The organism is Streptomyces sp. BA2, assembly GCF_009769735.1.
Classification (GTDB): Bacteria; Actinomycetota; Actinomycetes; order Streptomycetales; family Streptomycetaceae; genus Streptomyces.
Genome location: NZ_WSRO01000002.1, coordinates 4201676 through 4258038, shown reverse-complemented (window position 1 = coordinate 4258038; position 56363 = coordinate 4201676). Strand labels below are relative to the sequence as shown.

General features: G+C 69.4%; 50 protein-coding genes, 1 tRNA gene and 1 pseudogene (2 of these 52 running past the window's edge). 20 read left to right on the top strand and 32 right to left on the bottom strand.

Annotated elements, in window-relative coordinates:
* The 3 genes from E5671_RS21720 to E5671_RS21710 all read right to left on the bottom strand — a co-directional run.
* A protein-coding gene (locus E5671_RS21720; RefSeq protein ID WP_160505627.1) for a CehA/McbA family metallohydrolase crosses the window boundary here: on the bottom strand, positions 1-1151 show its 5' portion. 391 nt of this gene lie to the left of the window's left edge; the window shows 1151 of its 1542 coding nt (coding positions 1-1151); it begins with the start codon at positions 1149-1151; its stop codon lies beyond the left edge, outside the window.
* Positions 1152-1241: 90 nt separating this feature from the next.
* Complete coding sequence (locus E5671_RS21715; RefSeq protein WP_160505626.1) at positions 1242-1577, bottom strand: hypothetical protein; 336 nt, start codon at positions 1575-1577, stop codon at positions 1242-1244.
* Positions 1578-1609: 32 nt separating this feature from the next.
* Positions 1610-2026 (bottom strand): ankyrin repeat domain-containing protein, encoded by a 417-nt coding sequence (locus tag E5671_RS21710; RefSeq protein ID WP_160505625.1) that lies wholly within the window; start codon positions 2024-2026, stop codon positions 1610-1612.
* Between the two features lie 132 nt (positions 2027-2158).
* On the opposite strand from E5671_RS21710, the gene E5671_RS21705 reads away from it, so the two are divergent.
* From E5671_RS21705 to E5671_RS21695, 3 genes are all read left to right on the top strand, one after another.
* Positions 2159-2698, top strand: a complete 540-nt coding sequence (locus E5671_RS21705; protein WP_160505624.1) for a hypothetical protein — start codon at positions 2159-2161, stop codon at positions 2696-2698.
* A gap of 145 nt (positions 2699-2843) precedes the next feature.
* A complete protein-coding gene (locus E5671_RS21700) occupies positions 2844-3734 on the top strand; it encodes a TIGR03619 family F420-dependent LLM class oxidoreductase (protein ID WP_160505623.1) in 891 nt (296 codons plus the stop codon).
* Between the two features lie 43 nt (positions 3735-3777).
* Positions 3778-6411 carry a bifunctional FO biosynthesis protein CofGH gene (locus tag E5671_RS21695; RefSeq protein ID WP_160505622.1) on the top strand — a complete coding sequence of 878 codons (2634 nt, stop codon included), beginning with the start codon at positions 3778-3780 and terminating at the stop codon, positions 6409-6411.
* A 70-nt stretch (positions 6412-6481) separates the two neighbouring features.
* Here the strand turns inward: E5671_RS21695 and E5671_RS47445 are convergent, their stop codons facing one another.
* Positions 6482-7879 carry an FG-GAP-like repeat-containing protein gene (locus E5671_RS47445; protein ID WP_160505621.1) on the bottom strand — a complete coding sequence of 466 codons (1398 nt, stop codon included), beginning with the start codon at positions 7877-7879 and terminating at the stop codon, positions 6482-6484.
* Positions 7880-8051: 172 nt separating this feature from the next.
* Positions 8052-8630, bottom strand: coding sequence for a TetR/AcrR family transcriptional regulator (locus E5671_RS21685; protein WP_160505620.1), 579 nt, complete (start codon positions 8628-8630; stop codon positions 8052-8054).
* A 97-nt stretch (positions 8631-8727) separates the two neighbouring features.
* Here E5671_RS21685 and E5671_RS21680 point away from each other — a divergent pair, with 97 nt between their 5' ends.
* Together E5671_RS21680 and E5671_RS21675 are read left to right on the top strand one after the other, a co-directional pair.
* Positions 8728-9174, top strand: a complete 447-nt coding sequence (locus E5671_RS21680; protein ID WP_160505619.1) for a DUF1772 domain-containing protein — start codon at positions 8728-8730, stop codon at positions 9172-9174.
* A 74-nt stretch (positions 9175-9248) separates the two neighbouring features.
* On the top strand, positions 9249-9674 hold the full coding sequence (locus E5671_RS21675) for a DUF4267 domain-containing protein (RefSeq protein WP_160505618.1): 426 nt from the start codon (positions 9249-9251) through the stop codon (positions 9672-9674).
* Between the two features lie 17 nt (positions 9675-9691).
* Here E5671_RS21675 and E5671_RS21670 read toward each other — a convergent pair whose 3' ends face one another.
* From E5671_RS21670 to E5671_RS21660, 3 genes are read right to left on the bottom strand one after another with little or no spacing between them, the layout of a single operon-like run.
* Positions 9692-9913: a DUF397 domain-containing protein gene (locus tag E5671_RS21670; protein ID WP_160505617.1), complete on the bottom strand. Its 222-nt coding sequence runs from the start codon at positions 9911-9913 to the stop codon at positions 9692-9694.
* Positions 9914-9967: 54 nt separating this feature from the next.
* Positions 9968-10246 (bottom strand): DUF397 domain-containing protein, encoded by a 279-nt coding sequence (locus tag E5671_RS21665; RefSeq protein WP_160505616.1) that lies wholly within the window; start codon positions 10244-10246, stop codon positions 9968-9970.
* Positions 10243-11109, bottom strand: a complete 867-nt coding sequence (locus E5671_RS21660) for a helix-turn-helix domain-containing protein (protein ID WP_160505615.1) — start codon at positions 11107-11109, stop codon at positions 10243-10245. Before E5671_RS21660 ends, E5671_RS21665 begins: the two co-directional genes overlap by 4 nt.
* A gap of 161 nt (positions 11110-11270) precedes the next feature.
* Here E5671_RS21660 and E5671_RS21655 point away from each other — a divergent pair, with 161 nt between their 5' ends.
* From E5671_RS21655 to E5671_RS21635, 5 genes are all read left to right on the top strand, one after another.
* On the top strand, positions 11271-11708 hold the full coding sequence (locus E5671_RS21655; protein WP_160505614.1) for an ATP-binding protein: 438 nt from the start codon (positions 11271-11273) through the stop codon (positions 11706-11708).
* 255 nt (positions 11709-11963) lie between these two features.
* Positions 11964-12761 (top strand): helix-turn-helix domain-containing protein, encoded by a 798-nt coding sequence (locus tag E5671_RS21650; protein WP_160505613.1) that lies wholly within the window; start codon positions 11964-11966, stop codon positions 12759-12761.
* 43 nt (positions 12762-12804) lie between these two features.
* Positions 12805-13074, top strand: a complete 270-nt coding sequence (locus tag E5671_RS21645) for a CopG family transcriptional regulator (protein ID WP_160505612.1) — start codon at positions 12805-12807, stop codon at positions 13072-13074.
* Positions 13071-13508, top strand: coding sequence for a type II toxin-antitoxin system VapC family toxin (locus E5671_RS21640; protein ID WP_160505611.1), 438 nt, complete (start codon positions 13071-13073; stop codon positions 13506-13508). Before E5671_RS21645 ends, E5671_RS21640 begins: the two co-directional genes overlap by 4 nt.
* Before the next feature lie 204 nt (positions 13509-13712).
* Positions 13713-14831 (top strand): ADP-ribosylglycohydrolase family protein, encoded by a 1119-nt coding sequence (locus E5671_RS21635; RefSeq protein WP_160505610.1) that lies wholly within the window; start codon positions 13713-13715, stop codon positions 14829-14831.
* Positions 14832-14929: 98 nt separating this feature from the next.
* Here E5671_RS21635 and E5671_RS21630 read toward each other — a convergent pair whose 3' ends face one another.
* Positions 14930-16501: a sodium:solute symporter family protein gene (locus E5671_RS21630; protein ID WP_160505609.1), complete on the bottom strand. Its 1572-nt coding sequence runs from the start codon at positions 16499-16501 to the stop codon at positions 14930-14932.
* 300 nt (positions 16502-16801) lie between these two features.
* Entirely contained in the window at positions 16802-17590 is a 789-nt protein-coding gene (locus E5671_RS21625; RefSeq protein WP_160505608.1) for an SDR family oxidoreductase, read from the bottom strand.
* Positions 17591-17680: 90 nt separating this feature from the next.
* On the opposite strand from E5671_RS21625, the gene E5671_RS21620 reads away from it, so the two are divergent.
* Positions 17681-18556 carry a hypothetical protein gene (locus E5671_RS21620; protein ID WP_160505607.1) on the top strand — a complete coding sequence of 292 codons (876 nt, stop codon included), beginning with the start codon at positions 17681-17683 and terminating at the stop codon, positions 18554-18556.
* 81 nt (positions 18557-18637) lie between these two features.
* On the opposite strand, the gene E5671_RS21615 is transcribed toward E5671_RS21620, so the two are convergent.
* The 3 genes from E5671_RS21615 to E5671_RS21605 form a co-directional block, all read right to left on the bottom strand.
* Positions 18638-18835 (bottom strand): DUF397 domain-containing protein, encoded by a 198-nt coding sequence (locus tag E5671_RS21615; protein ID WP_160505606.1) that lies wholly within the window; start codon positions 18833-18835, stop codon positions 18638-18640.
* A 227-nt stretch (positions 18836-19062) separates the two neighbouring features.
* Entirely contained in the window at positions 19063-19920 is an 858-nt protein-coding gene (locus E5671_RS21610; RefSeq protein WP_160505605.1) for a Scr1 family TA system antitoxin-like transcriptional regulator, read from the bottom strand.
* 385 nt (positions 19921-20305) lie between these two features.
* Positions 20306-21088: a GOLPH3/VPS74 family protein gene (locus tag E5671_RS21605; RefSeq protein ID WP_160505604.1), complete on the bottom strand. Its 783-nt coding sequence runs from the start codon at positions 21086-21088 to the stop codon at positions 20306-20308.
* Positions 21089-21287: 199 nt separating this feature from the next.
* Between E5671_RS21605 and E5671_RS21600 the strand changes: the two genes are divergently transcribed.
* Together E5671_RS21600 and E5671_RS21595 are read left to right on the top strand one after the other, a co-directional pair.
* Positions 21288-24275, top strand: a complete 2988-nt coding sequence (locus tag E5671_RS21600; RefSeq protein WP_202121208.1) for a D-alanyl-D-alanine carboxypeptidase — start codon at positions 21288-21290, stop codon at positions 24273-24275.
* A gap of 301 nt (positions 24276-24576) precedes the next feature.
* A complete protein-coding gene (locus E5671_RS21595) occupies positions 24577-26439 on the top strand; it encodes a glycosyltransferase family 87 protein (RefSeq protein WP_160505603.1) in 1863 nt (620 codons plus the stop codon).
* Between the two features lie 21 nt (positions 26440-26460).
* Here the strand turns inward: E5671_RS21595 and E5671_RS21590 are convergent, their stop codons facing one another.
* The 4 genes from E5671_RS21590 to E5671_RS21575 all read right to left on the bottom strand — a co-directional run bounded on the left by E5671_RS21590 (position 26461) and on the right by E5671_RS21575 (position 31549).
* Positions 26461-27357, bottom strand: a complete 897-nt coding sequence (locus E5671_RS21590; RefSeq protein ID WP_202121207.1) for a MerR family transcriptional regulator — start codon at positions 27355-27357, stop codon at positions 26461-26463.
* Between the two features lie 69 nt (positions 27358-27426).
* Complete coding sequence (locus tag E5671_RS21585) at positions 27427-28038, bottom strand: serine/arginine repetitive matrix protein 2 (RefSeq protein ID WP_160505602.1); 612 nt, start codon at positions 28036-28038, stop codon at positions 27427-27429.
* Positions 28039-28137: 99 nt separating this feature from the next.
* The gene (locus E5671_RS21580; RefSeq protein WP_160505601.1) at positions 28138-30081 is read right to left on the bottom strand and encodes a transglycosylase domain-containing protein; all 1944 of its coding nucleotides are present in this window, start codon (positions 30079-30081) and stop codon (positions 28138-28140) included.
* 313 nt (positions 30082-30394) lie between these two features.
* Positions 30395-31549 (bottom strand): serine hydrolase domain-containing protein, encoded by a 1155-nt coding sequence (locus tag E5671_RS21575; protein WP_336605812.1) that lies wholly within the window; start codon positions 31547-31549, stop codon positions 30395-30397.
* A gap of 341 nt (positions 31550-31890) precedes the next feature.
* Between E5671_RS21575 and E5671_RS21570 the strand changes: the two genes are divergently transcribed.
* The gene (locus E5671_RS21570; protein ID WP_160505599.1) at positions 31891-33081 is read left to right on the top strand and encodes a hypothetical protein; all 1191 of its coding nucleotides are present in this window, start codon (positions 31891-31893) and stop codon (positions 33079-33081) included.
* A 23-nt stretch (positions 33082-33104) separates the two neighbouring features.
* Here the strand turns inward: E5671_RS21570 and E5671_RS21565 are convergent, their stop codons facing one another.
* Positions 33105-33992: a glycosyl hydrolase gene (locus tag E5671_RS21565; RefSeq protein WP_160505598.1), complete on the bottom strand. Its 888-nt coding sequence runs from the start codon at positions 33990-33992 to the stop codon at positions 33105-33107.
* A 364-nt stretch (positions 33993-34356) separates the two neighbouring features.
* Positions 34357-35487, bottom strand: coding sequence for a hypothetical protein (locus E5671_RS21560; RefSeq protein WP_160505597.1), 1131 nt, complete (start codon positions 35485-35487; stop codon positions 34357-34359).
* A gap of 507 nt (positions 35488-35994) precedes the next feature.
* Here E5671_RS21560 and E5671_RS46345 point away from each other — a divergent pair.
* A pseudogene (locus tag E5671_RS46345) lies at positions 35995-36156 on the top strand (site-specific integrase); the annotation flags it as partial.
* Between the two features lie 186 nt (positions 36157-36342).
* Here E5671_RS46345 and E5671_RS21550 read toward each other — a convergent pair.
* The 5 genes from E5671_RS21550 to E5671_RS21530 all read right to left on the bottom strand — a co-directional run bounded on the left by E5671_RS21550 (position 36343) and on the right by E5671_RS21530 (position 40586).
* A complete protein-coding gene (locus E5671_RS21550; RefSeq protein ID WP_160505596.1) occupies positions 36343-37014 on the bottom strand; it encodes a nucleotidyl transferase AbiEii/AbiGii toxin family protein in 672 nt (223 codons plus the stop codon).
* A complete protein-coding gene (locus E5671_RS21545; protein ID WP_160505595.1) occupies positions 37011-37358 on the bottom strand; it encodes a transcriptional regulator in 348 nt (115 codons plus the stop codon). Before E5671_RS21545 ends, E5671_RS21550 begins: the two co-directional genes overlap by 4 nt.
* A gap of 451 nt (positions 37359-37809) precedes the next feature.
* Positions 37810-37882 (bottom strand) — tRNA-Arg (locus tag E5671_RS21540).
* 75 nt (positions 37883-37957) lie between these two features.
* The gene (locus tag E5671_RS21535; RefSeq protein WP_160505594.1) at positions 37958-40033 is read right to left on the bottom strand and encodes a pectinesterase family protein; all 2076 of its coding nucleotides are present in this window, start codon (positions 40031-40033) and stop codon (positions 37958-37960) included.
* A 103-nt stretch (positions 40034-40136) separates the two neighbouring features.
* Entirely contained in the window at positions 40137-40586 is a 450-nt protein-coding gene (locus E5671_RS21530) for a MarR family winged helix-turn-helix transcriptional regulator (RefSeq protein ID WP_160510328.1), read from the bottom strand.
* A 155-nt stretch (positions 40587-40741) separates the two neighbouring features.
* Between E5671_RS21530 and E5671_RS21525 the strand changes: the two genes are divergently transcribed.
* Complete coding sequence (locus tag E5671_RS21525) at positions 40742-42478, top strand: DHA2 family efflux MFS transporter permease subunit (RefSeq protein WP_237330211.1); 1737 nt, start codon at positions 40742-40744, stop codon at positions 42476-42478.
* Here E5671_RS21525 and E5671_RS21520 read toward each other — a convergent pair.
* The 3 genes from E5671_RS21520 to E5671_RS21510 all read right to left on the bottom strand — a co-directional run bounded on the left by E5671_RS21520 (position 42451) and on the right by E5671_RS21510 (position 46724).
* Positions 42451-44400, bottom strand: coding sequence for a helix-turn-helix domain-containing protein (locus E5671_RS21520; protein ID WP_160505593.1), 1950 nt, complete (start codon positions 44398-44400; stop codon positions 42451-42453). The genes E5671_RS21525 and E5671_RS21520 overlap by 28 nt on opposite strands.
* A gap of 60 nt (positions 44401-44460) precedes the next feature.
* Positions 44461-45867, bottom strand: a complete 1407-nt coding sequence (locus tag E5671_RS21515; protein ID WP_160505592.1) for an MFS transporter — start codon at positions 45865-45867, stop codon at positions 44461-44463.
* A gap of 74 nt (positions 45868-45941) precedes the next feature.
* Positions 45942-46724, bottom strand: coding sequence for a 3-hydroxybutyrate dehydrogenase (locus E5671_RS21510; protein WP_160505591.1), 783 nt, complete (start codon positions 46722-46724; stop codon positions 45942-45944).
* A gap of 360 nt (positions 46725-47084) precedes the next feature.
* Here E5671_RS21510 and rho point away from each other — a divergent pair, with 360 nt between their 5' ends.
* Positions 47085-48278, top strand: a complete 1194-nt coding sequence (gene rho / locus E5671_RS21505) for a transcription termination factor Rho (RefSeq protein WP_160505590.1) — start codon at positions 47085-47087, stop codon at positions 48276-48278.
* Between the two features lie 12 nt (positions 48279-48290).
* On the opposite strand, the gene E5671_RS21500 is transcribed toward rho, so the two are convergent.
* Complete coding sequence (locus tag E5671_RS21500) at positions 48291-49574, bottom strand: M6 family metalloprotease domain-containing protein (protein ID WP_160505589.1); 1284 nt, start codon at positions 49572-49574, stop codon at positions 48291-48293.
* 285 nt (positions 49575-49859) lie between these two features.
* Between E5671_RS21500 and E5671_RS21495 the strand changes: the two genes are divergently transcribed.
* Together E5671_RS21495 and E5671_RS21490 are read left to right on the top strand one after the other, a co-directional pair.
* Positions 49860-50516, top strand: coding sequence for a TetR family transcriptional regulator (locus E5671_RS21495; RefSeq protein ID WP_160505588.1), 657 nt, complete (start codon positions 49860-49862; stop codon positions 50514-50516).
* Between the two features lie 106 nt (positions 50517-50622).
* Entirely contained in the window at positions 50623-52137 is a 1515-nt protein-coding gene (locus E5671_RS21490; protein ID WP_160505587.1) for an MFS transporter, read from the top strand.
* Between the two features lie 46 nt (positions 52138-52183).
* Here E5671_RS21490 and E5671_RS21485 read toward each other — a convergent pair whose 3' ends face one another.
* The 3 genes from E5671_RS21485 to E5671_RS21475 all read right to left on the bottom strand — a co-directional run bounded on the left by E5671_RS21485 (position 52184) and on the right by E5671_RS21475 (position 54464).
* Positions 52184-52699: a MarR family winged helix-turn-helix transcriptional regulator gene (locus E5671_RS21485; RefSeq protein ID WP_160505586.1), complete on the bottom strand. Its 516-nt coding sequence runs from the start codon at positions 52697-52699 to the stop codon at positions 52184-52186.
* A 64-nt stretch (positions 52700-52763) separates the two neighbouring features.
* Positions 52764-53840, bottom strand: coding sequence for a questin oxidase family protein (locus E5671_RS21480; RefSeq protein ID WP_160505585.1), 1077 nt, complete (start codon positions 53838-53840; stop codon positions 52764-52766).
* 93 nt (positions 53841-53933) lie between these two features.
* Positions 53934-54464, bottom strand: a complete 531-nt coding sequence (locus tag E5671_RS21475) for a GNAT family N-acetyltransferase (RefSeq protein ID WP_160505584.1) — start codon at positions 54462-54464, stop codon at positions 53934-53936.
* A gap of 184 nt (positions 54465-54648) precedes the next feature.
* Between E5671_RS21475 and E5671_RS21470 the strand changes: the two genes are divergently transcribed.
* Positions 54649-55656 carry a sigma-70 family RNA polymerase sigma factor gene (locus E5671_RS21470; protein WP_160505583.1) on the top strand — a complete coding sequence of 336 codons (1008 nt, stop codon included), beginning with the start codon at positions 54649-54651 and terminating at the stop codon, positions 55654-55656.
* A gap of 231 nt (positions 55657-55887) precedes the next feature.
* Here the strand turns inward: E5671_RS21470 and E5671_RS21465 are convergent, their stop codons facing one another.
* Positions 55888-56363, bottom strand: partial view of a helix-turn-helix transcriptional regulator gene (locus E5671_RS21465; RefSeq protein ID WP_160505582.1) — the final stretch only. The gene runs 541 nt beyond the window's last position; 476 of the gene's 1017 nt are visible here — the last part of the coding sequence; the start codon falls outside the window, past its right edge; it ends in the stop codon at positions 55888-55890.

Genomic DNA, 56363 nt, shown 5'->3' with positions numbered 1-56363 from the left:
TCGTCCGCGAGGACCACCGTCTGCGGGGTACCGATGGGGTCGGGGTCGCGGTGGGCGTCGCTGTTGCCCATGGCCGGGATCCAGGGCTTGCGGCCGCGGACGGCCGCGACCAGGGTGCTGTCCCAGTCGGCAAGCGACACCTCGTCGTCCGGGGTGTACGCGCCGTTCCACACCTCCACAGCGTCCGCTTCCCCGAAGCCGAACTTCCAGTTGCAGCCGATGCAGGTGGCGTGCGGATGGGCGGGGACGACGAGACCGCCCGCGTCGCGGATCTCGCGGGCGTACTTGCCGAAGCGGTTGTCGCGGGCGCGGTAGCGCCAGTCGATGAACGTGCCGGGGTCCGTGCCGAGGGCGACCAGGTGGCCGTTACGGGTGGTGACCTCCTCGCCCAGCATGATGAGGAGGTCGTCGCCCGCCTCGTCGGCCCAATGGGCGTGCGCGGAGTGCGTGTTGTGCTCGGAGGAGTTGATGAAGTCGAGGCCGGCCGCGCGCGCGAGGGCCGCGATCTCGGCCGGGGTGCGCCTGCCGTCCGAGTACCAGGAATGCAGGTGGCAGTCGCCGCGGTACCAGGCGCGGCCCCGCCCCTTCGCCCGCTCCGGCGGGTAGACGGGCCTCGGCGTCTTGCCGGGTGCCCCGTACTTGAGGGTGATCGTGACCTCGTAGGGGAGGCCCTGGGGTGCGACGGTGTAGGGGCCGAGCGCGATGTTCCAGGTGCCCGCCTTGACGGGGCCCGGGATGTAGCCGGGGGTCGCGTCGTCGGCGCGGATGAAGAACTCCGTGCGCGCGCCGCCGGACCAGCCCCGGAATCCCTTGCCGCCGAGGGCCGTCCCGCGCTGGTCGAAGATGCCGATGTCGAGCGCGTTGCCCGGCGTGCCCGCCGGGACCGTTACCTTCTCGTAGGTGTACGCGACGTGGATCTCCCGTACGCCGTCGGGGACTTCGACCGGGAGGTACACGAAGTCGGGCGACCCGGTGGGCAGCGTGCCGCGCACCACCTTGGTCTCGTCGTCACTTCCGGATTCACGCCCTGCGGCGCTCGCGAAGCTCACGCTGTTCAACGTAAGCGCGGCGGCTGCTCCCGTCACGAGCAGACCGCGCCGGTTCAGGGGTGTGTTGGCGGGTCTGGCCCGGTGGTGTTCGTCCTCGCACATGTGTCGGCTCCCCAGGGTGTCGGAAGGGACTGCAGGGCAACCCTGGTATTGAGCCGTGAACTCTCCGGCAAGGGAAGGCGATTGACAGACTTACGGGCGGTGTCGGGCTTTGCGCACGCGGTGGCGGGCGATCACGACGATGATGATGATCGCGACGACGGCGATGACGATCCCGGCGATCAGCCCGATGGACCCGCCCTTGGACTTCTTCTTTTTCCGGGGCTTGGGCTTCGACTCGTCCGCGCCGGTGCGGGAAGTGTCGACCGAAGTGGCAGCGGCTGAGGAAGTGGCAGCGGCAGCGGCTGAGGCCGCAGCCGGCGTGGAAGCCGCGACGACCCGTGGTGGGGCCGCGTACGCGCCGACGGAAGCCGTCCCGCCCAGCAGCGCACCGAGTAGCAGCAGTACGGTCGCGAAGCGAAGTCGCATGAAGAAACCCTAGGGCAGGAGCGGTCTCCCGCCTAGGCGCTCGCGCCCGCCGCCCGAAGCACCGCGGCCGTCTCCTGATGCGACCCCTGCGTCGCCCAGTACAGCGGGGTGTTGCCCGTGCCGTGGTCCTCGCGGAGGTTCGGGTCGGCGCCGTGGGCGAGGAGTTCGCGGACCGCGTCGGTGTGACCCCAGCTCGCCGCCCCGCAGAGCGGCGTTCCCTGGTCGCCGTGGCCGCTCTCGGTGTTGGGGTCCGCGCCTGCCGCCAGGAGTGCCCGGACGATGGGCGCCGTGCCGTGGACGGAAGCGCCGTACAGCGGTGTCGTGCCGTCCGGGTCGGGGGTCTTCGGGTCCGCGCCCGCACGCAGCAGCGCCTTCACCTCGGTGGTGCGGCCCAGCTCCGCCGCCAGGATCAGGCGTTGCGTCTGCTTCTTGCGGCGTCGTCTGCTCATGAGAGGCAGGGTAGTTCGGCGGGCGCGTGAGGTGGTCGGATTTTCCGCTCCCCCGAGCGGCGGAGGAGCGGCGCCCCTGATCGGCCCGAACGCCGATGTGGCGGCCCCGCGCCCGCGGCCAGCATGACTCCCATGCTGAAGACAAGCGCTCTGCCCGATGTCCCCCGGTGGGCCGTGATCGCCGCCCACGCCGTGCCCTTGGCCACCCTGCCCTCCGCGCTGTGGCGGGTCGCTCTCGTCGCCGGGCTCCCGGTGGCGGACATGCCCGTCGAGGGCTGGGGCGAGATGCTCTACGTCCTGGGGCTCAGCGTCGTCTCCGAGTGCCTCGCCCTGCTGACGCTCGGCCTGGTGCGCGGGTGGGGCGAGGTCGTGCCGGGGTGGATACCGCTGCTCGGCGGGCGCGAGGTGCGGCCGCTCGCCGCGGTGGTTCCGGCGCTGCTCGGAGCCGCCGGGCTCTTCCTGATCACGGGCTGGTTCGTCTACGCCGTGTACGCGGATCTGGGCCCCGGCGTCACGGACAGCGCCGTCCGGCAGGCGATCCTCGTGGCCTGCTACGCGCCACTGCTCCTGTGGGCTCCGCTGCTCGTCGCAGTGACCGTCGCGTACTACAAGAGGCGGACGCGGGGCGCGGGCGCGGCATGGACTACTGCGCCGCTGACGGCTGGCAAGTGAGCCTGCTCCCGACCGGCCTGTTCCCGAACGGCTTGCTCCCGAACACCCCGCTCGCGTAAGGGAGTCACCCGTGGGCGCGGCATGGACTCCTGCGCCGTTGACGGCTAGTAAGTGAGCCCCGCCCCCCCGATCCGGAGGTCGTTCCATGCGAGTTGCCGCCACCCTCTACCTCACCGACCGGACCATCACCCCGATACGCCTGGCCCAGGAGCTGGAGCAGCGAGGCTTCGCGGCGCTCTACCTCCCCGAGCACTCCCACATCCCCGTCTCGCGCGAGACCCCGTACCCCGGTGGTGAACTCCCGCCCGAGTGCGCCCGCATGCTCAACCCCTTCGTCGCCCTCGCGCAGGCCGCCGCCGTCACGGAGCGGGTCGGGCTCGGCACGAACATCACGCTCGTCGGGCAGCACGACCCCATCGACCTGGCCAAGCAGATCGCGACCCTGGACCATCTCTCCGGCGGCCGTTTCACCCTCGGCATCGGCTACGGCTGGAACAAGGAGGAGGCCGCCGACCACGGCGTCGAGTGGCGCACGCGGCGCGCGCTCGTGCGGGACCGGATGGCGGTCATGCGAGCCCTGTGGGCCGAGCAACCATCAGCGTACGAAGGGGAGTTCGGGAGTGTGCGCGCCAGCGACGCGCACCCGAAGCCGGTGCGCGCGCCACGCCCGCGCCCCCGCGAGGAAGGCCCCCTGCACGGGCCCCGCACGCTCATCGGCGGAGCCGCGGGCCCCAAGCTCTTCGCGCAGATCGCGGAGTACGCCGACGGCTGGCTGCCCATCGGCGGCGGCGGTCTGCGCGAGGCCCTCCCCGCCCTGCGCGCCGCCTGGGCCGACGCGGGCCGGGACCCCGCCGACCTGTACGTGGCGCTCTCGGCCGTGGAGCCGACCGAGGGCAAGCTCGCCCACTACGCGGAACTCGGCGTGGACGAGGTGATCGTGCAGCTTCCGGCGAGCGGAGAGGCGGATGTGCTGCGCGCGCTGGATGGGTTCCAGCGATACGTGCACCTCACACCTGCCTCCGGTGACCGGCACTGACCTGTAGCTGTTTCTCCGCGCGGTCGCTCGTATGCTCGGACGCATGACCAACAGCGCGCCGCAGGACAAAGCACCCCAGGGGCCGACCCCCGCGCCGGCACGACCTACCGCGAACGCCATGCGTCGCGCGCTCAAACGCGCCAGGGACGGCGTCGCGCTCGACACCGCCGAAGCCGCCGTGCTGCTCCAGGCGCGCGGCGACGACCTGGAGGACCTCGCCGCGTCCGCCGCGCGGGTGCGCGACGCGGGCCTCGCGGCGGCGGGGCGGCCCGGAGTCATCACGTACTCGAAGAGTGTCTTCATCCCGCTGACCCGGCTGTGCCGCGACAAGTGCCACTACTGCACGTTCGCGACCGTCCCCGGCAAGCTGCGGCGCGCGGGCCACGGGATGTTCATGTCCCCGGACGAGGTCCTCGACATCGCGCGGCGCGGCGCCGAACTGGGCTGCAAGGAGGCCCTGATCACCCTCGGGGACAAGCCCGAGGACCGCTGGCCCGAGGCGCGGGAGTGGCTGGAGGCGGAGGGGTACGACGACACGATCGCGTACGTCCGTGCCATCTCGATCCGCATCCTGGAGGAGACGGGTCTGCTGCCGCACCTCAACCCCGGCGTCATGACCTGGACGGACTTCCAGCGGCTCAAGCCCGTCGCGCCCAGCATGGGGATGATGCTGGAGACCACCTCGGAGCGGTTGTGGTCCGAGCCAGGGCAGCCGCACTACGGCTCGCCCGACAAGGAACCGGCCGTCCGGCTGCGGGTGTTGGAGGACGCGGGGCGCTCGTCCGTGCCCTTCACGAGCGGACTGCTCATCGGGATCGGGGAGACGTACGAGGAGCGCGCGGATTCGCTGTTCGCGCTGCGCCGCGTGTCGCGTTCGTACCACGGCATCCAGGAACTGATCATCCAGAACTTCCGCGCCAAGCCGGACACGGCGATGCGCGGCATGCCGGACGCCGAGCTCGACGACCTGGTCGCGACGGTCGCCGTGGCCCGGCACATCATGGGCCCTTCGGGCTGTCTCCAGGCGCCGCCCAATCTCGTCGACGGCGAGTACAAGCGCCTCATCGGCGCGGGCATCGACGACTGGGGCGGCGTCTCGCCCGTCACGATCGACCATGTGAACCCCGAGAAGCCCTGGCCGCAGCTCGACGAGCTGGCCGAGCAGTCGGCAGCGGCGGGCTTCCGCCTTGAGGAACGGCTGTGCGTCTACCCGGAGTTCGTGCAGCGCGGCGAGCCGTGGCTCGACCCGCGGCTCCTCCCGCACGTGCGGGCGCTCGCCGACCCGGAGACGGGCCTGGCGCGTCCGGACGCGGTCGTGGAGGGCCACCCGTGGCAGGAGCCCGACGAGGGGTACGTCGCCGCCTCCGGCCGCACGGACCTGCACCGCACGATCGACACGACGGGGCGTACGTCCGACCGCCGCGACGACTTCGACGAGGTGTACGGAGACTGGGAGGCCCTGCGTGAGCAGGCCGCGCCCGGCATGGTCCCCTCGCGCATCGACGGCGACGTACGGGCCGCTTTGAAGACGGCGGCCGACGACCCGACGCTCCTGACGGACGAGCAGGCGCTGGCCCTGCTGCACGCGGACGGGCCCGCGCTCGACGCGCTCTGCGGAGTCGCGGACGACCTGCGCAAGTCCGTGGTCGGCGACGACGTCACGTACATCGTCACGCGCAACATCAACTTCACGAACGTCTGTTACACCGGCTGCCGCTTCTGCGCCTTCGCCCAGCGCCGCACGGACGCGGACGCGTACACGCTCTCCCTCGACCAGGTCGCGGACCGGGCCCAGCAGGCGTGGGAGGTCGGTGCCACCGAGGTGTGCATGCAGGGCGGCATCCACCCGGACCTGCCCGGCAGCGCGTACTTCGACATCGCGCGGGCCGTGAAGGAGCGCGTGCCGGGCATGCACGTGCACGCCTTCTCACCGATGGAGGTCGTGAACGGCGCGACGCGCACGGGCCTTTCGATACGGGACTGGCTGAGCGCCGCGAAGGAGGCGGGCCTGGACTCGATCCCGGGCACGGCGGCGGAGATCCTCGACGACGAGGTGCGCTGGATCCTGACGAAGGGCAAGCTGCCCACGGCGACGTGGATCGAGGTCGTGAAGACGGCCCACGAGCTGGGCATCCGCTCCTCGTCCACGATGATGTACGGGCATGTGGACCAGCCGAGGCACTGGCTCGGGCACTTCCGCACGCTCGCCGGGATGCAACAGGACGCGCTGGCCAAGGGAGTTGAGGGCTTCACGGAGTTCGTGACGCTGCCCTTCATCCACACGAACGCGCCGGTGTACCTGGCGGGCATCGCCCGCCCGGGGCCGACGACCCGCGACAACCGCGCGGTGATGGCGATGGCGCGGCTTCTGCTCCACCCGTACATCCCGAACATCCAGACCAGCTGGGTGAAGCTGGGCACGGAGGGCGCGGCGGAGATGCTGCGCTCGGGCGCGAACGACCTGGGCGGCACGCTGATGGAGGAGACCATCTCCCGGATGGCGGGCTCCAGTTACGGCTCGTACCGCTCCGTGAAGGATCTGATCGCGATCGCGGAGGAGGCGGGGCGGCCCGCGAAGCCGCGGACGACGCTGTACGGCGAGGTGCCGGTGGAGCGCCAGGAGGCGGCCGCCGCGTCGGACGGCCACCTCCCGGAGCTGCTACCCGTACTGGACTGACTCGGGGGAAAGGCCAGTCCGGCGGGGTGGGGTCAGCCCCTCCGGGGCGAGGTCAGGCTCGGGGGCGAGGTCAGGAGAGCTCGCCGCCGAAGCGGGCGCCCGCCTCCGGGGTGCCGAGCGAGGACGGGCTGAACGACGTGATGCCGGTCGTGGTGAGGCCCGACGTGGCGCCGCGGAACAGCCAGGCGGCGCCCGAGTCCTTGGTCGTCCCGTCCTCCAGCGGGGTGCCCACGGTCAGGTCGGCACGGCCGTCCTTGTTCACGTCGGCGAGCTTGACCTCGGTGCCGAAGTTGTCGCCCGACTCCGAGACGCCGGGGACGGCCGCGGTGGACTGGTTGAAGGCCTGGGCGCCGGTGCCGGTCAGGCCGTTCGCGCCGCCCTTGAGGAGGACGACGGCGCCGGTGTCCCCGGCGGAGTCGACGTCCTCGCCGGGCAGGCCGACCGCGATGTCCGGGTAGCCGTCACCGGTGACGTCACCGGCGGAGATCGAGTAGCCGAACTGGTCGCCCCGGTCGTTCAGGTCGGGGTCGCCCTGCTCGCCCACGCCGGGTACGCCCGCGGTGTCCTGGGTGATCTTCGCGGTGCGGGTGGAGAAGCCGGACGCGGAGCCGTAGACGACCCGGACGGCGCCCGCGTCGTAGACCTGCATCTCGGAGACCTCGTCGACCTCGCGGGCCACGAGGTCGCCGTACCCGTCCTTGTCCACGTCGGCGATGACGCCGTTCGTCGTGAACTTGTTCGTCGGCGTCGACGTCTTGGAGAGGCCGTCCTTGGTGCCCTTCCACAGGCGCGAGGAGTGCTGCATCTCCTCCATGGCGTGGCCGGTGACGAGGTCGTCGGCGCCGTCGCCGGTCACGTCGCCCACCATGAGGTCCTGGGGGCCGTCGTCGCCGTTCTCGACGGAGGAGGTGGAGGCGGGCTTCCCGTCGCGGGTGAAGGGGCCGTAGCGCACCTCCATGGTGAACAAGGAGTTGGCGACGAGGTCGGTCTTGCCGTCGCCGTTGAAGTCGCCTGCCTTCAGCTGCACGTTCTCGCCCGGCAGCGCGCTGCCCTGGGTCAGGCCGTTCGCGGAGCCCCAGATCACGGCGTCGGTGCTGCCGTTGTTCACGGTGAGGTCGGTGTATCCGTCGCCGTCGAGGTCGGCCGCCTCGGTGCTCGCACCGAAGCCGCCGCCCTCCTCGGGGTCGCCGGGTATGCCTGCGGTGGTGCGGTTGATCTGCTTGGCGTGCGCGGTGTCGGCGCCCGAGGGCGATCCGTACACGATGGACACGTAGCCCGCGCCGGCCTTGCCGTTCACGGCGCCGTGGTACGCGGAGACGGCGAGGTCTGCGTATCCGTCATGGTTGAAGTCGGTCACGGGCTTGCTCGCCGCGGCGGGCGCGGCGGCGGCGGAACCCGCGGTGGCCACGACGGCGAACGGGGTCGCGAGCGCGGTCACCGCGACGGCGGCTATGAGTGAGCGTCGCACTGGTCCTCCTGTGGGGAAACTTCTGTGACACCAGAGGAGACAGGCGCCTGAGGCAAGTGGTTGTACACCGCAGGTTCATCGTTACGACGCCCGGACATTTCCGTTACAGAACCTGCCGTTTCCCTCGCTCAACTCCAGGCCCACGCACAGCAGTTCAGGCCGTGGCGAGAGTTCAGACCATGGCGAGCCGGTCCACCAGCAGCTCCACCCTTGGCTCGATGTACTCCGGCGGCAGCCGTCCGGCCCGGGTCAGGGTCGCAAGGCCGTGCAGGGACGCCCAGAACGTCTCGGTGAACAGCCCCGGGTCGACGCCGTCCCCGGCGACCTCGCCCAAGCTCTCCAGCAGCGCGGCGAAGGCGTCCTTCAGCGGCTCCGGGGTGTCCTCGTGCGCGAAGGCCAGGCCGCCGTCGAGCTGGAACAAGGCGTCGTAGACCGCTGGGTTGCGGGCGGCGAAGTCGAGGTAGGCGCGGGCGAGGGCGGCGACGCGCTCGCGGGGGCTGTTCGCGGCGGCTGCCGCGGCCCGCACCGCCACGGCCATCTCCGTGGCGCCTTCGAGGGCGACGGCGCCGATGATCTCGCGTTTGCCGCGGAAGTGGCTGTAGAGGACGGGCTGGCTGTACTCGATGCGCTCGGCGAGCCGACGGGTGGTGACCGCGTCCCAGCCCTGCTGCTCGGCGAGTTCGCGGGCGGTCGCCACGATGAGGCGCTCGCGCTCCGCCCGTTCGCGCTGCTTGCGTTCCTGTACCGACATGACTGAATTCTAGCACTGCTAGACAATCGAGCGGCAGCAGCGCTAGCGTTGCCTCATCACCTAGCAACGCTAGATTCTGGATTCCAAGGGGATCATCATGCTCGACGCACTTGAGGTCATCACCACCGTCACCGTCGGCGTGATGGTGGGGGTGGAGTTCTCCGTCGCCTTCGTCATCAACCGGATCCTCGACGCGCTCCCCGAGGACAGCGGCCAACTCGGCCGCGCCCACGGGGGCAGGATGCTCGGCGCCGTGATGCCGGTCTGGTACATCACCTCGCTCGCCCTCGTCGCGGTCTGGGCCATCGCCAGATGGGACCACCACGGCACCGGCCTCGTCGTCACCGCCGGCGCGCTGCTGATCCTCAGCGTGATCATGTCGATCCTGCTGCTCGTCCCGATCAACAACCGCAGCAAGAAGTGGACGCCTGAGAACCGGCCCGCCGACTGGAAGCAGCAGATGAACCGCTGGGACCGCTTCCACTACGTCCGCGTCGCCGTCATCATCGCCGCCTTCGCCCTGCTGGTCGCCGCCCTCACCTGAGCCCGCGGGTTCACCCGCCCCCTCGAACTCGAAGCTCACCAAGCTGCTGACGAAGACTCGCAAGGAGAAGAACAATGCCTCTGAAGAAGATCAACACCGTCCTGGCCGCCGCCTTCATCCTCTTCATCCTCTGGTTCGGGACGGAGTTCATCCTGAGCCCGGAGACGACGGCGCCGGGCTTCGGCCTGCCGAACTGGCCGTCCGGCGACGGCGGCGGCTTCCTGATCATCAAGGGAATCCGCGACGTCGTCCTGGCCCTGGTCCTGGCCATCCTGCTGGTGACGGGCCACCGCCGGGCGCTGGGCTGGGCGCTGCTGGTGGAGGCCTTCGCCGCGTACGGCGACATGACCACCGTGCTGGCCCACCACGGCTCCGTGGCCACCGCGCTCGGCATCCACGGCCTGACCGCGACACTGATGGTGGTCAACGGCCTGCTGATAATGCGCGAAACCCGCAAGCCCGCGGCCGCTCCGGCAGCGCCCACCCCGCAGCCCGCCTGAAGCCCCCCGGGGCCGTTTCAGGCGAGGGGCGTGGATGTGGTCGCGTAGGCGAGGAATTCGGCCCAGGTGCTGTTCGCGAAGGCGAGTTGGGGGCCGCGGGTGTTCTTGGAGTCGCGTACGTGGATGGTGCGGGGGGTGGGGGCGATTTCGACGCAGTCGGAGCCGGGCTCGTTGCTGCTGTAGCTGCTCTTGGACCACTCCAGCTCGGAACTGTCCCGGGTAGGGGGCTTGAGGCTCATGTCTCTCCCAGCATTTCCTCGATGAAGGCCCGCGCCGACTGCCCCGGGGCCGTTTCAGGCGGGGTGCGCGGATGCGGTCGCGTAGGTGAGGAATTCGGCCCAGGTGCTGTTTGCGAAGGCGAGTTGGGGGCCGCGGGTGTTCTTGGAGTCGCGTACGTGGATGGTGCGGGGGGTGGGGGCGATTTCGACGCAGTCGTTGGGCGCACTGCTGTCGCTGTAGCTGCTCTTCCGCCAGGCCACCTCTACGCAGGAGTCAGCCTCACTGCTGCTGCTGTAGCTGCTCTTGAACCACTCCAGCTGGGCATCGTCTCCGGCAGAGGGCTTGCGGGTCATGTCTCTCCCAGCACTTGCTCGATGACGGCCAGGGACTCCCATGGCGTGAGAGCCTGCGCCCGGATCATTCCATACCTCATCTCAAGGATCCGGAGCTCTTTCGGATCAGTGACGAGGCGGCTTGCGAACGCACCTTCGGAGTGTCCCATCGCTGTGCCGTCCTTGAACCTCAGCACCTGGATCTCACCGTCCATTCCCGCATGCTCCGCACGGTCGGTCGGCATGACCTGGATCGCCACGTTCCGCAACTCCCCGACTTCCAGGAGCCGTTCGAGCTGACGGCGAAGCACCGATCTCCCTCCGATCGGACGACGGAGCGTCACCTCTTCCTGCACGAAGCTGAGCGCCGGGGCGGGTGCCCGCTCGAAGACGGAGCCTCGGGCCATGCGTGCGGCAACCGCCTGCTCGACCTGCTCCTCTGAGTACGAGGGCTGGCGCATCTCGAACAGCGACCGTGCGTACTCCTCCGTCTGCAGCAGTCCGTCCAGGTTGTGGTTGCGATACGCCTCCAGCTCGACTGCCTGCGCCTCCAGCCGCGCCAAGTCCCGGACCTTCTTCGGGTAGCGCGCCTCCGCCACAGCCTCGGCCATCGCGGCCAGCTTGCCGCCTGCGCCCAGGACTTCGTCCGCCTTGATCAGGAATTCTGGCCGGGGGATGCGCTTCCCGGACTCCACCTTGTAGATGAGGCCCTCGCCGTACCCGATCGCTCTGCCGAATTCAGCGGCCCGCAGCCCTGCCTCTTCACGCCAGAGTCTGATCTGGCGGCCGACCGCGACGATCATCCCTGACTCGTCGCCTGGGAAGACATCCCAGCCCGGCTCGTCCGCCTCGTGCTCTGCGCGTTCGTTGTCGCCGTCCGCCATCACCAGCGCCCACCTCCGACGTGCTGTCCGTCCCCAACGCCCCCTATGCCCAACACGTCACGCGAGACAGCCTGTACAGAGCTGGACAACGCCGAGACAGTCACCGTACGCACGGGCGTGATCACTGTTCAGCGTACGCAGCCGCGACCACGCTGAGTGACATGAACCCAGAAGTCACCCAAACCAGCACCCTCACCCACCAGTTCACCGTCCTGCTCTCCGCAACGCGAAGAGACGCCCGCCTGGCGAGGCTGCTCACGGAGCGTCAGCTCGGCGACTGGCAGCGCCCGTCCGAGGCGGCGGAGAGCGTCGCCGCCGAGCTCGCGGCGAACGCGGTCCTGCACGGCCAAGTCCCGGGCCGGGGCTTCCGGATGACCCTCACGCTGGACGCGACCCGCACGCTACGTATCGAGGTGACCGATCCTCGGGGTGACCGGCTCCCACGTACCCCGGATCCGGCCGGGGGCTACGCGGAGTCGGGGCGAGGTCTGATCCTCGTGGCGGCGTACGCGGACCGCTGGGGCGTGGACGAAGGCCCCGCCCCCTGCAAAACCGTCTGGGCGGAGCTCGCGCTGCTACCGGATCGTGGCGCGACGTGACCCGGTCAGGCCCGACGCCAAAGACAAAGAACCAGGTAAAGGGCTTGGGGAAACCCCACCCCGCCCCGCCCGTATCGCGCCGTCACCCACAAGAGTGGTCATCGCCAACTCAACTGGCGCTCAGGGGATTTCGTGGTGCAACGTCAGCCGCGACAGAACGCAAGAACGCAAGACAACCGAACATGAGACGGCCCCCGCCGGGACTGCAATCCCGAACGAGGGCCTGACCACCGAGGAAGAATGAGGCTCTTCCCCATGGCTCAACAGCAGCCTAGCGCGCCCCTGCGCGCCCGCACCGGCCGTACGCGGACCGGACTTGACCACGTGGTGGAACACCACAGCGAACAGTTCACCGTGGTCGGAAACCACCTCGCTCAGCACTCCGAGTTGTCCCTGACGGCGATCGGTCTCGCGACGCACCTCCAGTCGCTTCCCGCCGGCGCGCCGGTCGGCATCAAGGCTCTGGCCGCGAAGTTCCCCGAAGGGGAGACGCGCATCGCCTCCGCCCTGCGGGAGTTGGAGGCGCACGGGTACTTGTCCCGCACCAAGGAGCGGCTTCCCTCGGGCCGGATCATGACGCGTACGACGTCGTACAACAGGCCCCGCCCCGAGCAGCGCGAGCAACCCCAGCAGCCCCAGCAGCCCGAACCCACGCGCCCGCTCCCCGAGCCGAAGAAGCCGGTCGACCTCGAAAGGCACCGCGCCGCGGCGGAACTGCTGTCCGGCCTACGCACCCTCGCCCCGCGGCTGCTGCTCACCGAGCGCGACGTACGCCGCCTCGTACCGGCTGCCGCCGCATGGCTGGAGCGCGGCGTGGCCGCAGCGGACGTACAGCTGACACTGGCGTCCGGGCTGCCCCCGGAACCCCTGCGCCACCCCGCGGCCTTCCTCGCCCACCGCCTCACAGCCCTGCTGCCCCCAGCCGCCCTCACCGCACCGAAGGCGCCCCGCCCCGACCCGCTACAGACCTGTGAAGCCTGCGACCGCGCCTTCCGGTCTCCGGAGCCAGGGCAATGCCGGGACTGTCGTACTTACGGCGTGGCAGCGGCGTAGGGCAGGTGGGCAGTTGTGGTACATGACCTGTACCATGGATCTCATGGCACTGAAGCGGACCAACGTCTACGCCGATGACGAAGACCTCGCGATGATCAAAGAGGCTGCCGCACGCATGGGAGTCTCGGAGGCCGAAATAATCCGCGAGGGCATTCACCGCATCGCCTTGGCAACCCGCATCTGGGACGAGCCGTTCGTCACCGATGAGGAGACGTTCGATCTCGGTGGGCCTGTCACGGATGACGACATCCGTACGGCCGTGACCGGAGCGCATGAGGCGCGAGAGCGCCGCAACCGGGGGCACGCGGCTTGATCGCCATCGCTGACACCTCCGGGTTGCTCACGCTCTACAACCGTTCCGACCCGGATCACGAAGCGGTCCGCAAGGCCGCAGACCAGTGCGCTCTTCTCGTCGCCACCCCTCTTGCCCTGACCGAGGTCCACCAAGTGGCTGCCAGCCGCGCTGGGCGTGCCGCAGCCGACGGCATCCTTCGCTCGCTCATCGCGCGCGCACGCCAGATGCGGCTGGTCCTGGCTCCTCCCACTCCGGATCACCTCGACGTGGCGCTGTCCGTACGGGTCCGGTACGACTCCCTCGGCCTCGACCTCGTGGACGCCGTGAACGTCGCCCTGGCCGCCGAGTACGACACCGATGCCGTACTGACCCGGGACATCCGAGACTTTCGGGCCGTCCGCCCTCTCGGGGGCCGGTACACCCATTTCCGGATCTTGCCGGACGACCTCTGATTCCGATCGTTCCGTGGTCCCGCCATGGACGTTTCGCGGACCTCCGGAGATCCATGAAAAGCCCCTGTGAAGTCCGGTCAAAAGTGATCTCAGGGGCGACTCTTCAGATATCCCGCCGCCCCAGAACCGACCGTTCCCGTTCGATTACAGTGCTGCGCAGAACGCGCGCGGAGGGTGCGCGGGGGGAGCAGGGGAGGAGGTGCCGTGAGCACCGCAGCAGCCACCGGAGTCTGGGGGCGCGCCGAGCAGCAGGACTTTCGCAGCCGGGTGCGCGGCACTCTCCTCGGAGCCGCCGTCGGCGATGCGCTGGGCGCGCCCGTCGACGCGCTGAGCCTCGATGGGATACGTGAGGCTCACGGCGCGGAAGGGCTCACCGAACCCGCCCCCGCGCACGGCAGGCGCGGAGCCGTCACCGCCGCCACGCAGCTCACCCTCTTCACCGTCGACGGACTCATACGGGCCCAGGTGCGGCGCGACACCGGCGCCTGGCATCCGCCCACCGACCTGCACCGCGCCTACCGGCGGTGGGCCGCCACCCAGAGCGACTGGGGCCCCGACGAGCGGCGCAAGGAAGACGGCTGGCTGGCCCGCGAGGAATGGCTCTACTCGCGGCGGTCGCCCGCCCGCGCCTGCCTGGTCGGGCTCGGGGACGAGAACATGGGGACGCTCGAAGCCCCCAAGAACCCGGAGGAGCAGGGGGCCGAGGCCGCCACGCGGTCCGCTCCCTTCGGGCTCCTGGTCGGATGGGAGCCGCAGCTGGTGCTGCAGCTTGCCGTGGAATGCGCCGTACAGACGCACGGGCACCCCACCGCCTACCTCGCCGCCGGCGCGCACACCATCCTCGTGCACGGTCTCGCCCGCGGAGAGTCGTTGGACGGCGCCATTCAGCGGGCCCTCGCCCTGCTCGCCGCCCGGCCCGGTCATCAGCCCGTCACCGATGCGCTGAAGCACGCCCTGGGAGCCGTAAGGCAGGGGATGCCCACTCCCTCACGGGTGGAGGAACTGATGGGGGACGGGGGAGCGGAAGGTGCGCTCGCCGCCGCCGTCTACTGCGCTCTCGTGGGCGAAGACATCCGGCACGGGCTGCGGCTCGCCGTCAACCACGGGGGCGCGTCCGCTGCCGCGGGCAGCCTCTGCGGGGCACTGCTCGGCGCGCTGCACGGAGAGACCGCGCTGCCTCCGGGCTGGCTGACCGAGCTGGAGGGGCGCGCGACCATTCTTGAGCTTGCCGATGACTTCGCGATGGAGATGACGCAGGGGCCCGCGCTGCACGGGCCTGCCGTTTCGTCGCCGGGGTGGCTGGCGCGGTATCCGCGGGCGTGAGGGGCTTCTCAAAGACAGGACGGGCCAGAAGACATCCCTGCCCCGGGAGATCTTCCAGCCCGTCCGGCGTTTGAGGACGAACTCGGCGAAGCCGGTGACTACGGCAACCGACTCTGCGGGGCCACTACTTCGTCAGCCTCCCCTGCCGGGGGCGGAACCGCTGCTCCACCGGCGGAGTCATCCGTATTGATCCTCTCGATGATCGCGTCCCGCTCCGGAGTGTCCTCCGGCCTCAGCCAGCCGACCAGGATGTAGAGGATCAGCGAGACCGCGAGCGGGATCGAGACCTGGTACTCCAACGGCACTCCGCCCTCGACGCTCCAGTTGATCGGGTAGTTGACCAGCCAGAAGGCGAGCAGCCCCATCGACCAGCTGGTCAGCGCCGCGGTTGGCCCCGACTTGCGGAACGTCCGCAGCAGACCCAGCATCATCGGGATCGCGATCGGACCCATCAGGCCCGCCACCCACTTGATGACGACCGTGATGATGTCCTTGAACGCGGGGGAGTTGACCTGCGTGGCCACCGCCATGGACAGGCCCAGGAAGACGACGGTCGTCAGACGTGCGGCGAGCAGGCCCGAGCGTTCGTTCCAGCGCCTGGCCTGCCGGGAGATCACCGGCGCCACATCCCGCGTGAACACCGCCGCGATCGCGTTCGCGTCCGAGGAGCACATGGCCATCGTGTGCGAGAAGAATCCGACGATGACCAGGCCCAACAGACCGTGCGGCAGGAGCTGTTCGGTCATCAGGGCGTACGAGTCCGAGCCGTCGGGCTTCTTCGCGTCGACCAGGAGCGGGGACATCCACATGGGGAAGAAGAGGACGACCGGCCACACCAGCCACAGGACCGCCGAGAGCCGTGCCGAGCGCGCGGCCTCGCGGGGGCTCGACGTGGCCATGTAGCGCTGGGCCTGGTTGAGCATGCCGCCGTTGTACTCGAAGAGCTTGATGAAGAGGAACGCGAGCAGGAAGACCGTTCCGTACGGCCCGACCAACGGCTGTCCGTGGCCCGCGAGTTCGGGCTCGTCCCAGACCCCGAAGAACCCGCCGTGCGGGCCCAGCTTGGAGACCACGGCCACGAACATCGCGATACCGGCAAGCAGTTGGATGATGAACTGGCCCAGCTCGGTGAGCGCGTCCGCCCACAGACCGCCGATCGTGCAGTAGATGGCGGTGATCACGCCGGTGATCAGGATGCCCTGGTTGATCGAGATGCCGGTGAAGACGGCGAGCAGCGTGGCGATGGCGGCCCACTTGGCGGCCACGTCCACGATCTTCAGGAGCATGCCGGACCAGGCGAGGGCCTGCTGGGTCTTCAGGTTGTAGCGGTTCTTGAGGTATTCGAGCGGCGAGGCCACATGCAGCCGGGAGCGCAGCCGGTTGATGCGGGGCGCGAAGAGCTTCGAGCCGATGGCGATGCCGAGCGCGATCGGGAACGACCAGGTGATGAAGGACGTGACGCCGTAGGTGTACGCGATGCCCGCGTACCCGGTGAACATCACCGCGCTGTAGCCGGACATGTGGTGCGAGATGCCGGACAGCCACCAGGGCATCTTGCCGCCCGCGGTGAAGAAGTCGCTGACGTTGTCCACGCGCTTGTGGGACCAGATGCCGATCGCGACCATGATGCCGAAGTAGCCGATGAGCACGGCCCAGTCGAGACTGTTCATGTGCCCCCTCCAGGGGTCCGCCTTGTGAACTGCGCAGAAATGCCGTGCACTTCGCCAGTTTCGTGACATACGGACGTGGGCGGCCTTGAAGTGCCCGCTCATCGTGGGTTCGGTCGTGCGCTGCCGACAACCGGCCGTGAGGTCAAGAGCGAGTAAAATCGTTCTGTTTGCTGACCTGCGTTCACATCTATGATCCTGAAGACGCATGAAAAACGGCTGTACGGGACGTGATCCCGTACAGCCGTGGGCCGTTCCGCGGCGCGACGCCTACCGCATCAGCGCGGTGCGACGCCGCGACGCCTACCGCATCAGCTCTCCCGCGTTCACCAGAAGCGACTGCCCCGTGATCGCCCGCGCCATGTCCGACGCCAGGAACACCGCCGCGTCCGCCACGTCCCCGTCCGTCGCGAGCTCCGGCAACGCCATGCGCGCCGCGAGGCGGTCCCGTACCTCCTCCTCCGGCACCCCTTCGGTGTGCGCGGTGAACTGGACGTACGCCTCGACCGGCGGGCCCCACATCCAGCCCGGCAGCACCGTGTTCACCCGGACCCGGTCAGGACCCACCTCGTGCGCGAGGGAGTACATCGCCGAGGTCAGCGCCCCCTTCGACGCCGCGTATGCCGCCTGCCGCACCTGCGAGGGCGCGGCCACCGCCGACTGCGTACCGATGAACACCACCGAGCCGCCCCGCTCCTTGAGCGCGGGCAGGCAGGCCCGCGTCATCCGCAGCGTGCCGAGCAGATTGACGTCGATGACCTGCTGCCAGGTGGCGAAGTCCGCGTCCTGTACGCCGCCGAAGTAGCTGTCCCAGGCGGCCACATGGACCACCGCGTCGATCCGGCCGAAGCGCTCGCGCGCCAGCCCCGCCAGTGCCTCGCACTGGCCCTCGTCGGTGATGTCGGTCGGGCGGTACGCCGTGTGCGCGCCCTTGGGATCGATCTCCCCGGCCGACTTGGCGAGGTTCGCCTCCGTGCGCGCCCCGAGCACGGCGTTGCCCCCGTCCCGTACGACTGCGGCCGCCACCTGGTGACCGAGGCCGGCTCCGACCCCCGAGACGACGACGGTCTTTCCTTCGAGGAGCGAGCGCATGGGGCGCCTCCCGGCTCTGGCAGTTTTGCTGACGGGGCGTCAGAGTATGGGCGTCCACCGGAGGAAGGAAGAGGGAGGAAGGGGAGAGGCATGAGCGACGACACCCGCGAGAGCGCCCGCGAGAACACGCGCGACGACACCCGCAGTGAGGTGTACGGGGAGCTGGCCGGCGTTGGGCCCTACGGTGTGCACCCGGGCCACGCCCTGATCACCATGGTCGAGCCGCACCCGGGCCACGAGTACGCGTACAACCGCTGGTACGAGGACGACCACTACTACGCCGGCGCGATGGCGATGCCCTGGATGTACGCGGGCCGCCGCTGGGTCGCTCCCCGAGAGCTCCAACTCCTGCGCATCCCCGAGAAGTCGGCGGTCGCCCAGCCCGTGACCGCGGGCTGCTATCTCTCCACGTACTGGGTCACCGAGGGCCGCTACGACGAGCACATGAAGTGGACCGTCGGCATCAACAAACGCCTCAACCGCGACGGCCGCGTCTACCAGGACCGCACGCACGTCTTCACGGCCTTCCAGGACCACGAGGCCACCGTCTACCGCGACGGGGCGGCCGGACCCCGCGACTTCCACGCGCTCGACCACCCTTACCAGGGCCTCGTACTCGAAGTCATCGACGCCGAATCGGGCGAGCAGCGGGCGGAGTTGCTGGAGTGGCTGCGCGCGAAGCAGCTGCCGCGTGCGCTGGCCGGGTCCCCGGCCGCCATGGTGACCATTTTCCGGCCGACTCCGCTGCCGGGGGACCGGATGACGTACGTGAAGCAGGTCGAGGGAGTCGACACCCGGCTGACGCTGCTGTGGTTCCTCCAGGCCGATCCGCGGGAGTGCTGGCAGGGGCACTTCGCCGGGCGGGCGGAGGCGGTGGCGGAGTCCGGTCTTGGGAGGGTGGAGCTGGTGGCGCCGTTCATTCCCACGGTGCCGGGGACGGATGCATACGTCGACCAGCTCCGATAAAAGGCCGAGCCCCCTCGGCCGGGACGGCGGGCCAGTCGAGAGGGCTCAATCGGTGCTGCTTATGCAATTGTTGATCTCTCGTTACTTCTCCCGGCCGACTTCGGAGACGAACGCGCGCCATGATGCGGAGGGAAAGGCGAGGACGGGGCCCTCGGTGACCTTCGAGTCCCGGACCGAAATTGCCGTTGAAATCGGGGACTTGACCTCGACACACGCGCCGTTTCCCGTGGAATACGAGGACTTGACCCACGTATTCGTAGCGCCCTGATGAATTGCCATGGTTACTCCGGTTTGCCCAGTTGTTGAGTTGCGGTCACCGCCAAGAGCGGCTGTGCCAGCAGATGTTGCTTGATGGCGTGAATGACGCTACTCGCCAACATCGCTGAGTGAAGGGAGCGTTCACTCGACCGGATGGCATATTCCAGTGGGGTCTTCCGCCTCGCCGAGGGGGAGGTGTACCGTGCGGCGCTCTTCCGCTCGGAGCGGTCGCATACGCGGTGAACGCCTTAGCGCGCGTACTCTTTCGCGATGTCTGCGATCAGTTGGCGTGATTGATCCACATTCAGGGCCTGTGCCCGAAGATGCTCGTACATCACGCTGTACTGCTGGACGTCGTTCGCCTTCTCCAGATAGAGATCGCTCGTGACGCCCTCGATGTAGACCACGCTGGAATCCGCGGCGTCCGGGAACTCGAGAATCGCGTACTGGCCATTGAGGCCGGGGTGCGCGCCCATCTCGAAGGGAATCACCTGGACGGTCACGTGCGGCAGTTGGGACTGCTCCACGAGGTGTTCCAGCTGGTCGCGCATCAGATGCCGGGAGCCGACCACGCGGCGCAGCGCGGACTCGTCGAGGACGGTCCACAGACGCAGCGGATTCTCCGGGGCGCTGATTCGTTCCTGCCGGCGCACGCGGACCTGGACGCGCTTCTCGATGTCCGTCGGCGTGGTCTCCGGCAGCGCGCCGGTGATGAGCGCCTCCGCGTACGGACGGGTCTGGAGCAGACCGGGCACGACCTGCGGGTCGTACACGCGCAGGGACGCGGCGTCCGTCTCCAGACCGATGTAGACGCTGTACGGGATGTCGCCGAAGGAGTGCCACCAGCCTTGCTGACGGGAGTCCTTGGCCATTTGCATGAGCGAGTCGACGATGCGGTGGTCCTCGACCTCGTAGACCCCGCAGAGATCGCGTACATCGCGCTGGCTGATCGAACGGCGGCCGTTCTCGAGGCGGCTGATCTTCGACTGCGAGACCAGCAGGCGCTCGGCGACCTCCTCGGCCGTCATGCCCTTGAGCTCGCGGAGCCTGCGGAGCTCCTGGCCCAACCGGCGTCGCCTGACGGTGGGATTGACATTGGACGCCACGGGACGTGCACCTCCGACTGCCTCTACTTTGCGTGTCTGCTGTTGAGCAGAGTGCCACCAACGCGTCGCGCACCGCTGGGAAACAGCCGATGTGAAGTGCGAACCACTTTGCATTGCAATGCGACGCGAAGACGGACGTGAGGACTGGTGTGAGGGGTGCGGCCCGGCCGCGCGGCGCCGCGATGTGCGGCCGCGCGGGGCGGAGGTACCGGTGTCGTCGTCCGGACGTTCCGGTGCCAGTGCCCCGCGCGGCCCAGCGGCTCCCGAACCGGGTCTGGGGGACTGCGGTGCGGCGTTGCTGTTGCCGGTATTGCGGTACTGCGTTGCCGGTGCTGCGGTACTGCGGTGAGTCCTTACTGGCCTGCCTGAACCTCTCTGACCTGGCTCAATGGGCCACGGCACGTGCCATGGATCCGCGGCGTGGCTGCATCGGAACCCCGCCGGGTTCCGGCGCGGTCCTGGCCGGCTGTCGGCCACCGCCTGGTCCGCCTGGTCCACCTGGTCCACCCGGTCCCGCTGGGGCCGGGCTGCGGCGTGGCTGAGCGGCCACACCGTTCTGGACGTCCATCACGGCGTGCGCCACGAGGCCGCCCATCGGGTCGTGCCTGATCAGGTCCCGGAGACGGGAGCGCGATGAACGCCCTTCGTTGCCGGGGTAGAGGTGCTTGCCGAGTCCCACTGCGTGAGCGAGCGCGGCGAGCGCCGCGGTCCGCGGGTCCGGCGGTACGCCGGTGCGGATCGCACTGTCCAGTCGGGACCTGATGTCCCGGCTGATTGCCGTGTCCGTCGCTTGGTAGCGAGTCGTCGGCAGCACTCCGCACATCTGGCCCGACACGGCATGCACCATGCCGCACCGCTCCAGGTGCGCGAGGTAGATCTGGCGCAGCCCCAGTCGGGGCCCGCCAATCCAGTGGACCGCCCGAACCGGGCTGCCGCGCCTGCGCAGCAGTTCCAGTGCGGAGTCCAGAGTCGGATCTCCGGTCGGCCGTGGCATCACCACGGCGATACGATCCCCGTCTGGGGCTATCCGTCCGGCCAGCGCCAGCTCCACTAGCTGTGCTCCGGCCAGACCGAGGTCGAGCGACTGCGGCTGCGCTGTGGTACCCGTGGCCGGGTCCAAAGCGAGCAGCAGAAGCTCCTCCGGAATTGTTCTGCGGCTCCTGCCCATCCATGCCTCCCCGCGTGGATGAATGACAGGGTGACCCCTCTCACATTGGTCTGTCGAGAGTGCGTGACCGGTAAGTACGGGAACCAGTAGGTATGTCGTTCTCGTCTACCACGGGGGTTAAGCCCTCACACAGGACACTGGTACATGGTTCGGACAGCGGGTCCGACCGTGTTTTTGGCGCAACGGCAACGCGAGCGGCATGGCGTACGAGGAGGCATCGGTGGCGGGCGAGACCCCCGACAGGTCGAAGCAGCGGAAGTCGTCGGGGAACCCGACTGGGGCAAAGCCGTCTGTGCCGGCACCGGCGCCGGAGGAACGCGACCCGCGGCTCGCGGTGGCCCGCGAGGTCCCCACGGCACGCGAGGAGACGCGGGAGGACCAGGCGACGGCGGTCTTCTCGACGAAGGCGGTGGCCTCCGGCCGGGAGGACTCCGGTTCCGAGGGCGGCGAGGCTGAGGCCAAGGAGGCCTGGCCCAAGGCTGCCGAGAGCCAGGAGCCCGGCGACGCGCGGCTGCGGGCCGCCGTGGCGGCGTGGGTGGCCTCGTCGGACGAGGAGACCCCCGGGGCCTCGGAGACCGAGAAGCCCGCGGAGACGGCGGCTTCGGACGGCGAGGAGGCGGCTTCTGGGAAGGCCGCGACCTCTGACGACGAGAAAAACTCCCCGGAGACGGAACCTTCCGGCGACTCGGCGGGCGCGGACGGCGCCGCCGGGGATGGCGAGGGCAAGGCGCCGAGCGCATCTGCGGGGGAGGCTGAGGCTGAGGCTTCGGGCGCGGAGGGTTCGAGTGACGCCGAAGCGGCGGACGGTGCCTCGAGCTCTGCCGAGCCTGGCGAGGCCGAGGCCGCTGAGGGGCCTGCGGATGCTTCCGCGGGTGGCGCGGGCGATTCTGGTGAGGCCGCCGGTTCTGAGGAGCGTGCCGAGGCCGCTGGCTCTGAGGGTTCGCGTGATGCCGGTGCGGTGGACAGCTCCGGCAGCTCTGCCGAGCCTGCCGAGGCCGAGGCGGCCGATGAGCCTGCCGGTGCGAACGCTGACGCGGGCGACAGCGCCGCGAGCTCTGCCGAGCCCGAGGCTGACGCTTCTGGCGAGGCCACGGACTCCGAAGAGCCTGCCGGTACGGGTGCTTCGGGTGACACGGCTGCCTCCGGCGAGGCTGCTGACTCGGCCGACGTTGCGGGTGCGGGGAGCGCGGGTGACGCCGGCGCCGACGACAGCGATGCCGAGCCTGCGGCTGCTGGCGCTGACGCGCGTGACGCTGACGAGCCGTCCGGTGGCCAGGATGCCCCGGAGGAGTCCAGCACTTCCGAGCCCCCCGCTCCCAAGGGCGGCCCGAAGGCTTCGACGGGCGCGGCCGTGAACGCCGCTGCCGACGCCGACGCCGACGCCGACGCCGACGCCGATGCCGAATCCGGCAGCGGCTCCAAGGCCGCTGTCGACGCAGACGCAGACGCAGACGCAGACAGCGACAGCGGCAGCGACGACGCCGACGACAAAGCCACGGCCGCCGACACCCCCGAACCCCCCTCCACCGGCGTCGACCAGGCCACCGCCGTCTTCAAGGCGCTGCCCCCGAAGGCCGTCGACCAGCCGACCACCATGCTCAAGCTGGGCGACCACAAGCCCGGGGCCAAGCCCGATGGCCCCGCGGACAAGGGCGAAGCAAAGCCGTCCGCAAAGCCCACCGCAAAGCCCACCGCAAAGCCTGAAGCCGACGCCGAGCGCACCAGCAAGTTCGTCGCGCTCAAGCCGCTCGACGGCAGGTCGCCCAGCGGCGCGCAGCCCCCGGCCACCCCGGCCCCCGGAGCCAAGGCGCCCACGCCAGAGAAGGCGCCCACGCCCGAGAAAGCCGGGAACGTAGGGCCCGAGCGCACCACCCAGCAGCCTCTTCCGCCCCGGCCTCCGCTCGACCTGCTCGCCGAGCTGACCAACACCCCGCCGCCGCCGGAGACCCCCGTCCGCACCGCTGTGCGCAGGGTCAAGATCTGGACGCCGCTGGTGCTGCTCCTGGTGGTCGTCTTTGCTGTCGTACAGGCCGTGAGGCCACTGCCGACGCCCACCCTGACGCTCACCGCGAAGGAGACCGTCTCCTTCGAGGGCGGCAAGCCGTCCATGCCGTGGCCGAGCGAGGGCCAGGCGGCGATGGACGTGAACGGCATCGGCACGTTCGGCACCTCCGGCGACCAGAAGCCCGTGCCGATCGCGAGCATCGCCAAGGTCATGACGGTCTACCTCGTCCTGCGTGACCACCCGCTGAAGAAGGGCAACCCCGGCCCGAAGATCCCGGTCGACGCCGCGGCGGAGAAGCACTACACGACCGGCAAGGCGGGCAACGAGTCGGTCGTCAAGGTCACCGAGGGCCAGAAGATCACCCAGTACGAGGCGCTGCAGGCGGTCATGCTGCCGTCCGCGAACAACATCGCCAAGCTGCTCGCCCGCTGGGACACCAAGAGCGATTCCGAGGACGAGTTCGTCGCGAAGATGAACAAGACCGCCAAGGAACTCGGCATGAAGAACACCCACTACACGGACCCGAGCGGCCTGGACAAGACGACCGTCTCCACCGCCGAGGACCTCGTGAAGCTGGGCCGTGCCGCGATGGAGGACCCGGTCTTCAACGAGATCTCCCGCCAGCCCAGCTACAAGGACCTCAACGGCGACAAGCAGAACAACTTCTTCGGGCTCGTCCCGACGGTCGCCATCGGCATCAAGACCGGCACCACCACCGCGGCAGGCGGCAACATCCTCTTCGCCGCGGAGAAGAAGGTCGGCGGCGAGACCCGCACGATCATCGGTGCCGCCCTCGGTCAGTACGGCGACAACGGCGTGGCCAACATCGACGAGGTCACCGGCGTCACGCGCAAGCTCATCGAGGCCGGTCAGGGCGCGCTCACGGCCAAGACGATCGTGAAGAAGGGCGACGTCGTCGGCGAGGTCGACGACGGTCTGGGCGGCACGACCCCGGTCGTCGCCACCAAGGACGTCGAGGCCGCGGGCTGGTCCGGCCTGACCGTGAAGCTGAAGCTCGGCGACAAGGCAGGCGACACGGTGCCGCACTCGGCGAAGGCCGGTACCGAAGTGGGCGTGCTGAGCGTCGGCGACGGCAAGGACGGCGCCGTCGAGGTGCCCGTCGCGCTCCAGAAGGACCTCGCCGAGCCGGGCTTCGGCGCCAAGCTCACGCGCGTCGGCTGAGGCATGTACAACGCAACGCACAGGGGGAGCGGGCATGGGCGGAGGCGCAAGCCGCCGCCCATGCCCGCGCATTGGCCGACCTCAGCCGAACTGAGCCGAACTGAGCCCACCTCAGCCGAACTCAGCCGGACTCGGCCGAACCCCCGCGCAGGGAGCCACCGTCCCCGGGCCCCTGTGCGTCGTGCGTGCTAGCGTCACAAGTTCGGGGAGCAGTACGCCGGGGCTGAGCGACGGGGTGTTCCGGGACGGACCCCCTGGCGCGGCCCCCGGACGGACAAGAACGACACGGGGAGTGCCGTAAGTGGCCACAGCGGAGCCGACGCGAGCCGACGACGCCGATCCTGAGCCCGGCACCGGTGGCGGCACCCGCACCGGCGCGCGAATACAGCTGCCCGCCCAGCGCCGCGGCGAGCCCGTGGCACCCGAACGGCCCACCCGGTGGAAGCTGTTCCTGAACCACCCCGTGACCATCACGACCGCCACCGCCGCGGTCCTGCACGTCCTGTGGTTCTTCACCTTCGCCAACAGCGGCGGTGACCTCGCCGCCCAGGACGCCTGGGCCGAGTTCGTCGGACGGCACCCCGACTCCGCGTACAACCTCGCCTGGTACGGCGGGATGCACCCGGTGTCGTACAGCGTCGTCTCGCCGTATCTGATGTCGGTGCTCGGCGTCCGGACCACGATGATGATCGCCGGGACGGTCTCCGCCGCGCTCCTCACGATGATCCTGATCCGCAGCCGCGCGGTGAAGCAGCCGCTGTGGCCCGCGTTCGCGGGTGTCTTCGCGCTGTTCTGCAACGCGGTGTCGGGTCGCGTGACGTACGGACTCGGCCAGATGTTCGCGCTGATGGCCGTCGCGGCCGTCTTCTGCTGGCCCTACCGCTGGCGCTACAAGCGGTGGGCGAAGGCGCTGGTCGCCGCGCCGTTCGCCGCGCTCGCGACCATGGGCAGCCCGGTGGCCGGACTCTTCGTGGGTCTTGTCGCCGTCGCGCTGTTCCTCAGCAAGCGCTACCCCGGGGCGTACGCGCTCGGGCTCGCGCCCGCCGTCGTCGTGGGCCTCTCCGCGTGGCTCTTCCCGTTCTCCGGCACGCAGCCGATGTCCTTCGGGTCCGCGTCGCTGCCCCTGATCTGCTCAGGCCTCGTCTTCTTCCTCGTACCGAAGCAGTGGAAGACCGTGCGGATCACCACCGCCGTGTACGCGGCCTTCGTACTCGGCGTCTGGCTGATCAGCTCGCAGATCGGCTCCAACATCTCCCGCCTCGCGATGTCCTTCGGGGGCGTCGCGCTGCTTGCCGCGCTGCCGTTCACGGTGAAGAAGTCCCGCAAGTGGTACACGATCGTCATGGCGTTCGTCGCCTTCACCGGCTGGGTCGGGTTCAAGGCGGTCGACGACATAATCCACACGACGCCCCAGGCCTCGTGGACGCGTGAGCTCGCGCCGCTCGTCAACGAACTGCAGGAGGTCGGCGCCGAGAAGGGCCGCGTCGAGGTCGTCCCCGCGCGCAGCCACCGCGAGGCGTCCGCGCTCTCGCCGTACGTGAACCTCGCCCGCGGCTGGAACCGGCAGGCGGACATGAAACGCAACCCCCTCTTCTACGACGACACCCTGAACTCCGCGAACTACCACGAGTGGCTCCAGCGCTGGTCCGTGCATTACGTCGTGCTGCCCAACGGCGAGCCCGACGGTGACGGCGGCAAGCGCGAGGCCGCACTGGTCGAGAGGGGCCTGCCGTATCTGAAGCAGGTGTGGGTGGACTCCAACTGGCAGTTGTACGAGGTCACCGACCCGACCCCGCTCGCCGACCCGCCCGCGGTGGTCGACCGCGCCGAGGCGGGCGGCATGACGATCGAGGTGAAGGAGGCGGGCCGCGTCCTGATCCGCGTCCCGTACTCGCCGTGGCTCGGCCTGGTCGACGCCGACGGCAAGGGCGTCGAGGGGCCGAAGGAGACCGAGGAGTCCAAGCGGCTGCGGGAGACTGATGAGGACCGCCCCAAGCAGTTCGACAACGTCAACGGCTGCCTGATGGAGGCCGAGGAGGACGCCGAGGGCGACAAGTGGACCGAGCTTCTCGCGCCCGGCCCCGGTGTCTACCACCTCGGCGCCCCCTACCAGCTGCCGCGCGGCACGGCATGTCCCGAGGAGCTGCGGGAGAGCGTCCGCTAGGGCCCTTAGGGTCCTAGGGGTTCACTCGCCCACCGGGAACGCCACGTCGCACACCTGGTCCTCGGGACCGGCCGACTCCCACTCCACGAAGTAGATCTCGCGGCACGCTCCCGTGACCTTCAGGCCTTCGCGGGCCACCCACGCCTCCACCGCCTCGAACGCGCCGAGGATCTGCGGATAGGAGACCTGGGCCTTGGTGATGCGGGTGTAGGCGATCCGGTGCGCGGGTTCCACGCGGGAGCTCGTGCCCCGCTCCCGGCCCGCCTTCGCCGCCCACGCCCGCGCGGCCGCGGCGCCCCTGACGGGGACACACGCCTCCGCGGGGCCGTCGCTGTCCTGGGTGACATCGGCGTGGTAGACGACGAACGGCGAACCCGCCACGCCGCCGCACTCGCTCTCGGCGGCCTCCTCCAGGCGACGCGTCGACGCGTCGATCCAGACCGGCAGCTCCTCGGAGAGCAGGTGCCTGCTCTCGCAGATGACGTACTGCTCGGGCACGTCGACGGTCTTGATCTCGAAATCCTTCTGGTACATCTCGGAACCTCTTCCGGACAGTCGTCCACGGAGGTACCCCACGAGCGTGCGCTGCTCCGCGTGCCGCTCCTCGACGTCCGCCCAGTACGCGGCGACCGCCCGCCCCGCCCGCTCGCCGTCGAGCCGTACCGTCGCGGTGATGTCCGCGAGCGGCATGCCGAGTCGGCGCAGCAGGACGACGGTGCGGGCGTGTTCCACCTGCGCCGCGCGGTAGTGGCGGTAGCCGGTGGACTCGTCGACGTACGCGGGCGTCAGCAGTCCGAGGCGGTCGTACAGGCGCAGTGCCTTGGGCGAGAGCCGTGCGCGGGCCGCGAATTCGCCGATGGTGAGCAGCGGTTCACCGCTTGCCTGGTCGTCCCGCGGTGCGTGCACGTCCATGTCCATGGGGGCATCCTCCGTCACCGGACCCCGTGGCCCGGCACGCAGACGATGGGCTCTGCCCCAGGGGGAAGGTCAACGACGGCCGTAGTACGCCTGCGCCTCCAGCCACCGGCGGTGCCTGCCGCGCCGTACCCCGACGATGATCGCGATGCCGGAGCCCGCGAGGAGGCCGAGGAGCGGTACGACGACGGTCACGACGATGCCGCCGACGAAGGACGCGAGGTCGGCGTCGTCGCCGGGGGCGAAGGTGAGGGCGCCGCGCGGGTCGTCGCACGTCACGCGGTAGTCCGCGTCTGTGTCCGTCTTGAGCACGAACGCCCGCTCCCACTCGCCGCTGCCCTTGGTGACGGTGAAGGTGCTTTCGGGTGTGGTCACGCGCGGTTGCGAGTCGGAGGGGCCGGAGACGATCTTGCAGTGCGCGCGGGCGACGAAGGGGCTGCGTACGTAGATGGCGGCGTCGTCATCGGGACCGATCCGCACCGAGACGGACTGCCCGCTCGTGAAGGCCTTGCCGTCGTCGACGGAGTCCACCGTCGAGGTCAGGGTCAGTACGAAGCTCACGATGCCGACGCCCACGCAGACCGCCGCGATCACCGCCGCGAGGACGAACCACCGCCGTCGGGGCCGCAGTTGCCTCGCGTCTATGCGGGGCGGGGGCCCGGGAGGTGGGCCATAGGGATACATATCGGAACGATGGCAGCCTGTAGGGGGGTTGGGGAAGGGCCCCAAGGATGAGCCCAAGGGTGAGCCCCAAGGATGAGCTGCCGCGAACACCGTGAACGCTCACCCCTTCACGTAATCCCGCCAGATCCGCACCGGAAAGACATTCCCGTGCTGCGATTTCGCCCCGCCCACCCCCGACATGGGAAGGAGCTGCGGCTCGCCCGGACTGGTCCGGAACATCGTCACGGCGGTCGACAACTGCCCGGTGGTGGCGGTGAACCAGGCCGAACGGAGGCGGTCCTGGTCGCCGGTGCGGCCGGCGACGACAGGACGGCCGACGGATGACGCGCCGACGCCGCGCATCGCCTCGGCGGCCTCGTCGGCCACATCCGGATCCAGCGCGCGCCGCGCGCCGGGGCGCGCAAGACCGTCGACGGTCTCGTCGTTCTTGACGACCTTGGTCACCGAGTACGGGTCGTGCCGCAGGCCGCGGTTGACGAACGTGCTGTAGGCGCCGGCCATGCGGATCGCGCTGGGGGTCGACGTACCGATGGGAAAGGTCCGCTCCAGGCGCGCCATGCTGCCTTCGAGCAGCCCGGCGGCGACGGCGGTGCGCCGCACCCGCTCCCACCCGACGTCCTTGCCGAGACGTACGTAGGTGGCGTTGCCGCCCTTGGCCAGGGCTTGGCGGAGGGTGGGGTGAGTGGCGTCAGGCCCGGTGGTGGGGCTGCCCTTGGTGGGGCCGGCGATGGTGGGCGCGGACGATTCCAGCAGGAGGCCGTCGTCGCCGTAGAAGCTCCCGGCTGAGGCGGACTGCCACCGGGTGCCGCGCCCGGCCGGCATACGAAGGCCGTTCTCCAGGGCTGACGCAAGGACGAAGGGCTTGAAAGCGGACCCGACGGGGACGCCGGAGGTGTCGGCGTTGTTGGTGAAGTGCTTGGTGGCGTCGGCCCCTCCGTACAGGGCGACGATGGCGCCGTCGGCCGGACGCACGGAGGCGGCGCCCACCTGCACGCCCTTGTCGGCTTGGCGCTTCTTCGGATCGATGTCGCGGTCGAGGACACGTTCGACAGCGCCCTTCAGCCGCCGCACCTTGTCCTTCTCGAAGGTGGTGTGGATTTTGTAGCCGCCGCGCGCGAGGTCCTTGTCGGTGAGGGAGGTGTGCTGCTTGATGTACTTGTTCGCGACGTCGACGAGGTAGCCGGTCTGCCCGCCGAGGCTGGTGGTCCGGGACTCCTTGTGAGGCTCGGGGTAGGTGGTGAACTTCCCGCGCACTTCGGGCTTCATGAGCCCGGCCTTGACCTGTCGATCAAGGATCCACTTCCAACGGGCCTCGGAACGACGGTGGTTCACGGCACTGACGGAGGGGTCGTACTGCTCGGCGCCCTTCAACAGGGCGGCGAGAGCGGCTCCCTGACTGGGGTTCAACTGCCGTGCCGGGATGCCGTAGTAGGCATGAGCGGCGGCTTCGATGCCATAGGCGCCGCGCCCGAACCAACTGGTGTTGAGGTACCCCTGGAGGATCTCGCGCTTGCTCTTCTTCCGGTCCACCTTCAGCGCGATGACGAACTCCTTGACCTTCCGGGTCACCGTCTGGTCCTGGGAGAGGTAGGTGTTCTTCACGTACTGCTGGGTGATGGTGGACCCGCCCTGGGTCTCCTGGCCACGGACCATGTTGACGGCGGCGCGGGCCAGCCCTTTCGGCGAGACACCGGAGTCGCTGTAGAAGGTGTCGTTCTCGGCGGCGATGACGGCGTTCTCGACGGCGTCGGGAATCTCCGAGAGCCGTACGTTCTGCCGGTTCACGTCACCGGTGCTCACCATCTGGGTGCCGTCGGCCCAGTAGTAGACGTTGGCCTCGCGCTGGGCGGCCGCGTTCTCGTCGGGGATGTCGACGGAGGCGTACACGAGGGCGAAGAGGCAGGTGAGGGAGAAGAGAACGAGGCCGAGGGAGCCGAGCCACTGCCGCCAGGAGGGAATCCACCGCCGGAGGCCGCGCCTGCCGAGGCGTGGATAGTCGACGAGACGGCGGCGGCGTCGAGCCCTGTGAGTGTGTGTCCCCATGGTGGGGGAGAGGGCGGTGGCGGGGGCGAGGGTTGGCCGGAGGGGTATTAGGGGCTCGTAACAGCGGCGGCGGAGGAAAGCGGAGGGAACACGAGGGGCAGGGCCCGGCCGCGGCGGCTCCCCATGGCCACGGCCGGCCCGCCTCAACCATGGGGACGACGACGAGGGAGTGTGCCGGCCTCCATGGGAGTCGACGAACCGTGGCAGGGCCCGAGCGGTACCAGCGCGGTCCGCTGCCGACGGTTCGTCTCACGGGTTCCCGGCACGGGGCGCTCGACACAGGTTGAATCGGCTATGGCCGCGCGGGGGGCTGTCACTTCTTGCACAGAGTGGTGTCGAGGAGGGCGTCGACGTTGGTGAAGCCCTCGGCGGTGGGGGCGAAGTCGGCGGTGACGGCGATCGTCGCGGCGCGGCCGTCATCGGTGACGCCGGGGGTCGAGTGGTAGCCGGGGGTGTCGCCGCCGTGGCCCCACATCAGACCCCCGCAGCTCAGCGGGGTGCTGCTCAGCCCAAGGCCGAACCGGGTGCCCGGGGCGTAGCCCGCCTCGGCGGGGACTTTGACGGTGGTGCGCATCTGGGCGAGCTGGGCGGGCTTGAGGAGCTTGCCGTCGAGGAGGGCGGAGAAGAAGCGGTTCAGGTCGCGAGGGGTGGAGATCAGCTGCCCGGCGGCCCAGCCCCAGGAGGGGTCGAGCACGGTGACGTCCTCCAGCGGAGCTCCGGGCTTCGCCGCGTGGTAGCCCCGGGGGTGCGCTTCGCGGATGCTCTCGTCCCCGACGCCGGGGAAGTAGGTGTGGCGCAGCCCGATGCGGTCGATGACCCGCTCGGTGATCTGCTCGGCCAGCGGGCGTCCTGTGACCTTCTCGATGAGCAGCCCGGCGACGATGTAGTTGGTGTTGCTGTACGCCAGGCTGGTCCCGGGGGCGAACTTCGCCTTGTGCTTCAGCGCGATGTCGAGCAGTTCGCGGGGCTGGCGGTAGGTGTGGCGGCCCTCGCCGAAAACGTCCTCCAGCATGAAGTCGGTGTAGTTCGGCAGCCCGCTGGTGTGCTGGAGGAGCTGGCGGACCCTGATGTCGCGACCGTCTATGCCGTCGCCGCGCAGCAGCCCCGGCAGATGCTTCTCGACGCGGTCGTCGAGCCCGACCTTGCCCTCGCCGACCAGCTGCAGGACGACGGTGGCGGTGAAGGACTTGGTGTTGCTGCCGGCCCGCACCTGCCCGTCGACCGGCACCTTCGCCTTGCTCGTCAAGTCCGCGACACCGGCGGTGTAGTTGCGGCTGCGCCCCTCGCGATCGATGGTGGCGGCCAGGACGGCGGGAAACTTGTCGTCGTTCACCAGCCGCTCCATGCCCTTGCGGACGACGTCACGGGGCCCGTGAGACTGCGTCGCGGAGGTGGCGGATGCCTGTGACTCCCCCGCGGAGGCGGGCAACGTACCGCCCAGGGCGAGGGCGGCGGTGACGAGGGCCACGAGCGCGATTCCCCGCTGCCGCCGCTGTCGCCGTACGGGCGACGGATGACGGACGGGCCCGAGGGCCTGAGAACGAGGCGACGGAGAACGAAGCGACGGAGAGCCAAGGGACGGAGAACGATCAGACATGCGGGAACTCCCCTGTGAAGCCAGCTGATTGCGGCGATGAAGGCGATGAAGGCGATGAGCGGGACAGCCCCAGCCTGTGCGTTCAAGATCCTCGAGACCATCCGGCCAGCGGGCCCACGCGACGGGGGGTAGCCCCAGCCCTCTTGAGCCGCCACCGACGGACGTCGGCATTGCGGACGCAACCGGCAGCCCCACCTGCGAGGCTGTGTTGCGTGACGTACGCAGTGAGTGTGGATACCCGGATAGCCGGCGGCACCTCCGAGATGGATGAGCTGCAGCGGATCGGCGCCGGCGCTCTCCTTGAGGGCGGCTTCGAGGCCGTCGAGGAGGTCCAGGGCCCCGACGGGGTGGAGGTGAAGCTCCTGGACACCTTCGTGGGCGTGTATCCCGGTGGGGCGCTGTTGAAGGTCTTCGTGGACGCCCCGGCGCTGGAATTCGCCGAGGAAGCTGTCCGTGAACTGGTGGAGGAACTGCTGGAGCGGACGGAGCTGCTCTCGGACTGGACCGTCGAACGGTGCCAGGTGGAGCTCCATCCGGACCTGGCGAAGGAGAGCCTGGACGCGGCCGACGGCCCGGATGCCCCGCCGGACGACGTCGAGTCCCGCCGTGCGCGGTTGATGGGGCTGGCGGGGGGAACGGCGTCCACCGACGCCGAGACCGGGACGACCGCCGAAACCGGGACGACCGCCGAAACCGAGGCGATCCGTTCCAAGATCCGCACCCTGGCCCCGCGGCTGGCCGCGGTGGACGCGGTGATGTTCGGAGTGCCTGAGGAGGCCAAGGGCACGGACAAGGCCAAGGGCACGGAGGAGCACGGCTCCGGCATCTCGGTCGAGGACGCCGAGCTTGCTGCCGGAGCCCTGATCTGGGGCACCGATGTCCTCCTGGACGAGCTGTTCCAGGATGCGCACACGCTGGACCGGGAGGGCTCCAACGCCACCGAGTGCGACCGCCCCATGTGGCTACTCGACGAGCTGCCCCCGCGCTACGCCCTGCAGTACGACGCGCGTTTCGCCCGGCGCTTCCTGGTGACGGCGATTGCCCTGACGACGCGGCTGACGGAGGGCAGCTTCCAGCAGTTGAGTTGCGTGGCCGAGGAGTTGGCCCTCAGGCTGCTGTTGCGCGAGGCCGAGGTCACGCTCGACACCTTTGGTCTCCTCGACGATGGCGTCTCCTCGGCGCTGGAGTGCTTCGCCACTCTCGTCTACGCGGACATGGACCACGAGTGGCTCTACGACGACTCGCTGGACGGCATCGACGAGAGCGAGGTGGGCGAGGCCCTAGGTGTCGCCCCCATGGGGATCTCGAGCTGGTTCACACCCTTCAACAGGGGCCGGTACGTCCACCCGTACGCGGCCGACGAACCCGACCCCGAGCCGCCCGAGCCGCCTGAGCGGCCTTAGCCGCGTCAGCCGCCTCAGCCGCCTCAGCCGCCGAAGCGGACCCTGTACTGCTCCTTGCCGTTGGGGAAGTCGTCCAGCGTCCCGCCGCCCCAGTCGTGGTCGAAGTACGCCTGATACTCCGAGTCCTGGACAAGCTCGGCCATCCGGTCGATGAAGTAGGGCGAGTCGCCTCCCCCCGCATAGGAGTCGCCCTTCTGGTACAGGCCCCATTCCGGATACGACTTCGGCTTCTTGTGCGCGGCGGCGAATTCCTTGAAGTCATTCACCCCCATGACGGTGGTGAGGCTGTGGTTCCACCGCTGAGACGGCGTAGCGGCCGGGCGCTGCCACCACACGTCGTAGATGTTCAGACCTACTATGTCGACGTAGTTGTCGCCGGGGTACAGCGTCTCGAATGACGTGACCTTGCCCGAGGGGCCGACAGCCATGTTGTAGTCGAATTGGAAAGCCGCCCCGGCGCGAGCACGCATAAGGGTGACGACCTTCCGGAACATCGCCCGATAGGCTGCCGGGTCGTCGGTTCCCTGCCACGGTCCGATGTTCTTGTTGTTCCCCTCGTACCCGGGGCGGATGACGGAGTTGCCCAGGCCGTTCTTGATCATCAGGTCGGCAAGGGTGCGGAACTGGTCGTCGTACTTGCCGCTGAGCCCATCCGCGAAATTTCCGCCCTTGGGCAGCAGATGCAACCCGAGTACGAAATCCCGGTCGGCTCCGGCCTTCTTCCAGTCACCCCAGTACTTGGTCGCGTACTGGTTCCACTTGATGTTCTCGGACGGGTCCAGGTAGTCGGTCGCGTCCATCTGCGAACGGCCGAGCCACGTCCGGGAGTTGTCCACAGCATCGGTTTTTCCCGGACCGACGTAGACACCCAGGCGGGATGGCGTGATGGCGCCCTCGGATGGCATGGCCATGGAAGCGAGGATAACTGCCGCCATGGCCAGTGTCGTCGCCAGCTTTCGTTTCATTCTCATCCTTGTCGACCGGCTGGTGCGGGGCCAGGATTCTGGTACCCCGACTGCTCTCCGCAGCTGCTCTTGAGCCACCTGGACCGGCCCATGGCCCCGCCATTCTCAGAAAGTCCGCGTGCGCAGGCAATGAAAGATCGCTACTACGTGTATTCGTAGGGAAAAGAAACCTTGCCGCAGGCGCACCGCCATGCTGTCCTTGCAGCCGACAGGTCCCCACGGGTCTATATCCAAGGGGATTCGCTGCTACCGGGCATCGTTGAAGCCGGAAGCCGCATGGCACATCTCACGTCACCGTCGTCACGCCGATCTACCAAGTGACGCGGACGGTGCGGGCGTCAGGACCAGCTTTGACGGCGAGGCGACTGACTGCAACGGTGCCGTCGGTCCAGGTGAGGGGCGGCGTGTGCGCCCCCGGCTGCCACACGCCATTGGACCCCAAGTCGAGGTTCGGCGCGCCGCGGTGCATGGGAGGGCGCGCGGGGTCGATGTGCCATATGAGCAGGCCGTCGCCGGGGAAGGCGCGATCGTACTTGCGGGGCCCATCGGACCTCCGGCGTTCGAGGAGGAAGTACTCCGAGGGGCCTCGACTCGGATGCCAAAGAATGACGGCACCGTCCGGCTTTTCCGCGGATATCTCAGTGACCTCCGCATTGCCATTTGGCGTCAGTTCAACACACTGTGGCTCGCACCATCCCAGTTGAAGTTTGTGCCAGGCGTCGAGGTGGACGATTTCCTGATCATTCGCATAGAAAGGGTAGGCGCCCATCAAAGTGAGGAGGTAGTTCATGCTGCCCGGGTTGTACATGTCGATGGTTCCGATCGAATGAAACACCTCATGCGCTATCTGATAGAACGGCGTAAAGGGGCCACTGAACGCAATGTGCACCTCGAGCGTCGCTGTCACGTCAGAGAAAGGGAAGGGGAGGTCAATAGTTGTATACACGGGGTCATTTGGCCGATTCGCCGGGAAGCGATACCTGTGGTTTTCAACGACAAGGACCACCAGCTCCTCGTGACTGACCATCAGGTCAAGCGCAGCGCCATCAACTCCAAGGAATATAAGCCGCGAGGAGTCGATGATCTTCTGTGCAACCTTCTGTATATGCGTTGCATCATCGAGATTTCCGAACACGCCCATGGGGAAGGGGCCGGCCACTTCTGCCCGAGTGAACGAGAATCTGCCGATTGAGCATTCTTGCGCATATTCGGTGAGGCTGGCCGGGTTGACGGGGTTATCGGTCGTGAAGGGAAGGGCGGGGTTCCCGAACGCCAACTTGTCGTAGTACGTGAATGGATGCACCGATGAAATGCGCGGAAATCCACCCTCCGCGTTGTCATCCCATTCCAGAAGAAGGACAAGCAACGGACGCAGGCCCAATGCGTTCTTCCCCTGAACGCGCATCGATGCGTGTCCGAACTCGGCGAGTGTCGGTGCCATGAGAAGCATCCCAGGTTCAGTACAGCCGCTTGCTGCCAAACGGGCCGACATAGCGGCCCAGCGGAACCTTCATCTAAGACGCTACTCTCAGGTGAATGCGATTGCGCGCTAGCCGAAAGCTTATCGCCATGAAGGAAGCCCCCTCGGAGCGACTCCGAGGGGGCTTCTCACCGTTCCGCGCCTGGTTAGGCATGGTGCCCCCGGCAGGATTCGAACCTGCGACACCCGCTTTAGGAGTTCGATCCGTGCTCGGTTCGGCCGCGGCTCCCTGCGGTGGCGTAGTCGCATCGTTGATGTCACCTGTGGATGTCAGCCTGGGCTAGCGCTTCTTGCGTATCTTGCGCTTCTTCGCCTTGGCTTCTTTCTCCTTGCGTTGGGCCACGCCGTACGCCGTCAACGAACCCCCGCCTGGATCGTCAGAGGTGCTCCTATGCATGAGTGACAGAGTCCAGTGCCTCTGGAGGAGTGATCTGCTGTGCGTCGGATCCCCGTCGACACCCCCACCGCCTCACCGCGGCCGGAGTCCCGTGCCGCGTCGTGAGGGAGATCCTCGGGCACCCAGATCAGCATCACTATGGGCGTCTATACGCACGTCGTCCAGGACATGCAGCCGAGGCCATGAGCCACATGGACCGGTTGATGAGGAAGCGGCGGCCCGGTCGTCAGTGACCGCCCGCGTTGATGTCAGGAGTAGATGTCAAAGGCCCCGGACCAAGATCGATCCGGGCCTTTTCGCTTGTGTCCCTGGCGGGGTTCGGACTGGATCTGTACGGGGTGGTGAGGGCCAGTGGTTGGTGCTCCCAGCGACGTAGGTATCCAGTGACGGCGTCGTCTCATTCGACTGATTCGAGTCACTCACTCGTCATGCGGGGCTTCCAGTTCCAGGAGTCGCTCGGCGATGTCGTCGGCCCACTCTTGGGCCCATCGGCGTAGTCCGGCGATCGCCTGTTCGTCGAGACCGTAGGCAGCGAACTCGGTGTCGTCGATCCAGTCCGCTCCAGCGAGGCGGGCTTGGAGGTCGGTGACATCGAAGGTGTCGCGGGCATGGCGCCGGCCGAGTTCTTCGAGTTCGGGGTGGCTCCAGCGGTCTGCCGCAGCGCGGACGTCGATGAGGTCGCGGGCCAGGCCACGGTCGGACAGCGCTCGGACTTTGGTGCCGACCACGTCTTCGAGGGAGAGGACGAGCCCGTACTCGGTCTGCACGGGTGGACGCCAGAGGGCTTCCTTGAGGACGTCGACCTCGCACTCTTCGCCGCTGTTCGGGTCGCTGACGATGAGTCGCGCGGAGAGGGGATCTGTCTCCAACGCCCGCACCCGCCAACCTCGTTCTTCCAACCCGGACTGGACCGTGGCGGCGATCTTCTCCATGGACTCAGGGTTCTCGGTGGCGACGTCGACGTCCTGGCTGAGGCGGTCTACCAGGCCGTGGGCCTGGACGGCGTAGCCGCCGGTGAGGGCGAGGGGGTAGGGGGAGCCCACGGCGAGTACGTCGGTGAGCAGGCGGCGGTGCAGTGCGGTCAGGTTCACGCAACGGCCTGGGTGCGCGGGGCCAGCTCGGGGAAGGCGGATTCCCAGACGTCGCGCAGGTCCCGGCTGATCAGTGTGCGCAGGGTGGGCCACAGACTGACGAGCAGGTCCCGGTTGAGGCGCTCGACCAGGTCGTCGTGGAGACCTTCGGCCAGGACGATGCGGTAGCAGCTCATGCGTAGGCGAGGCTGGTCGAGGTCGAACTCGGTCAGCCCCGACCAGGCCAGGTGCAGCGGCAGGCTCACGATCCCGTGGGCAGGACCGGCGAGTGTCGCGAGCTCGGCAGGCAGCCGCCGGGCGAACTTGGCTCGGCGGAGCTCGGAGAGGTCGGGCGGTGAGGCCATGCCTCGATTATTGCCTGAGGACGCGGGTGGGGCTGCGAAATGTTCCGACACTTGAAGTAAAGAGCCCTCGTAGTGATCAGTCCTGGGGTGCCGCATCCGTTCCATGCTTTGGGCGGCCCTGGCCCTGGCGCTTGTGGAGTGGGTCGTACAGCGAGATGAGGGCTGCGGGCTGGTGATCTCGGCGATTGCCGGGAGTCCCTGCTGGGGCCGGCACCAGCACGGCCGCAGGGGCAGTCTTCGGCTCCCCGCTCACCGCCCGGCTCCACGCCAACAGCGACTACGTCACGCACAGCATCAAGCTGCCCGCCGACCGGCTCCCGGAGATCAGCCACGCGGCGGAGACGATCACCAGCGCCGCAGCACCCAGGCACGCACAAGGGCCCGCGACCAAGCAGGTCGCGGGCCCTTGCCCGAGCAGCGCATCCCGTACAGACCGTACGGATGCTTTCCGTGCCCCCGGCAGGATTCGAACCTGCGACACCCGCTTTAGGAGAGCGGTGCTCTATCCCCTGAGCTACGAAGGCGTACTGGTGCCGCCACGGATGGCGGTTCCAGACAGGGTAGCGGATTGGGGGTGGGGCGGTGGTGGCTGGTACGTCTCAGGGCGTTGGGGTCCAGGTGCCCAGCCAGTCGCCGGTCTCCTGGCCCGCGGCCTGCGTGGCCGTCAGGTGGGGGCGGTCTTCGCTTGCCGGGCCGGAGCCCGCGCCTGTGTTCCTGTACTCGGCGAAGCGGTCGTTCTTCCAGGGGAAGCCGCCCATGTCCGACCATGGGGTGGTTTTGACGGCCGCGCTGAGGGTGGAGTCGCGGAACGTCGTCTGGGGGGACAGGGTCGCGTCGCCGCCCGCGTGCCAGTTGCGGCCCAGGTGGAAGCTGCGGGCGGACACGTCGCCGGTCACCGTGGTGTTCGTGATCAAGAAGCCCTTGCGGTCCGGGGGCGTGCTCGGAGCGGTTATGTAGCCCTGTGACGTGCCGTCCCAGCGCTTCTTCAGGGTGATTACCGAGCGGTCCACCACCGCTGTCGCCCGGCCGAAGATGAAGTCCGTGTTGCCCACGATGTAGGAGTTGCGGACGTAGGCCCGGCCCAGTTTGTTCTTGGCCGCCGTGTCCAGGAGGAGGGTGTCCTGGTCGCCCGTGATGATCATGTTGTCCAGGAACGCCTTGTCGGCCGCTGTGCGCAGGGCCACCGCCTGGTGTCCTGCCAGGTTCTGGTTCGCCTTTTCGTCGAAGTCGTTGGCGATCGTCAGGTTGCGGGCCTGGAAGTCGTCCGCCTCCGCGGCCACCGTCGCGCTGCCCGAGGTGCCGTAGGTGCCCGAGCCGTCCGGCTTGGGGGTGCCCGCCGCGTTGTCGTACACGATCACCGTGTCCTTGCGGCTGCCGCCCGTGCCCTGGAGCGTGACGTGCGGCTTGTTGGCCGGGATCTTCACCGTCTCCCGGTACGTGCCCGGTGCGATGGACACCACCACCCGTGAGGTGTTGTTCGTCGGGACCGCGTTTACCGCCGCCTGGACCGTCTTGTACTGGCCGCTGCCGTCCTTCGCCACGGTGAGAGTGGACGCCGTCCTGGCGGCGGTTCCGACCGCCGTGCGCGGGCCCGCACCCGCCTTCACCTTCGCCGGGACGTCCGCCGCCTTGTCGGGCGTGTAGGCGTAGAAGCTCTTCGGGTCGAAGGCTGTTCCTCCGCTCTCGTTGCGGCCGCTGGTGCCGACGAAGACGTTGCCTCGCTGCACGACGGCGGCTGAACTGTCCTTCGTCACCGGGTTGTTCATGCCCTCGAAGTAGCTGTTCTCCAGGACCATCTTCGTCCTGCCGCGCGAGTAGTTCCCGTACGACGAGGTGATGTCCGTGCCCGCGACGTCCTGGAGGTAGTTGTTGTAGAGGTGCGCGTGGGCCACGTTGTCGGTGGACGGGTTGCGCTGCTCGGTCTCGCGGAACCAGTTGTGGTGGATCGTGATGTCGGCCGTCGTGTTCTCGGTCCAGCCGATGCCGAATGTCTTGTTGTTGTTGCTCAGTTTGTTCCAGGACACCGTCAGGTAGGTCGTGTCCTTGCGGCTGTCTATCAGGCCGTCCGCCATGTGCCGCAGATCGTTGTGGTCGATCCAGACGTGGTGCGCGCCGTCCATCTGGATGGCGTCGAAGTCGTGCTCCTTGTCGTTCCACGTGCCCGCGTACGAGTCCCGGATCGTGAGGTTCCGGATGATGACGTTGTGCACGCCCTGGCCCAGGAAGAAGCCGCCCCCGACGATGTGGCCCGCGGTGCCCGCACCCACGATCGTCTTGTCCGACGCGACCTTGATCTCCTTGCCCTTGGGGTCCATCGTGATCGCCGCCGCGACCACGATGACGTACGGATCGGAGGCCGTCGCGTACTTCTCCAGGTCCGCCAGCGTCTTGACGGTGACCGTCTTTCCGTCGCGCCCGCCGTAAGTCCCGTTCTGGCCCAGGGCGTTGACCGATGCGAAGCCGTCGGCGGCGTCGGCGGCGTCGGCGACGTCGGGCGCCCAGGCGGTGGGGCCGGATGCCGCCGATGCCCTCGGCTGTGCGTCCTCGCCGAAGACCCCGAAGGCCGTGCCGTACGTCAGCCCCGCCGCGGCCGCCACGGCGACCGGGATGCCGAGTCTCAGGCTCAGCCGGCGCCTGCGGTGCTGGGCCGCGCGCTCGTGCTGGTTCGCTTCCATGTGCCTCATCCGCCCTGGTGATGGTTGGTGTGCGTTGCGCAGGGCAGTCGCCACCAGGGGGGTCATTGGTTGCCGCAGATGCGGCAGGTGCCACGGTCGCCGGTCAGGTCGGCCCGGCTCGACCGTCCCGCTCCGCGAGGTCCACGTCGATCGTCGTCCGCAGGTCCGCGAGCAACGTCTCGAATCGCTCCAGGAGTTCGGGCGGGTACTGGGCCATCGTCGCGTCCATGCGCTTCGCGAGCGGCGTGAAGAACTCGTCGGCGCGGTCCCGGATGCCCGGGCGGCTGTGCAGCGTGACGACGCGGCGGTCGGTGTGCTCCCGGGTGCGGACGATGTGGCCCGCGGCTTCGAGGCGGTTCAGGAGCGCGGTGGTGGCCCCCGAGGAGAGCAGGATGCGCTCGCTGAGGCGGGCCGGGGAGAGCGGGGTGCCGCGGTCCTCGGCGATGACGATCTCCAGGAGGGCGTCGGCGTCCGTGGAGTGCAGGCCGAGCCAGACGGCGAAGCGGCGGCTGAGCTCGTTGTAGCGCTCGCCGTAGCCCCTGAGTCCCTCCATCAGGCGCTCGCGCTGCGCCGTCACCTCGCCGGGTGTCGGTTCCTTCGTCGCCACCGCGCCGCCCGCCCTCTCTGGTCCCTCTGCCTGCCTGTCCCGCACTCGTGCTTTGACAACTTACCGGCCCCACATTACCTTCACCGTGGAATTACTTCACCATGGAGGTATCGATCGAGATGCGTGACCCGTCCCCCGGCCCGTCCCCCGGCCCGACGCCCGGCCCATCGCCCGGCCCGACGCCCGACCCGTCCCCCGCCGCGCCCACAGCCCGCCGCTGGCTCGGTCTCATCGCCATCGCCCTCGGCGTCGCCCTGATCGTCGTGGACACCACGATCGTCAACGTGATCGTCCCCTCGGTCATCGAGGACCTGGACGCCAGCTCGGCGCAGGCGCAGTGGATCCAGGAGTCGTACGCGATCGTCTTCGCGGCGCTGCTCCTGCTGACCGGGCGCCTCGCCGACATCTTCGGCGCCCGCCGGATATTCGTCGCGGGCGTCGTGGTCTTCGGTGCGACCAGCGTGCTGGCCGGGCTCGCGCCCGGCAGCGGGCTGCTGATCCTGGCCCGCTTTCTGCAGGGCGCGGGCGCGGCGATGATCCTGCCGACCTCGCTCTCCCTGCTGAACGCGACCTTCACCGGCAAGGCGCGCGGCCAGGCCTTCGCCATCTGGGGCTCGACCATCGGCGCCGCCGCCGCGCTCGGCCCGCTGCTCGGCGGCTGGCTGGCCGAACACGTCTCGTGGCGCTGGGCGTTCGGCATCAATGTGCCGCTGTCCGTCCTCGTCGCCGCCGGAGTGCTGCTCTACATGGCGCCCTCACCGCGGACCAAGGGACGGCTGGACGTGGCTGGTGCGGTGCTCTCCGCGGTCGGGCTCGGGCTGCTCGCCTTCGGGCTCGTCGAAGGGCGTACGTACGGATGGATCGTCAGCATCGAGCCGCTGGAGGTGCTCGGGGTCAGCTGGGGGAGCGGCCCCTCGCCCGTTCTCGTCGCCCTCGTGCTCTCCGCCGTCACGCTGTTCGCCTTCGTGCGGCGGCAGATCGCGCTCAGCCGGGGCAGTGACTCCGCACAGTCCTGCGCACAGTCCTCCTCGCGGGTCCTGATGGACGTACGGCTGTTCTCGATCGCCTCATTCCGCAACGGCAACATCGCGACCCTGATCATCGGCCTCGGAGAGTTCGGCATCGTCGCGGTGCTCCCGCTGTGGCTGCAGTTCACCCTCGGCTACAGCGCCTTGGAGGCGGGGCTCGCCCTGGTGCCCATCGCCATCGGCAGCTTCGTGGCGACCGGTGTCAGCTTCCCGCTGGCCGCCAAGGTCTCGGCGCTCGGGCAGGTGCGCATCGGTCTCGCCCTGGAGGTCGTCGGGTTGGCCGGGGTCGGGTTCATCGCCGCCCCTGACAGCTCCTGGTGGGCCGTCGCGCTGATGCTCTTCGCGTACGGGATCGGTGTCGGGTTCGCCACCGCCCAGGTCACCAACGTGGTCCTCGCCGAGGTGCCGCACGAGAGCGCGGGGCAGGGCTCCGGCATCCAGAGCGCCTTCCGCCAGCTCGGTTCCGCGCTCGGGATCGCCGCCCTGACCACGGTCTTCTTCACCACCCTCAGCACGAACCTGCGCGACCGGCTGAGCGATGCCGGTGTGCCGTCCGGGAAGGCCGACCAGCTCACCGGCGCCGTCACCGACAGCGCGGGAGCAGCCATCGGGCCCCTCGCGGACCGCCCGGAGACCGCGTCCTTCGCCGACGCGGCGCGCTCGGCGATGACCGACGGGGTCGCGCTCGGCGGCTATGTCGCCGCGGGCTTCGTCGTCCTCGGGCTCATCGCCACCTTCCTCGTGCCGGCCGCCACCGCGAGGCATGAAGAAGCGGCGGAGGATCAGGGCGACGTGGTCGCCCAGGTGTAGGCGTGCAGGCGCAGGGCGAGCTGGATCTCCAGGGAGCGTTCCGGGGTCTGCCAGTCGGCGCCGAGCAAGTGGCCTATGCGGTCGAGGCGTTGGACCACCGTGTTCACGTGGACGTGCAGGGAGTCCTTCGCCTTGGACTGGCTCATGCCGCAGGCGAAGTAGGCCCGCAAGGTGTGCACGAGTTCGGTGCCTCGCTTGGCGTCGTAGTCGAGGACCGGTCCCAGTGTGCGGCGTACGTAGGAGTCCAGGTTCGTGTCGTCGCCGAGGAGTACGCCGAGGAAGCCGAGGTCGGGCAGGTCCGCGCCCTGGCCGGTGTGGCCGAGCGCGCGCAGGGCGGACAGGCAGCGCAGTGCTTCGGCGTGCGCCTGGGCGAGGGCCTCGGGGCCGGTGGCCGGGCCCGCGGCGCCGACCGTGACCGGGGATCCGGCGGCCTGGGTGAGCTCGGCCGCGAGCGCGCGGGCCCGGGAGCCGGTGTCGTCGGCCGGGAGCACCAGGACCACGTGGTCGTGGTGCAGGCCGGAGAGGCCGTGGCGGATGCGGGCGGCGCGGGCGGCCGATGACAGCAGCAGCTGGCGCGGGGCCGTGTCGCTGTGGGCGACGAACACCGAGTGGGGGAGCGCCAGGTCGACGTCGAGGCGGCGGGCACGCGAGGTGAGGCGGCCCGGAGTGCCGGAGAGGGAGAGCAGATCGCCGAGGAGTTCGCCGCGTACGCGGTCCTCCGCCTCGGCGGCCGAGCGGCGCAGGAGCAGGAGGAGCGCCGTGACGACCCCGGCGCGTTCGAAGAGGCGGCGGTCGGCCTCGCCCAGGTCGGCACGGCCGGTGAGGGCGATGCTGCCCAGGAGCTCCGGGCCCGCGAGGACGGCGCACACCCAGGTCCCGTCGAGGGGAACGGCCCGCCCGCTGGCACGCGAGGCGGCGACGGCCTTGGCCGGGGGCGTACGGGGGGCGGCGCCCACGCGGGCGAGTGGGTCGGCGTCGACGCGGGCGAGTTCCGTGCCGTCCGCGTCGTGGATGAGTGTGCCGCCGCGCAGCAGCGCGCCGATCGCCGTCGCGACCTCGGTGAAGTCGCCGCCGCGCAGGACGAGATCGGTCAGGCGGTCGTGCGCGTCCTCGGCCCGGCGCAGCGCCTCGCTGTGCGCGCGGATGGTCTGCGACGCCTCGTTCAGGTCGACGAGCGCGGCCCTGGTCTCCTCCATGCGGCGCGCACTGTCGATGGCGATCGCCGCGTGGTCGGCGAGCGAGGAGAGCAGGGCTCCCTCGTCCGGCGTGAAGGCGCGTGCGGTGCGGTCGGCGGCGTACAGGACACCGATGACGTGCGTGCCCTGCCGCAGCGGTACGCCGAGGATGGCGTGCAGGCCCTCTTCGAGTACGGCGCTGTCGATGGGCACGGTGTGCTGGAATCGGGGGTCCACCTCGTAGTCCCCGGTGGCGTACGGACGGGCGGTCTGCGCGACGAGGCCGCCGAGCCCCTCGCCCATGCCCAGGCGCAGATTCTGGAACGCGGCGGAGACCGAACCGTCCGTCACCCGCATGTAAGTGTCGCCCGCCACCGGGTCGTTGAGGGAGAGGTACGCGACGTCCGTACGGAGAAGCAGCTTGGCCCGGTGCACGATGGCGCGGAGCACCGCGTCCAGGTCGCGAAGCGCCGCGAGGTCGCCCGCCGTGTCGAACAGCGCGGTGAGCTCGGCCTCCCTGCGCTGGTGCTGGTTCAGGGTGCGGCGCACGCGCAGGGCGGTCTGCGTGGCCTCGTCGATCGCCGTGAGCTCGGCGCCGCTCGCCCCGGCCGCGCGGGCCGCCGCGGCAGGACGGGCGAACTGCTCGGCCGGCGCGTCCTGGGCGAGCAGGTCGAGCAGCTCGCGCAGGGCGGCGTACCCCTGCTCCCGGCGGGCGGCGCGGTCGGCGGCCTCTGGCGAGCTGGGCATACGGCGGGTCGCCTCCGGGAGCGGGGTGCGCGAGCCTTTGGAGCGCGCACGGGGTGCGGTTCAGCTTCCGATTGTCGCCGAGGGCGTGCTGCTCGCACCCTCGGAAGCTGACCCCTTGACGGCGGGGGAGGCGAGCGAACGGCCACGCGTCTCCTTCGCCACCAGCACGGTCAGCGTCGTGATCACCACCGTCACGCAGACGTAGAGGGCCACCGGCGTCGCCGAGTCGAAGTCCTTGAGCAGCTCGACCGCGATGATCGGAGCGAGCGCGCCGCCGATGATGGACGCGAGCTGCGAGCCCATCGAGGCCCCGGAGTAGCGCACCTTCGTATCGAACATCTCGGAGATGAAGGCGGCCTGCGGCCCGTACATCGCGCCGTGCAGGAGCAGCCCGACCGTGACCGCCAGGGTGATCACGGCGAACGACTTGCTGTCGACGAGCGCGAAGAACGCGAACCCCCACGCCGCCATGCCGATCGACCCGATCAGGGTGACGGGCCTGCGGCCGATGCGGTCCGAGAGCGCGCCCCACAGCGGGATCGTCACGAAGTGCACGGCGGAGCCGATGAGTACGGCGTTCAGGGCGGTGCTCTTGGGAAGTTCCAGGTGCACGGTGACGTAGACGAGGACGAAGGCCGTGAGGATGTAGTACGAGACGTTCTCGCCGAGCCGGGTGCCGATGGCGGTGAGGACGCCGCGCCAGTTGTGCCGGAAGACCTCGACGACGGGGGCGTCCTGCTTGGGGGCCCCACCCGAGGCCAGAGCAGCCTCGGCCTCCGCGCGGGCCTGCGCCTCCAAGAAGAGCGGGGATTCCGAGACCGAGACCCGTATCCACAGGCCGATGATCACGAGCACTCCGGAGAGCAGGAACGGGATGCGCCAGCCCCAGGCGAGGAACGCCTCGTCGGACTGGACGGCGGCGAGGAGCGCGAGGACGCCGGTGGCCAGGAGGTTGCCGCCGGGGGCGCCTGCCTGCGGCCAGGAGGCCCAGAAGCCGCGGTTCTTGTCGTCGCCGTGCTCGGAGACGATCAGGACGGCGCCGCCCCACTCGCCGCCGAGCGCGAAGCCCTGGATCAGGCGCAACACCGTGAGCAGGATCGGAGCGCCGACGCCGAGCGTGGCGTGGGTCGGCAGCAGGCCCATCGCGAAGGTGGCGCCGCCCATCAGCATCAGGCTGAGCACAAGCAGCTTCTTACGGCCGATCTTGTCGCCGTAGTGGCCGAAGACGACGCCGCCCAGCGGCCGTGCGGCGAAGCCGACCGCGTAGGTGAGGAAGGAGAGGAGGGTGCCGACCAGGGGGTCGCTGTTGGGGAAGAAGAGGGTGTTGAAGACGAGCGCGGCGGCGGAGCCGTAGAGGAAGAAGTCGTACCACTCGATGGTGGTGCCGATGAGGCTGGCGCTGATGATGCGGGCGATACCCGGCTTGCCCGGGGGCTTGCCCTGGGCGCGCGGCGTTGCGGCTGCCATGGCGTGATCCGTTTCTCGATGGGGACGTTTCTCGATGGGGGCGTGTGGTGAAAAGGCGCTGGGGGAGCGGGAGTTCAGCCGGCGGTCCAGCCGCCGTCCAGGGGCAGCGACGCGCCGGTCACGAAGCCGCTGTGCGGTCCGCAGAGCCAGAGCGCGGCGGCGGCGATCTCCTCGGGCTCGACAAGGCGCTTGAGCGCGGAACGCCGCAGCAGTACGTCGGTGAGGACCTGCTCGGGGGCGATGGCGTGGGCGGTGGCCTGGGCGCTGATCTGGTCCTCGACGAGGGGCGTGCGGGTGTAGCCGGGGCAGAGGCAGTTGCTGGTGACGCCGTGCTCCGCGCCTTCCAGGGCGGTGACCTTGCTCAGGCCCTCCAGGGCGTGCTTGGCGGCGACGTAGGCGGACTTGAAGGGGCTCGCGCGCAGGCCGTGCACGCTGGAGATGTTCACGACGCGGCCCCAGCCGCGGGCGTACATGTGGGGCAGCGTCCTGCGCAGCAGGAGGAACGGCGCGGTGACCATGACCTTCTGGATCAGGTCGAACCGCTCCGGGGGGAACTCCTCGATGGCGGCGACGTGTTGGAGCCCGGCGCTGTTGACGAGGACGTCGACGCGGGTGGGCAGGGTGTGCACCGCGGCGGGGTCGGCGAGGTCGACGGCGTGCGCCTCACCGTCGATCTCGTCGGCCACGTCCTTGGCCGCGTCGGCCTGCTGATCCACCACGTGGACGAAGGCGCCGGCACCGGCCAGGGCCACGGCGCAGGCCCGGCCGATGCCGCTTGCGCCGCCGGTGACCAGGGCGGTGCGTCCGGTGAGGTCGGTTCCGGCGGGGGCGGCACCGCCGGGAATGGGGCTCGTCATGGCCGGAAAGGTAAGGGCGCGCCGCACGGGGATCCCATGTGTGGGGCCCACATAACCGGGGGGCGCGTCATGTGGGCGGGTGCGGCCGTCCGGGTACGGTTCCGGTGACCCACGTCACGCTCGACGTCCCGCAAGCTGTGCTACCTTGCGAACAGCACGTGTGTACGCCGCTTTCTGCGGCGCCGGTGCCGATCTTCTTTTCTTCCGCCTCTTCGAGGCTCCCGCAGCTCCGTGGCTTCCATAGTTTCTGTCGCTTCGCGAAGCCCTTTGCCGCAGTTCTTCTCTCCGCCCGACGTACGGGACGTGAACACACCGTCCCGCCGGGCCCCTTCATTCGCATGCCTGCGAAAGGACCCCACCATGAGTACCGCAACCATCACCCGCAACAAGACCACCCCGAGCAGGGCAACCACCGAGACCCCCGTCGTCGCCGCCTCCGGCATCCTCGACGCGAGTCACAACGCCAACGGCCATCTCCGTACAGGCGATTGCCTCCCCACCCCGAACGACGTACAGGTTCCCTCCGCCCTCATCCGCCGACTCGGCCTGCGTGCAGGCGATGTGGTGCAGGGTGAGTGCGGGCGGCCCCGCACGCTGACCTCCGTCGAGCGTGTCAACGGGCACTCGGCCGAGGCGCTGCACCGGCGCGCACGGTTCGGTGACCTCACCCCGCTGCACCCCCGTGAGCGGCTCCGCCTGGAGACGCCGGGCGATGGTGGCGGCAGCGTCGCGACGCGGCTCATCGACCTCGTCGCCCCCGTCGGCAAGGGCCAGCGCGGCCTGATCGTCGCGCCGCCCCGCACCGGCAAGACCGTCCTGCTCCAGCAGATCGCCGCCGCCGTCAGCGCGAACCACCCCGAGGCGCACCTCATGGTGGTGCTGCTCGACGAACGGCCCGAAGAAGTCACGGACATGAAGCGTTCCGTACGCGGCGAGGTGCTCGCCTCGACCTTCGACCGGCCCGCCAAGCAGCACATCGCCCTGGCCGAACTCGCCGTCGAGCGCGCCAAGCGGCTCACCGAGGAGGGCAAGGACGTCGTCATGCTCTTCGACTCCCTCACCCGGCTCTGCCGCGCGTACAACAACGCGGCCTCCAGCGGCGGCCGCACCCTCTCCGGAGGTGTCGACGCCGCCGCCATCCAGGGGCCCAAGCGCCTCTTCGGCGCCGCGCGGCTCGCGGAGGAGGGCGGGTCCCTGACCATGCTCGCCACCGTGCTCGTGGAGACCGGATCGCGCGCCGACGACTACTACTTCGAGGAGCTCAAGGGCACCGGCAACATGGAGCTCCGCCTCGACCGCGGCATGGCCGAACGACGCGTCTTCCCCGCTGTCGACGTCACCCCGTCCGGCACACGACGTGACGAACTCCTGGTGCCCGCCGATGAGTTGACGGCCGTACGCGGCCTGCGGCGCGCCCTGCACGGCAGGGACGCGCAGAGCAACCTGGAGGCGATCATCGAGCGCCTGCGCAAGACCCCGAACAACGCCGCCTTCCTGCGCCAGGTGCAGCAGACCGTGCCCGGCGCCGGCTCCTCCAAGGTCAACGGCGCCTGAGACCCTGCACTTTCACGGCCGCGTGACGTGCACCCGGTAGCGGCCCTCCTCGTCGATGTCCGTCACCGTGATGCGCACGCCCGTCTTCTTGTCCGTGAAGGTCTGACCGGGTTCGTAGGTCGCGTCGGAGAGCTCCGCGTGGACGTTCGGCCGGCGTGTGCAGCCGCCGCTGTCCTTCGTGGAGTCGAGGACGGCGACCGGGCCCTGGCCCGTGTCGACCTCCGCGTCCACCCGGTAGATGAGCACTCCGGGCTTGCAGACCGCCTCGTCGTTGCCGCCGCGGGTGCGCGCCTCGACGGCGTACCCGGTCCGCGTGCTCAGCGGCACGAAGGCGAGCTTGGTGCCGCCGTCCTGCGGCAGCGGGGTCAGCGTGTGCTCGGTGGTGCCGGCGTTCGACGCGCAGCTGATCTGGTCGTCGCCGAGCCAGCCGAGCTTCCACTTGTGCCAGGCCAGCAGGTCGTTGTTGGCGCCCCAGTCCTCGCTCATGATGTCCCAGTGGCCGACCGCGCCGCCGCCCTCCTGCGTGTAGAGGTCGGGCAGGCCGAAGACGTGGCCGTTCTCGTGGGGGAGTACGCGGTAGCCGGTCTCGCGGTAGCTGCCCGAGCCGTCGTCCTGACGGCTGTAGACGAACGACGCGTTGGAGACCGGGACGCCGTCCGCGACGGGTGCCTCGGTGTTGCCCGCGAAGGTCACCGAAAGGACCGTGTCGAGAGCGGAAGGGCCCGCGTTCGGCGTCATGAGGATGTTCACCAGGTCGTACTCCCGGAAGTCCACGTCCGGGTCGGCCTCCGTCACGATGTCCTGGACCAGCTCGCGGTAGCCCGGATCGAAGGGGGCGCCGCGCTCTATCCCGTACTCCTTGAAGCTCTTGGGCATCCGCAGCCAGTCCGGGATCGGGGATTCCGGGCGGTAGTCGAGCCGACCGTAGGAGCTGGTGCGGAACCAGTCCGACGTCTGCGGGAAGAACTCGGCGAGGCGGTCGCGCGCGGTGCCGTCGCCGCGGGCGTCTGAGAAGTCGACCATGAGGTTCAGGGCTCGGACGGTGCCCGTGGAGCGGGAGTAGCCGGCGGAGGTGGGCACGCCCTCCGACATCTGGACGCCCATCGTGCCGTTGATCATGCACGGGCTGAGTGTCGTCGCGCGGTTCAGGGAGACGGGGCCCGCCGCTGTGGGGGACTCCTCCATCAGGCGGCCGGTGCTCGCCGATGTGGTGACCGTGAGGGCAAGGACGGCGCAGGTGGCGAGTGCGGCGCCACGTTGCGCTCCGCGTATCTGCCTCCAGGTCGGCTGCTGCATGCGTGGGCCTTCCCCTTGCGGCAGCCGCCGGTCCTGGCTGCACCCTTCCGATCACCCTGTGCCGGTGGGTGCGCGGGCGCTCGCTGGGTGCGACCGATCGTGGGTTTCTTGTTCAGTTAGGTGTGGCGCGGGTCACACAAAGAAAGTCCGAGCGTGGGAAATATCCGGGGACTCTCTCCCCGTTTAGACCTGTGTCCGAGCGAAACGGGGAGTGATTCCCCGCATCGCGCATCCGAGGCTCCGGCACCGTCCGGAGACTCGACCACAAGCTTGAGGAGAGCCGCCGTGGAAACCGCCCCCGCCGCACAGCGCCGCACGCCCCGCCCGCGGGCCGACGCCCTGCGCAACCGGGAGCGGATCGTCGCCGCCGCACGCGAGATGTTCGTCGAGTTCGGCCCCGACGTGCCGCTCGACGAGGTCGCGCGCCGGGCCGGCGTCGGCAACGCCACGGTCTACCGGCACTTCTCCGACCGTTCCGAACTGGTCCACCAGGTCGTCCTGCTGGTCACCGACCGCGTCTCGGCACACGCCGAGGAAGCGATCGCGGCGGCCGACGCCGACCCGGGTGTCGCGTTCGACGCCCTGCGCCGGTTCGTGCACGCCTCCGCCGACGAGCGGATCGGTGCCCTGTGCCCGATGCTCCAGGAGGCCTTCGACCCCGGTCACCCGGATCTGGTCGACGCCCGTGAGCGGCTCGAAGCCGTCACCGACGGGCTCATGCAAAGGGCGCGCGCGGCCGGGCAGCTGCGCACCGACATCGCCGTCGGAGACCTGATGGTCGCCCTCTCCCAGCTCACCAGGCCGCTGCCCGGCACCGCGTGCCTGAACATGGACCGCTTCGTCCACCGCCATCTGCAGTTGTTCCTCGACGGCCTGATGGCGCCGGCCCGCTCCGAGTTGCCCGGTGAGGCGGCGACCTTGGAGGACCTCCGCCAGTCCTGAGTAGTCCTGAGTCCCGCCCGACCGGCCTGAACGCGTCGGCTTTCCGGCACTTTTTTCATCACTCGTACCGCTTTTTCACCACTAGTACCGCTAGGTGGCTCTTCCCATGTCAGAAACAGATCCCAGGCGCTGGAAAGCGCTGATATTCATCGCGCTCGCGCAGCTGATGGTCGTGCTCGACGCGACCATCGTGAACATCGCGCTGCCCTCCGCCCAGCAGGACCTGGGCATCTCGGACGGCAACCGTCAGTGGGTCATCACGGCCTACGCCCTGGCCTTCGGTGGTCTGCTGCTCTTCGGCGGCCGCATAGCCGACCTCTGGGGCCGCAAGCGCACCTTCGTGACCGGCCTGATCGGCTTCGCCGCGGCCTCCGCGCTCGGCGGCGCAGCCACCGGCGAGGCCATGATGCTGGGCGCCCGCGCCCTTCAGGGTGTGTTCGGCGCGCTGCTCGCGCCCGCCGCCCTCTCGCTGCTCGCCGTGATGTTCACCGATGCCAAGGAGCGCGCCAAGGCGTTCGGCATCTACGGTGCGATCGCCGGTGGCGGTGGCGCCGTGGGTCTCATCCTCGGCGGCTTCCTCACCGAGTACCTGAACTGGCGCTGGACGTTCTTCGTGAACATCCCCTTCGCCGTCGTCGCCGCGCTCGGCGCCTACTTCGTCATCCGTGAGCCGGCCGGCGCCCGCAACCGCTCGCCGCTCGACATCCCCGGCGTGGTCCTCTCCACCCTCGGTCTGGTCGCGCTGGTCTACGGCTTCACCCGCGCCGAGTCGGCCGGCTGGTCGGACTCCCTGACGGTCGGCATGTTCGTCGGCTCGGCCGTGCTGCTCGCCGCGTTCGTCCTCACCGAGGCGAAGGTCAAGTCGCCGCTGCTTCCGCTGCGCGTCCTGACCGAGCGCAACCGCGGTGGCGTCTACCTGTCGCTCGGCCTCGCGATCATCGCGATGTTCGGCCTGTTCCTGTTCCTCACGTACTACCTGCAGATCGTCCAGGGCTACTCGCCGGTCAAGACCGGCTTCGCGTTCCTGCCGATGATCGTCGGCATGATCGTGGGCTCCACGCAGATCGGCGCCCGCCTGATGACCCGCGTCCCGCCGCGGCTGCTCATGGGTCCGGGCTTCGTGCTCGCGGCCGTCGGCATGCTGCTCCTGACGCAGCTGGAGGTCGGGTCCTCGTACACCGGTCTGATCATGCCCGCGCAGCTGATGCTGGGCCTCGGCATGGGTACGGCGTTCATGCCCGCCATGTCGCTCGCCACGCACGGTGTCGAGCCGCGTGACTCCGGTGTCGCCTCCGCGATGGTCAACACCTCGCAGCAGGTCGGCGGCGCCATCGGCACGGCTCTCCTGAACACCATCGCCGCCTCCGCCACCACCGCGTACATCACGGACCACGCGGCGGGCGCGACGACTCCCGCGGCGCAGAAGCTGCTCCAGGCGCAGGCCATGGTCGAGGGTTACACCAGCGCGATCTGGTGGGCCGTCGGCATCCTCCTCGCCGCCGCCGCGATCGCCTTCGCCCTCATCAACACGGGCGCCCAGGGCGGCGCTCCGGCCGCCTCGGGCTCCGGTGACACCGAGGGTGTCGAGGACGAGATCCGGATCCCGGTGGTCGCGCACTGACCCCCGGTTCCTGACAGGACTGACCCCCAGTTCCTGACAGGGAGGCTCAGCGGAGCCAGGGCAGGTCCGCCCCCGCCTCCTTCGGCTGAAGTCCCTCGGCGACGATCGACATGATCTCGCCGAGGGACTTCTGCTGTTCCGGGGTGAGCCGGTCGAAGAGGGCCTGGCGTACGGCGGTGACATGGCCGGGCGCGGTCCTGCGCAGTACCTCGAACCCGTCGTCGGTGAGGATCGCGAACTGGCCGCGCTTGTCGGAGGGGCAGTCCTCGCGGCGCACCCAGCCGTTCTTCTCCAGGCGCGCGATGGCGTGCGAGAGACGCGACCGGGTGATCTTGGTGTTCCTGGCCAGCTCCGTCATGCGCAGGCGCCGCCGCGGGGCGACGGAGAGCTGGACCAGGAGGCCGTAGTAGATGTGCGGCATGCCGGCGTCGCGCTGCAACTGGCGGTCGAGATGATCCTCCAGGAGCGTGGTGGCCTGCAGATACGCGAGCCAGGTGCGCTGTTCCTCGTCGTCGAGCCAGCGCGGTTCCCCGTCGGGGGGAGAAGTGGGTGCCGTGTCCATGTACTCCACTGTACGCAGCCCGCAAGCTTTCCTTGAAACTTAAACAACACGGGGTGTGACTGGTCTAAGTGAGCGGCTCGCTGATCTCGATCGCGCGCAGGGCCGCCGCAAGGGCGCGCTCGTCGCCCACGTCCAGTGCCGTGTCGGTGAACTTGATGACGTGTTCGTCGCCGTGCGCGAGGGCCCGCTCGAAGACCTCCTCGGGGGCGAAGGTGCCGGGTGCGGTGTACGTGACCGGGGCGTTCGGGGCGTACATCGAGGTCACGGCGGCCGATGCCGTCCAGGCCGCGTGCAGGCTCGGCGCCCACAGGGTGCGGGGCAGCGCGGGCAGGGCGCGCAGCACGGCGTTGGGCGCGGTCGCCGCGTGCACCAGCATCGTCTCCTCGCCATGGCCGTGCGTGGCGTACCGGTGGGTCGCCGCGCGCACCAGCTCGGTGAGCCCGCGGTGCGCCTCGTCGGGGTCGCTCACGCCCGCCGCCCACGCGGGCAGGCCCGCGACCCGGCCAAGCCGTGCGGGGAAGCCGCCGCTCTCCCTGTCCGGGATCGGCTCGACGGCGTCCAGGGCCGCGGCCGCGGTGCCTCCGTGTGTGTGCGGCAGGAGTTCGATTCCGGTGACGGGGTGGTGGCGGGCGGCCCAGTAGCCGAGGCCGTGGGCGAGTTCGGCGACGCGGGGTTCGGTCGCGCCGCCCGGCTCGCTCGTGAGGAGCGTGCGGACCGCGTGGCCCACCCGGATCACCGGGTGCGTGGAGCCGCCGTACATGCCCGGCAGCAGGCGCGGCCACCACGTGGCGAGGACGTCGCGCCACGGGCGTTCGCCGAGCTCCCTGCCGAAGTACGCGATCCAGTCCGCCGCACGGCGCGGATCGCCGAGGGCCTCGCGCCAGTCGTCGCCGGTGATTGACTCGAACGCGCTCGGGTACTCCTCAAGCTTCGGCGCGTACAGCTCGAGCCATCGGTGGACCGCACCGGAGTGGCCGTGCGCGGCGAGCGCCTCGACGGCCATCGGCGCGTGGTTGGTGAGCCGTCCGAGCCGCTCGGGGCCCGAGGCGTGCAGGCGCTGAAGGGCTTCGTCGAGGGTGCCGGTGGTGTCGGCTGCGATCTCTGCTGAGATCTCGGCTGCGGTGTCGGCTGTGGCGTCCATGCGGGCACGGTAAGGCGGCCGCGCGCGGGGCGTAACGGCCTTGCGGCCTAGGTCAGGGCTTAGGGCGCGCCTGGTCAGGACCTAAGACCCGGGTCAGGGCCGGGGGCCGAGGGGACGCTCGTACCAGGCGACGTCCCAGTAGCGGCCGAACTTGCGGCCCACCTCGCGGAACGTGCCGACGTGCCGGAAGCCGAAACGTTCGTGGAGGCGGCCGGAAGCGTCGTTCGGCTGGGCGATCCCGGCGTAGGCGCGGTGCAGGTCCTCGCCTTCGAGGGCTTCGAAGAGCGCCTTGTAGAGCAGGGTGCCGATGCCGCGGCCCGCGGCGTCCGGTGCGCAGTAGACGCTGACTTCCACCGAGGTGGCGTACGCGGGCTTGGCCCGGAAAGGAGAACTCGTGACGTACCCGAGGATCAGGCCGGAATCCCGCTCCTGGGCAACCAAGAGGCGGTGGGGGCCGTCTTCAGGATGGGAGAGCAGCCAAGGGCGGCGCTCTTCCGGCAGGAAGGCGGCCGTGTCGAATGTGATCGCCGTCTCACGTACGTAGTGGTTGTAGATATCGGTCAGGGCCTCCAGATCGGCCTCGGTGCCCGGCCTGACCTGCACCTCTGTACGTTCCGACGGCATCCGGCCTCCCCTTGTGGCGGCACAGGGTACTGCAACGTCAGGAAAATAGATGCGCGGCTTGGGAATTCTGTCCGGATTCCAGTCGTTGTTTCCATCGGAAGCAGGGCACCCGCAAGGGTGTGGTTTCCACCACAGAGGCCCGTGAAAAGGGCCGACCAGGACCTCCACACGCAAGGGAGCACGCATGGCAACCCGTGCCGTCGCCCGTCGTAAGTCCGCCTCCACCGGCGAGACCGACGCGGCACGCAGTGTTCGCGCCGTAGGCGGGGAGATCGCCGACCGCGACCTGGTCGGCATGTACCTCGACGAGATCGCGCGTACGCCGCTGCTCGACGCCGCCAAGGAAGTCGAGCTGTCCCAGATCATCGAGGCCGGTGTGTACGCCCGGAAGATACTCGACGGCGACGTCGACGACTCCGTCCCCGGCGCTTCCGCCTCCCGCGAGGAGCTCGAGGCGCTCGTCGCCGACGGCGAGCGGGCGAAGGACGTCTTCATCCGGTCGAACCTGCGTCTGGTCGTCGCGGTCGCGCGCCGCTATCCCCGCAGTGGTCTGCCGCTCCTCGACCTGATCCAGGAGGGGAACGCGGGCCTGGTCCGCGCGGTCGAGAAGTTCGACTACGCCAAGGGCTTCAAGTTCTCCACGTACGCCACGTGGTGGATCCGTCAGGCCATCACGCGCTCCATAGCCGACCAGTCCCGCACCATCCGCCTCCCCGTCCACCTGGTGGAGGAGCTGGGCCGGATCCGCCGCGTCATGCGTGAGTTCAACCGCAAGCACGGGCGTGACCCGGAGCCGGCGGAGGTCGCCGCGGAGCTCGACACGACTCCGGCGCGTGTGACGGATGTCCTGGACTGGGCGCGTGACCCCGTGTCGCTGAACATGGGCGTGGATGACAACGGCGACACACAATTCGGTGACCTCCTCGAGGACACCTCGGCGGTCTCTCCCGAGCAGTCCGTCCTGACCCTGCTGCGCAGCGAGGAACTGGACGACTTGATCGGCCGCCTCGACCAGCGCACGGCCTCCATCATCAAGATGCGGTACGGCATCGAGGACGGCCGCGAGCGGACGCTGACGGAGGTCGGCAAGCAGCATGGTCTTACGCGGGAGCGGATCCGCCAGATCGAGAAGCATGCGCTTCTTGAGCTGAAGAAGCTGGCTCGGGATACGGGCTTCGACGCCGCGGCCTAGGCGGCCGGCCTGAGCGGTGCCCGTAGCTGAGCCCCGGTGCCATCCCCCCCGGCACTGGGGCTCTTTGCTCTGTCCTGTGGTTGTGGGTTTCTTGCGGCTGTGGGTGGGGATTCGTTCCCGCGCTTCGCGCGGAGGTCTCCCACCCATTACTCCGGGGTAATCGGGTGGGTGGGCGGGAAAGATCCGCGCGGGGCGCGGGACAGGATCGCTCCCCGCGCCCCGCGGGGAAAGTCAGGCCCCAGACGCCCGCGTCAAGCGGGAGCCCAGTTCCCGGAGGGAAGCCAGCAGCTCCGGCGGGCCGTGGGCCACGAAGTCGCAGCCCGCCGTGGCCAGGCGGACCGCCAGCCATTCGATGGAGTCCGTCACCGAGGAGCGGAGCCGGCACGTAGTGGCGCTCAGCGGCTCCGGCGTGCCCAGAGCCGCCGGGAACCTCGCCGCGATGGACTCCGCCGACGCCTCGAACGTCACGTCGATCTCGTACGAAGGCTGGCCCCGCCACATCGACCGGCGGATGTACTCCGCGGCGTCCCCCGTCGGCAGCTCCCGCGGGACGAAGCGGGCTCCGGTCGCGAAGGGGGACGACACCCGGTCCACCCGGAACGTGCGCCAGTCGTCGCGGTCGATGTCGTACGCCACCAGATACCAGCGCCGCCCCGTCGACACGAGACGATGCGGCTCCGTCAGGCGGCGGGACTCCGTCCCGTCGC

Coding starts and splice junctions, on each gene's coding strand:
- E5671_RS21530 (WP_160510328.1), bottom strand. CDS start 40,586: ATGGAGGGACTCAGGGGCTACGGCGAGCGCTACAACGAGCTCAGCCGC.
- E5671_RS21515 (WP_160505592.1), bottom strand. CDS start 45,867: ATGGCAGCCGCAACGCCGCGCGCCCAGGGCAAGCCCCCGGGCAAGCCG.
- rho (WP_160505590.1), top strand. CDS start 47,085: ATGAGTACCGCAACCATCACCCGCAACAAGACCACCCCGAGCAGGGCA.
- E5671_RS21520 (WP_160505593.1), bottom strand. CDS start 44,400: ATGCCCAGCTCGCCAGAGGCCGCCGACCGCGCCGCCCGCCGGGAGCAG.
- E5671_RS21525 (WP_237330211.1), top strand. CDS start 40,742: ATGGAGGTATCGATCGAGATGCGTGACCCGTCCCCCGGCCCGTCCCCC.
- E5671_RS21615 (WP_160505606.1), bottom strand. CDS start 18,835: ATGGCAATTCATCAGGGCGCTACGAATACGTGGGTCAAGTCCTCGTAT.
- E5671_RS21655 (WP_160505614.1), top strand. CDS start 11,271: ATGAACCCAGAAGTCACCCAAACCAGCACCCTCACCCACCAGTTCACC.
- E5671_RS21700 (WP_160505623.1), top strand. CDS start 2,844: ATGCGAGTTGCCGCCACCCTCTACCTCACCGACCGGACCATCACCCCG.
- E5671_RS21705 (WP_160505624.1), top strand. CDS start 2,159: ATGCTGAAGACAAGCGCTCTGCCCGATGTCCCCCGGTGGGCCGTGATC.
- E5671_RS21585 (WP_160505602.1), bottom strand. CDS start 28,038: ATGTATCCCTATGGCCCACCTCCCGGGCCCCCGCCCCGCATAGACGCG.
- E5671_RS21470 (WP_160505583.1), top strand. CDS start 54,649: ATGGCAACCCGTGCCGTCGCCCGTCGTAAGTCCGCCTCCACCGGCGAG.
- E5671_RS21490 (WP_160505587.1), top strand. CDS start 50,623: ATGTCAGAAACAGATCCCAGGCGCTGGAAAGCGCTGATATTCATCGCG.
- E5671_RS21510 (WP_160505591.1), bottom strand. CDS start 46,724: ATGACGAGCCCCATTCCCGGCGGTGCCGCCCCCGCCGGAACCGACCTC.
- E5671_RS21665 (WP_160505616.1), bottom strand. CDS start 10,246: ATGACCCGCAAGCCCTCTGCCGGAGACGATGCCCAGCTGGAGTGGTTC.
- E5671_RS21620 (WP_160505607.1), top strand. CDS start 17,681: ATGAGCGACGACACCCGCGAGAGCGCCCGCGAGAACACGCGCGACGAC.
- E5671_RS21630 (WP_160505609.1), bottom strand. CDS start 16,501: ATGAACAGTCTCGACTGGGCCGTGCTCATCGGCTACTTCGGCATCATG.
- E5671_RS21600 (WP_202121208.1), top strand. CDS start 21,288: ATGGCGTACGAGGAGGCATCGGTGGCGGGCGAGACCCCCGACAGGTCG.
- E5671_RS21685 (WP_160505620.1), bottom strand. CDS start 8,630: ATGTCGGTACAGGAACGCAAGCAGCGCGAACGGGCGGAGCGCGAGCGC.
- E5671_RS21475 (WP_160505584.1), bottom strand. CDS start 54,464: ATGCCGTCGGAACGTACAGAGGTGCAGGTCAGGCCGGGCACCGAGGCC.
- E5671_RS21480 (WP_160505585.1), bottom strand. CDS start 53,840: ATGGACGCCACAGCCGACACCGCAGCCGAGATCTCAGCAGAGATCGCA.
- E5671_RS21670 (WP_160505617.1), bottom strand. CDS start 9,913: ATGAGCCTCAAGCCCCCTACCCGGGACAGTTCCGAGCTGGAGTGGTCC.
- E5671_RS21675 (WP_160505618.1), top strand. CDS start 9,249: ATGCCTCTGAAGAAGATCAACACCGTCCTGGCCGCCGCCTTCATCCTC.
- E5671_RS21560 (WP_160505597.1), bottom strand. CDS start 35,487: ATGGCACCGACACTCGCCGAGTTCGGACACGCATCGATGCGCGTTCAG.
- E5671_RS21545 (WP_160505595.1), bottom strand. CDS start 37,358: ATGGCCTCACCGCCCGACCTCTCCGAGCTCCGCCGAGCCAAGTTCGCC.
- E5671_RS21535 (WP_160505594.1), bottom strand. CDS start 40,033: ATGGAAGCGAACCAGCACGAGCGCGCGGCCCAGCACCGCAGGCGCCGG.
- E5671_RS21650 (WP_160505613.1), top strand. CDS start 11,964: ATGGCTCAACAGCAGCCTAGCGCGCCCCTGCGCGCCCGCACCGGCCGT.
- E5671_RS21715 (WP_160505626.1), bottom strand. CDS start 1,577: ATGCGACTTCGCTTCGCGACCGTACTGCTGCTACTCGGTGCGCTGCTG.
- E5671_RS21680 (WP_160505619.1), top strand. CDS start 8,728: ATGCTCGACGCACTTGAGGTCATCACCACCGTCACCGTCGGCGTGATG.
- E5671_RS21580 (WP_160505601.1), bottom strand. CDS start 30,081: ATGGGGACACACACTCACAGGGCTCGACGCCGCCGCCGTCTCGTCGAC.
- E5671_RS21710 (WP_160505625.1), bottom strand. CDS start 2,026: ATGAGCAGACGACGCCGCAAGAAGCAGACGCAACGCCTGATCCTGGCG.
- E5671_RS21565 (WP_160505598.1), bottom strand. CDS start 33,992: ATGGCCATGCCATCCGAGGGCGCCATCACGCCATCCCGCCTGGGTGTC.
- E5671_RS21500 (WP_160505589.1), bottom strand. CDS start 49,574: ATGCAGCAGCCGACCTGGAGGCAGATACGCGGAGCGCAACGTGGCGCC.
- E5671_RS21660 (WP_160505615.1), bottom strand. CDS start 11,109: ATGGCGGACGGCGACAACGAACGCGCAGAGCACGAGGCGGACGAGCCG.
- E5671_RS21645 (WP_160505612.1), top strand. CDS start 12,805: ATGGCACTGAAGCGGACCAACGTCTACGCCGATGACGAAGACCTCGCG.
- E5671_RS21605 (WP_160505604.1), bottom strand. CDS start 21,088: ATGGGCAGGAGCCGCAGAACAATTCCGGAGGAGCTTCTGCTGCTCGCT.
- E5671_RS21625 (WP_160505608.1), bottom strand. CDS start 17,590: ATGCGCTCGCTCCTCGAAGGAAAGACCGTCGTCGTCTCGGGGGTCGGA.
- E5671_RS21695 (WP_160505622.1), top strand. CDS start 3,778: ATGACCAACAGCGCGCCGCAGGACAAAGCACCCCAGGGGCCGACCCCC.
- E5671_RS21485 (WP_160505586.1), bottom strand. CDS start 52,699: ATGGACACGGCACCCACTTCTCCCCCCGACGGGGAACCGCGCTGGCTC.
- E5671_RS21590 (WP_202121207.1), bottom strand. CDS start 27,357: ATGGACATGGACGTGCACGCACCGCGGGACGACCAGGCAAGCGGTGAA.